The sequence below is a fragment of the Pseudomonas sp. TE6288 genome (assembly GCF_054062095.1).
Genome location: NZ_JBSSEW010000026.1, coordinates 1 through 57671 on the forward strand (window position 1 = coordinate 1; position 57671 = coordinate 57671).

At 63.9% G+C, this 57671-nt stretch carries 36 protein-coding genes, 1 rRNA gene and 1 pseudogene (1 of these 38 running past the window's edge); 22 read left to right on the forward strand and 16 right to left on the reverse strand.

The window, feature by feature from the left end; all coding sequences use genetic code 11:
* Positions 1-91, forward strand: a 5S ribosomal RNA gene (gene rrf, locus ACVWY1_RS22920); the annotation flags it as partial.
* Positions 92-443: 352 nt separating this feature from the next.
* Here the strand turns inward: rrf and ACVWY1_RS22925 are convergent.
* From ACVWY1_RS22925 to ACVWY1_RS22950, 6 genes are all read right to left on the reverse strand, one after another.
* Entirely contained in the window at positions 444-911 is a 468-nt protein-coding gene (locus tag ACVWY1_RS22925) for an SRPBCC family protein (protein WP_277502446.1), read from the reverse strand.
* Between the two features lie 32 nt (positions 912-943).
* Positions 944-4375 (reverse strand): amino acid adenylation domain-containing protein, encoded by a 3432-nt coding sequence (locus ACVWY1_RS22930; RefSeq protein WP_277502447.1) that lies wholly within the window; start codon positions 4373-4375, stop codon positions 944-946.
* 10 nt (positions 4376-4385) lie between these two features.
* Positions 4386-5315: a diiron oxygenase gene (locus ACVWY1_RS22935; protein ID WP_258599641.1), complete on the reverse strand. Its 930-nt coding sequence runs from the start codon at positions 5313-5315 to the stop codon at positions 4386-4388.
* On the reverse strand, positions 5312-6088 hold the full coding sequence (locus ACVWY1_RS22940) for a DUF3050 domain-containing protein (RefSeq protein WP_139667779.1): 777 nt from the start codon (positions 6086-6088) through the stop codon (positions 5312-5314). Before ACVWY1_RS22940 ends, ACVWY1_RS22935 begins: the two co-directional genes overlap by 4 nt.
* 599 nt (positions 6089-6687) lie before the next feature.
* Positions 6688-7248 (reverse strand): hypothetical protein, encoded by a 561-nt coding sequence (locus ACVWY1_RS22945; protein WP_139667777.1) that lies wholly within the window; start codon positions 7246-7248, stop codon positions 6688-6690.
* Between the two features lie 77 nt (positions 7249-7325).
* Positions 7326-8018: a GntR family transcriptional regulator gene (locus ACVWY1_RS22950; protein ID WP_102685160.1), complete on the reverse strand. Its 693-nt coding sequence runs from the start codon at positions 8016-8018 to the stop codon at positions 7326-7328.
* A 270-nt stretch (positions 8019-8288) separates the two neighbouring features.
* On the opposite strand from ACVWY1_RS22950, the gene lapG reads away from it, so the two are divergent.
* Together lapG and lapD are read left to right on the forward strand one after the other, a co-directional pair.
* Positions 8289-8990 (forward strand): cysteine protease LapG, encoded by a 702-nt coding sequence (lapG, locus tag ACVWY1_RS22955; protein WP_102685159.1) that lies wholly within the window; start codon positions 8289-8291, stop codon positions 8988-8990.
* A gap of 10 nt (positions 8991-9000) precedes the next feature.
* Positions 9001-10947: a cyclic di-GMP receptor LapD gene (lapD, locus tag ACVWY1_RS22960; RefSeq protein WP_139667773.1), complete on the forward strand. Its 1947-nt coding sequence runs from the start codon at positions 9001-9003 to the stop codon at positions 10945-10947.
* Between the two features lie 54 nt (positions 10948-11001).
* On the opposite strand, the gene ACVWY1_RS22965 is transcribed toward lapD, so the two are convergent.
* Both ACVWY1_RS22965 and ACVWY1_RS22970 read right to left on the reverse strand, forming a co-directional pair.
* Positions 11002-11343, reverse strand: coding sequence for a hypothetical protein (locus tag ACVWY1_RS22965; protein WP_046857559.1), 342 nt, complete (start codon positions 11341-11343; stop codon positions 11002-11004).
* A gap of 160 nt (positions 11344-11503) precedes the next feature.
* Positions 11504-27436, reverse strand: coding sequence for a retention module-containing protein (locus ACVWY1_RS22970; RefSeq protein WP_457378799.1), 15933 nt, complete (start codon positions 27434-27436; stop codon positions 11504-11506).
* Between the two features lie 346 nt (positions 27437-27782).
* Here ACVWY1_RS22970 and ACVWY1_RS22975 point away from each other — a divergent pair, with 346 nt between their 5' ends.
* From ACVWY1_RS22975 to ACVWY1_RS23005, 7 genes are all read left to right on the forward strand, one after another.
* The gene (locus ACVWY1_RS22975; protein WP_277502453.1) at positions 27783-29120 is read left to right on the forward strand and encodes a TolC family outer membrane protein; all 1338 of its coding nucleotides are present in this window, start codon (positions 27783-27785) and stop codon (positions 29118-29120) included.
* Positions 29121-29164: 44 nt separating this feature from the next.
* Positions 29165-31321 carry a type I secretion system permease/ATPase gene (locus tag ACVWY1_RS22980; protein WP_198755779.1) on the forward strand — a complete coding sequence of 719 codons (2157 nt, stop codon included), beginning with the start codon at positions 29165-29167 and terminating at the stop codon, positions 31319-31321.
* 7 nt (positions 31322-31328) lie between these two features.
* Entirely contained in the window at positions 31329-32687 is a 1359-nt protein-coding gene (locus ACVWY1_RS22985; RefSeq protein WP_173862469.1) for an HlyD family type I secretion periplasmic adaptor subunit, read from the forward strand.
* A gap of 261 nt (positions 32688-32948) precedes the next feature.
* A complete protein-coding gene (locus ACVWY1_RS22990) occupies positions 32949-33848 on the forward strand; it encodes a TauD/TfdA dioxygenase family protein (RefSeq protein ID WP_277502454.1) in 900 nt (299 codons plus the stop codon).
* A gap of 18 nt (positions 33849-33866) precedes the next feature.
* Positions 33867-34886, forward strand: a complete 1020-nt coding sequence (locus tag ACVWY1_RS22995; protein WP_277502455.1) for an ABC transporter substrate-binding protein — start codon at positions 33867-33869, stop codon at positions 34884-34886.
* A 6-nt stretch (positions 34887-34892) separates the two neighbouring features.
* Complete coding sequence (locus ACVWY1_RS23000; RefSeq protein ID WP_198755776.1) at positions 34893-35756, forward strand: ABC transporter ATP-binding protein; 864 nt, start codon at positions 34893-34895, stop codon at positions 35754-35756.
* Between the two features lie 14 nt (positions 35757-35770).
* Positions 35771-36634, forward strand: coding sequence for an ABC transporter permease (locus tag ACVWY1_RS23005; RefSeq protein ID WP_139667801.1), 864 nt, complete (start codon positions 35771-35773; stop codon positions 36632-36634).
* A 133-nt stretch (positions 36635-36767) separates the two neighbouring features.
* Here ACVWY1_RS23005 and ACVWY1_RS23010 read toward each other — a convergent pair whose 3' ends face one another.
* The gene (locus ACVWY1_RS23010) at positions 36768-37325 is read right to left on the reverse strand and encodes a WYL domain-containing protein (RefSeq protein ID WP_139667803.1); all 558 of its coding nucleotides are present in this window, start codon (positions 37323-37325) and stop codon (positions 36768-36770) included.
* 206 nt (positions 37326-37531) lie between these two features.
* On the opposite strand from ACVWY1_RS23010, the gene ACVWY1_RS23015 reads away from it, so the two are divergent.
* The 7 genes from ACVWY1_RS23015 to ACVWY1_RS23045 all read left to right on the forward strand — a co-directional run bounded on the left by ACVWY1_RS23015 (position 37532) and on the right by ACVWY1_RS23045 (position 44141).
* A complete protein-coding gene (locus ACVWY1_RS23015) occupies positions 37532-38344 on the forward strand; it encodes a tetratricopeptide repeat protein (RefSeq protein ID WP_102684982.1) in 813 nt (270 codons plus the stop codon).
* A gap of 127 nt (positions 38345-38471) precedes the next feature.
* A complete protein-coding gene (locus tag ACVWY1_RS23020; RefSeq protein WP_023630816.1) occupies positions 38472-38909 on the forward strand; it encodes a MarR family winged helix-turn-helix transcriptional regulator in 438 nt (145 codons plus the stop codon).
* Positions 38906-40993 carry an FUSC family protein gene (locus ACVWY1_RS23025; protein ID WP_102684981.1) on the forward strand — a complete coding sequence of 696 codons (2088 nt, stop codon included), beginning with the start codon at positions 38906-38908 and terminating at the stop codon, positions 40991-40993. The genes ACVWY1_RS23020 and ACVWY1_RS23025 overlap by 4 nt, the downstream gene beginning before the upstream one ends.
* The gene (locus ACVWY1_RS23030) at positions 40990-41202 is read left to right on the forward strand and encodes a DUF1656 domain-containing protein (protein WP_011531590.1); all 213 of its coding nucleotides are present in this window, start codon (positions 40990-40992) and stop codon (positions 41200-41202) included. Before ACVWY1_RS23025 ends, ACVWY1_RS23030 begins: the two co-directional genes overlap by 4 nt.
* Positions 41199-42074, forward strand: a complete 876-nt coding sequence (locus ACVWY1_RS23035) for an efflux RND transporter periplasmic adaptor subunit (protein WP_102684980.1) — start codon at positions 41199-41201, stop codon at positions 42072-42074. Before ACVWY1_RS23030 ends, ACVWY1_RS23035 begins: the two co-directional genes overlap by 4 nt.
* The gene (locus ACVWY1_RS23040; protein WP_277502457.1) at positions 42071-43489 is read left to right on the forward strand and encodes an efflux transporter outer membrane subunit; all 1419 of its coding nucleotides are present in this window, start codon (positions 42071-42073) and stop codon (positions 43487-43489) included. The genes ACVWY1_RS23035 and ACVWY1_RS23040 overlap by 4 nt, the downstream gene beginning before the upstream one ends.
* A gap of 196 nt (positions 43490-43685) precedes the next feature.
* Entirely contained in the window at positions 43686-44141 is a 456-nt protein-coding gene (locus ACVWY1_RS23045) for an REP-associated tyrosine transposase (protein WP_277502458.1), read from the forward strand.
* A gap of 204 nt (positions 44142-44345) precedes the next feature.
* Here the strand turns inward: ACVWY1_RS23045 and ACVWY1_RS23050 are convergent, their stop codons facing one another.
* The 4 genes from ACVWY1_RS23050 to ACVWY1_RS23065 are packed head-to-tail and all read right to left on the reverse strand — an operon-like array spanning position 44346 to position 47476.
* Positions 44346-45089, reverse strand: a complete 744-nt coding sequence (locus ACVWY1_RS23050) for a penicillin-binding protein activator LpoB (protein WP_457378800.1) — start codon at positions 45087-45089, stop codon at positions 44346-44348.
* Between the two features lie 3 nt (positions 45090-45092).
* Positions 45093-45680 carry a penicillin-binding protein activator LpoB gene (gene lpoB, locus ACVWY1_RS23055; RefSeq protein WP_023632455.1) on the reverse strand — a complete coding sequence of 196 codons (588 nt, stop codon included), beginning with the start codon at positions 45678-45680 and terminating at the stop codon, positions 45093-45095.
* Between the two features lie 21 nt (positions 45681-45701).
* Positions 45702-46070 carry a YcfL family protein gene (locus tag ACVWY1_RS23060; RefSeq protein ID WP_038707145.1) on the reverse strand — a complete coding sequence of 123 codons (369 nt, stop codon included), beginning with the start codon at positions 46068-46070 and terminating at the stop codon, positions 45702-45704.
* Positions 46071-46084: 14 nt separating this feature from the next.
* Positions 46085-47476, reverse strand: a complete 1392-nt coding sequence (locus ACVWY1_RS23065) for a COG3014 family protein (RefSeq protein ID WP_277502459.1) — start codon at positions 47474-47476, stop codon at positions 46085-46087.
* Between the two features lie 287 nt (positions 47477-47763).
* On the opposite strand from ACVWY1_RS23065, the gene ACVWY1_RS23070 reads away from it, so the two are divergent.
* Complete coding sequence (locus ACVWY1_RS23070) at positions 47764-49707, forward strand: cytochrome c/FTR1 family iron permease (protein ID WP_277502460.1); 1944 nt, start codon at positions 47764-47766, stop codon at positions 49705-49707.
* Between the two features lie 94 nt (positions 49708-49801).
* Positions 49802-50254, forward strand: a complete 453-nt coding sequence (locus ACVWY1_RS23075) for a YaiI/YqxD family protein (RefSeq protein WP_023630873.1) — start codon at positions 49802-49804, stop codon at positions 50252-50254.
* Positions 50255-50343: 89 nt separating this feature from the next.
* On the opposite strand, the gene elbB is transcribed toward ACVWY1_RS23075, so the two are convergent.
* Positions 50344-51012, reverse strand: a complete 669-nt coding sequence (gene elbB, locus ACVWY1_RS23080) for an isoprenoid biosynthesis glyoxalase ElbB (RefSeq protein ID WP_102684975.1) — start codon at positions 51010-51012, stop codon at positions 50344-50346.
* Between the two features lie 113 nt (positions 51013-51125).
* Here elbB and ACVWY1_RS23085 point away from each other — a divergent pair.
* Positions 51126-51752, forward strand: a pseudogene (locus ACVWY1_RS23085) (sterol desaturase family protein); the annotation flags it as partial.
* Positions 51753-52253: 501 nt separating this feature from the next.
* Here ACVWY1_RS23085 and ACVWY1_RS23090 read toward each other — a convergent pair.
* Entirely contained in the window at positions 52254-52898 is a 645-nt protein-coding gene (locus tag ACVWY1_RS23090) for a DedA family protein (protein WP_173862468.1), read from the reverse strand.
* Positions 52899-53106: 208 nt separating this feature from the next.
* On the opposite strand from ACVWY1_RS23090, the gene hemB reads away from it, so the two are divergent.
* Complete coding sequence (gene hemB / locus ACVWY1_RS23095; RefSeq protein ID WP_457378801.1) at positions 53107-54117, forward strand: porphobilinogen synthase; 1011 nt, start codon at positions 53107-53109, stop codon at positions 54115-54117.
* 79 nt (positions 54118-54196) lie between these two features.
* Entirely contained in the window at positions 54197-56377 is a 2181-nt protein-coding gene (ppk1, locus tag ACVWY1_RS23100; protein ID WP_457378806.1) for a polyphosphate kinase 1, read from the forward strand.
* Here the strand turns inward: ppk1 and ppx are convergent.
* Positions 56364-57671, reverse strand: partial view of an exopolyphosphatase gene (gene ppx, locus ACVWY1_RS23105; protein ID WP_102684972.1) — the 3' portion only. Its footprint extends 195 nt past the window's final position; only the last 1308 of its 1503 coding nucleotides appear in the window; its start codon lies off the right edge, out of view; the stop codon is at positions 56364-56366. The two genes, ppk1 and ppx, sit on opposite strands and share 14 nt — an antisense overlap.

Consider the following 57671-nt stretch of genomic DNA (forward strand, 5'->3'; position numbering starts at 1 on the left):
CACCTGATCCCATCCCGAACTCAGCAGTGAAACGATGCATCGCCGATGGTAGTGTGGGGTTTCCCCATGTGAGAGTAGGTCATCGTCAAGATTCAATTCCAAAGCCCCTGATCGCGATGCGATCAGGGGCTTTGTCTTTTCAGGGTATCGATGCGTGAAGTTCTCGTATGAGATCGTCCAGCTCCCTGCGCTGGTACGAAGGGAACAGTATTCAAAAGCACAGCACGGCCCCTGTAGGAGCGGCTTCAGCCGCGATCACCCGCGAAGCGGGTGCCAGACACCGAGTTGCTTGTATCGCGGCTAAAGCCGCTCCTACAGAGATCTCTTTTTGCTGTGCAACAGCACAGCCCGAAGAGCTCCCTTGATGTTCAAGACAAAAAAAGGCCGCTCCCGGTCGGGAGCGGCCTTTTTTGCCATCGGGGCACAAGCCCCTTCCAGTGATATCAGCTCAGCAGGTTACGCACATTCCCCATCGCCTCATCGGCAAAGCCCTGCAGAAATGCCTGGAAGCCCGGCAGTGCCTCCGGCCCGCCTTCCCATGGCTCGGCCTGGATGGTCCAGGTGGCCCGGCTGTGTTGGAGATCGATCGCCTGCACTTGCATGGCCGCCCACAGATTGCCGATGTTCAAACTGGTGTAGATCAGGCTCCAGGTCATGTTCATGGCCTGATCGTCACGGGTGTTCAACTGCTCGATCACCACGTTGCCATCCTTGAACAGCTTCTTGCGCACCGAGCGCACGCCGCTGCCGGTCATCTCGATATGCGCCAGGGCAGGAATGAACACCGGGAAGCCAGCGAAGTTGCCGACGATGTTCCACACGTTGGCCGCCGGCGCGGCGATCTCCACGCTGGAAACCACAAGACAGCCTTGCGGGTTGCGGATCAGGGTATCGGGTTTGAGTGCTTGCATTGGGATGTTGCTCCTGTTGTACATGAAAGGGATCAGATAAAGCCGATGTCGGCCAGGTAGCGGCAGCCGCGACTGAGCAGCGCCGGGTCCTTGCTTGGGTAACGCGCGCCCATGCGCTGCACGCCGGCGCGGGCGTTGTCGTGGGCGATGCCGGAGATGTCACCGATGTCTTCTTCGAAACCGTCCAGGTAGAAGCCCAGGACGTCGTACAGCGCGTTGTCGCTATCGACCCTGGCCAACTGGCGCTGCCACTGCTCGATGCTGACCAGTTCGAAGGCATGGCCCTGGGCATGGAACGAAGCCAGGTAGTCACGCCAGCGCAGGGGTTCGGGGTTATGCAGGTTGAACACGCACCGGCCGGCCTGGTGACGGCTGCTGTGGAAAGCGATGAAGCGGGACAGGAAGTCCACCGGCATGAGGTCGAAGTCGATTTCCAGCTCCGGCACCTGGCCCAACTGCAGCGAGCCCTTGAGCATCAGCATCAGCCGGTTGCGCTGAGGCTGGCAGGCCCCTGTGCGGCTATCGAAGGTGATGTTGCCGGGGCGGAACAGGTTGACCCACACGCCTTGTTCACGGGCACGGCTGAGGATGCGCTCGCCGACCCATTTGCTCAGGTTGTAGCCATTGCGGATGTAGATCGGCGGGGTGTCTGCGGGGTCGCTCTCCAGCACATGGCCCTCGCCATCCACGGCGCTGCAGGCGGACAGGGTGGAGACGAAGTTGAAGATTTTCTTGCGACGGCCCTCACACAACCGCAGGCATTCGAACAACGGCTCGATGTTGTCGGCTGCCAGTACCTCGTAGTCGAGCACATGGTTGACTTGCGCGGCGTTGTGCAGCAACGCGCCATAGTTGCTGTCCAGGTAGTCGTAGTCGGCCTGGGCCAGACCCAGCAGTGGCTTGCGCAGGTCCGCTTCGAATACCCGCACGCGGCTGCGGTCCAGAGTGACGTGGTTGTCCCGCAGGGCCTGGGAGAAACGCTCATCGGCGGATAACCCTGCGGCGCTGCGTACCAGGCAAGCGACTTCACTCGCGCCCCACTCCAGCAGGGCCTCGACCAGATGCACGCCAAGGAAGCTGTTGGCCCCGGTGACGATCACCTTGTGCACATCGCCCAGGCGCTCCAGCGGTTGCACCTGCAGGCCCAGTTCGCGGTTGGCGTCCTGCTCCAGGCGTACCAGGGAGGTTTGCAACGCCTCGTGATCGCCATCGAGCAGCGCGCCCAGGCGCTGCAAGGTCGGCTGTTCGATGAAGCGGTTGATGGCCACCCCCTGGCCGAAGTGCTCCCTGACCTCCAGCAGCAAGCGCGACAGCAGGATGGAGTGACCGCCGAGGTTGAAGAAGCTGTCGTCGGCGGAAATTTCGTTTTGTGGGAGCTCCAGCAGCGTGCTCCACAGGCGACGCAGGCGCTCCTCGGTCGCTGTCCGTGGTTCGATGCGCTGGCTGGTTGGCAAGGCCAGTGGACGCAACGACAACGCCCGGCGATCCACCTTGCCGTTGGCGGTATAGGGCATCTGCTGCAGTACCTGATAGAACGTCGGGCGCATGTAGTCGGGCAGGTGTCGCTCGGCATGCTCGCGCAGCAAGGCTTCGGCATCGGCCCGTTGCGGGTGGGCAAGGAAGGCCAGGACCCGCCGCTGGGCGTCGATCACCACCGCCACCTGGGCGAACAGCTGGCTATCGCGCAGGCAGTGCTCGATTTCTTCGGGTTCGACCCGGAAGCCACGGATCTTCACCTGGTTGTCTCGCCGGCCGCACAGCTCTATACCTTGTTCGGTCCATTTGCCGATGTCCCCCGTACGGTAGGCGCGCAGTGTGCGGCCCGCGGGCAAGCTCAGCTCGACGAAACGTTCGGCGCTCAGTTCGGAGTTGTTCAGGTAACCCAGGCCGACACCTGGCCCGGCGATGTACAGCTCACCGGGGGTCTGCTCACAAACCGGCTGCAGGTGCTGGTCGAGTATCAGCACCTGGGTGTTGGCAATCGGCAGCCCCAGGTTGCGGTTGTCGTCGCCTGCAGCGAACACCCGGGTTGTGGCCAGCACGGTGGTTTCGGTCGGCCCGTAGATGTTGTGCATGTGGCATTGCCCGGCCAATCGAGCGATGACTTCCGGTTCGCAGACGTCGCCACCGGTCACCAGGTGACGCAGGCCCAGGTGCAGATCACGGGGAAGGATACTCAGCAGCGCCGGTGGCAGGAACGCGTGGCTCACCTCCTCTCTGTGGATAAGTTGTACCAGCCGCTGCGGATCGCGACGCTGGTCCTCACTGGGCAAGACCAGTTCCGCGCCACAGGCGAACGTCGGCAGGATATCCAGCAGCGAGGCGTCGAAGCCGATGGTGGAGAACTGCAGTACCCGGCTGTGCCGGTCCAAGCCCACATGCTCGCGATACCAGGCCATGAAGTGCGCCAGGTTGCCCTGGGTGAGCAACACGCCTTTGGGTTGGCCGGTGGTGCCGGAGGTGTAGATCGCCACGCAGGCCTGGTCGGCGGCAGCCTGGCGCAACGCCAGGCTGGGCAGCGGCAAGTCCTGCGGCAAAGGAAGGTTGCGCACATCAACATCAGGGATATCCACAGGCGCCTGACCGTCGTGCAGCAGAACGCAGGCGCCAGCGTCGTCGAGGATCAGCTGGCGGCGCTCGGCCGGCGTGGCCGGATCCAGTGGCAGGTAGATGGCGGCGCAGCCCAGCACCGCCAACAGGCTGGCGTAGAGCTCGGGTGACTTGCCCATGCACACGGCGACCACAGGCGGCTGTTCCCCGGCGTTGGGCAACAGCGGCAACAAGGCCTGCTGGATGACGGCGGTGCGGGCATGCAGCTGCTCATAAGTGCAACGCAGGCCGTCGTGGTTCACGGCATGACACTCTGCGTACACACGCAGACTGTGTTCCAGGTCGCCGATCAGGTCTGTTTCGGCCTTCTCCAGCAAATCGGCGCGTAGCGTGCGGTTGAACGGATGTCGGTAAGCCAAAGTGTCCAGCCAGTCCAGGCTGTGCTCGCGCTCCTGATCTCCCGGGTTCACCGCAGGCGTTTCCTGCAAATGCAACGGGTTGCGGGCGAAGCGGGTGACCTGCAGTGCCAGTTGCTCGCACAGGGCTTGCAAGGTGTCCTCACGCAGCTGTTGGCCATTACCGGAGCGCGGCGTGTGTATCGGCACGCGATGGATCAGGCGCTGGGCGCTGGCACTGCCGCACCAGCACAGGGCCTCCAGTTGCGGCAGGGTGTCGGCGCAGCTCGCACCCAGGCGCAGCCTGAGCAGCGGCGTGCCGCCCAGGGGCTGCCAATCACTGCTGCTCAGTGCCAGGCTGCCATCCTCCACCACCAGGTCGGGATGGGCCGACAGCTGCCGGGGCAAGGCCTGGGCGCTATCGGCCCTGGCCGAGCCATGTCCGTGCTCGGCGAGCATGCGGGCGAACTCCTCCAGGGGCGGGCTGGTGCCCACCAGAAGTATGTCGAGGCGTCTCATGTCTAGGTCCTCAGGGCAGATAGTCGCGCAGGGCGTCCTGTACGCAGGGCGACTCGAGCATCGAGCTGCTGCGGAAGAAACGCAGGATGTTGCCCAGCAGCGGATGCTGGCGGTTGATCGGGTAGGCCAGGCCCAGCACTTCCTCACGCAGGGCCTGGCGCACCGTGTCGGTCACCGGCAGGGCGTCGATCAGGGCACAGTCGAAAGCCTGCTGGATGTCGTTGGTCAGGTACTGGCGCAGGAACAACGGCAGTACCTTGGCGATCATCTGGCGATCCGCCTCGGGCGCGGTATGCCAGTAGATGCGCGTCAGGCGCGCCCAGAAGCTCGAGTGACGACCTTCGTCCAGCAGGTGATCGGCCATCAGGCCCTTCACTGAGGGCTTGACCGAGTCGTCGCGGGCAAAGGCCGCGACATCGTCGGTCAGGGTGTTCTCGGCGATGCCCACGCAGATCAGCTCCAAGGCGTCACGCAGGGCCTCGGGCACCTGTTCCAGCGCGGCTGGAATGGCGCGGCTGAGTTCGATTTCCTGGGGCAGGGCGATCGGCTCGATCCCGGTCAGGGCGATGGTCTGCTGCAGGAAGTCCATCGCCACCAGGGCGTGATAGTCCTCGTCCACCACCACGGTCATCGCGTCGTAGCGGCAGGCGAACGGGAAGCGCACGGCAAAGCGGTCCTTGGCGATGCGCCGGGCGGTGCGGTCGACGATCTCGGTCTCGAAGATCACCACGTCATTGATGAACTTGTAGAGGCTCTGTACCAGCACGAAGTCGCGCAGCTGCGGGCACTCGCGCTGGAACGTCGCGCCGAGCACCAGGGGCTGGCGGCTCAGGGGGTAGATCAGGCGCTGGTCATCCTCCACCAGGCGCCGGGGCCGGGTGCGAATGGTCGCCCTGGCCTCCCAGGCCTCGGCAAAGGAGCGATACTCGAGGGCATTCATGGGGTGACCTCGGCAACAGCCGCTTTCAGCGATGTACGCAGGCGGTCCCACAGGGCCATGCGGCTGTCCACCGCGGCGATGGCGGCCACGTAGACGTCTTCCTGGCGCAGCGGATCATGATCGACCAGGCGTGCCAGCAATTGCTCGGCGGCGGGGCCGTGGTCCTCGGAGTCGACTTCGATGTGACGTTGCAGGTAGTAGCGGAAGGTCGGCGCCTGCTCGGTACCGATGCCCCACTCGTCGAGAATTTGTTGGAACATCGCTGGAATGACGCTTTCCCGCCCATGCAGGAAGGCGGCGGCAACCTGGTGGGCCGGTGCCTCGATGGCCACTTTGAGGGTGTCGCGAACGAATCGCTGCGCGGCTTCACTGGCGCCGCAGCGTTGCAGCGCGTCGAATGCCGCGACGCCTTGTTGCTGCAGGCTGACGAAGCGCTCGATGGCCTGGGTGCTGGCACCGACTTCGCGCATGGCATCCAGGTACAGCTCGAAGTGGCTGTAGTGACCATGATCGAGGCGATCGTCCGATTCCTCGCCCAAGACGATCTCGTTGATCAGGCGCGCCGCAGCCGGGTCCCTTGGTGGCAGCCAGGGCAGGCTGACGCAGGTCAGCTCCTGCTGCAGGCGCTTGGTCAGCGACATGAAGTCCCAGACGGCAAACACGTGGGTTTCCATGAACCCACGCAGCGTCTCCAGAGAATCGATTTCGGAAAATAGCGGGTGCAGGGAAAGTTCATGTTTCTTGTCGGAAAGTGTGCGCTTCAATGTGCTCATGATGAGATCCGTTTAGAGGTGATATGCAGGGACGTTATGCTCTGGAAGTTGCAGGGCAACTAAATGCCGGGCGAATGAAGGCCTCGAGTGAAAACTCGAATTCGAACAACAGGCAGAGGCCAGCAGGGCTTGTTTGGCGAGGTGTCCACGGTGACGCCTGGCCGCCCTTGGCTGGCGATATAAAAGTTAGAACAACTTCAAAGTTGGTCGCAATTGTTTTTTTGATTATTTTATGTTCGGACTTTTCTTGAAATATAAGTACCTGAATAAAACATTGAGTAAGTTTTATTTTGGCAATACGTGCTCCTTCCGATAATTAACGATCAGAAAAATAGACACAGAGTGAATGCCTCACTCGGAGCACGAATGAACGGAGATGGAGAGAGGGACTATTGAGGGGCGGCTGATCGCTTGCGGTCCTTGCCCCGGTGCCAGGTTCCTTCTGCAGGTGAATGAAGAGGCAAACGGCCAGGTCCACGTCTGATGATCAGCGGCCGCTGCGGGGGGTAGAGTGTGCCCAAAATGCTGGCACTGCCATGGCCAGGCACTGACCAGGCAGCGGAAAAGCCTTGATCAGCGCACGGATGGCAAGAGGAGAATTAGAAGCTCAGCAACCCGAGGTGGGCGTTGAAGATGCGCACCAGGCGCTGGTTCAGCAGCGAAGTATCGACCGCTTGCACCGGTAGCTCAATCAGCTCCAGCTCCCGGCGTACCAGGCTGTGCCAGCCGAGCATCGCCGCCAGCGAGCCCGGCGGATAGAGCACGGTCATGGGGATATGCAGGGGCAGGTAAGTGGTGCTGAATTGTGGGCTGTCACAGCTTGAAACAAACAAGTGACGAGTCAGGCCCGGACAAGCACCTTGCACTTGCTGGATCAGGGCCAAGGCGATGTGCGCGCCCAGGCCTTGGGCAAACACGGCATGTGGCTGCATAAGGTAGGGCTGGAGCTGCTCTACCAGGGCCTGGGTCAGGCGCCCGGAAATGGGCAGAGATTGTTCGAAGTCGGCAATGGAGGGGACATCGACCGCGACCAGCTCGATGGGGTCGCTCAGGGTCGTTGCCCAGGTGCGGTACTGGGCAAGTTGCTGCCGTGTGTTTGCCAGGCAGATCAGGCGAATCCTGGGCGGCTGGTCGGGCATGGTGTCCTGTCGAGTCTGCACGTGCACTGCCGTTCCTTGTGGCGGATCGTGTCGACGCAGCGGGTGGTCGCCAGGGGCGGCTGCGCGGTTGGGCAGGATCAGTTGGCCGATTGCCTGTCGAGGTACTTCCTGATGGTGCGCGCGGCATGGTTGAGGTGTTCTTCCAGGAGCTTCACGGCCTCGTCCACCAGTCTGTCGTTGGCGGCATCGACAAGGGCAATGTGGTCATCCTGGGTGAGTTTGCCCAAACCCATCGAGGACAGATGGAAACGCAGGAAGCGTTCCTCTTCGTTCAGCTCGATCTCGATCATGCGCAGCAGTTTCTGGTTCTGCGCCTTGCTGTAGAGGGCCATGTGGAACAGGCGATTGAGCCGGCCGATTTCGGCATGACGAGTCTCGGTCTCCAGTTGACGGATGTAAGCCCTGGCCTGGGCGATGTCGCCGGCATCGAGCAAGGGGATCGACTGGCGCAACGCCTCGGTCTCGAGCAGTACACGCAGGGCGTACGTGTCGACGGCGTCCTCACCGATCAATGGCGCTACCACGGCGCCTTTGTGCATCACCACCTGCAGCAGCGACTGGGCTTCGAGTTGGCGCAGCGCCTCGCGCACAGGCATGCGACTGACACCGAACAAAGTCGCCAGCTCTTGCTGGCGCACGGCGGTGCCCGGGGGCAGGCGGCCATCAAGGATGGCACTGCGCAGGCGCTCTTCGATAACACCCCGGGCCAGGTGCGGTGGTACTTGTTCGCTACCCAGTACGGTGCTCAGGAGTTTGGGTTTCTCAGCCACGCGGGGTTCGCCTCGGCAACATGAAAATTGGATCCAATAACCCTAGTGAGGGAAGGGGGCGCTTGTCAAACGGATTGATCAAGCGATGCGCCGTGGCGCAGAGTCAAAACGCGGCTATCGTGAAGCAAGTTGCCGGCATTGGGAAGATAGCCAAGGTCGCCAGCCCTTGTACGAAGCGGGTTTGCCGACAGTTGGCAGCATGATCGCACGGTGCCATTGTCTTTTGCGTCTCCAGCCCGCACCATCGCTGCTTTCGACTGATCTGAACGGGTGTCCGCAGTGGCGATACCTTGGCCTCTCAATGCGACCGCACGCCGGCTCGGCCTTGCCGTGCTGCTCGGCTGCCTGTGGCTGGGCGTGTCCCAGGCGGATTGGGACTTCTCGCAGATCAGTCGCCGCGCTCAGGCGCTCTACGGCCCGATGGGCGCGGGCCAGGGGCGTATCGATGCCTGGCAGAACCTGATGGCGACACAGAAGCAGGGCAGCGAACTGGAGCAGCTGCAGGTGGTCAACCTGTTCTTCAACAAGCAGCTGCGCTATGTCGAAGACATCGACCTGTGGCACGAGGTCGATTACTGGGCCACGCCGGTACAATCGCTGATAAAGGGTGCGGGCGACTGCGAGGATTATGCCATCGCCAAGTACTTCAGCCTGCGGCGCATGGGCATTCCGGCGGAAAAGCTACGCATCACCTACGTAAAGGCCTTGCGCCAGAACCGTGCGCACATGGTCCTGACCTATTATTCAAGCCCACAGGCCCAGCCGCTGGTGCTGGACAGCCTGATGGACGCGATCAAGCCGGCCAGCCAGCGTACCGACCTGCTGCCGGTGTATGCCTTCAACGGTGAAGGCCTGTGGCTGACCGGCGCGGGCGGCAACAAGAAGGTCGGCGACACCAAGCGCCTGTCGCGTTGGCAGGATCTGCTGAAGAAAATGCAGGCCGAAGGGTTCCCGGCCGAACCGGTTTACTGAAGGAGCACAGATGTCACTGTTCAAACAATTGCTGCTAGCCATTTGCCTGTTCCTGGTGATCGCCTTCAGTGGCAGCTTCATGGTCAGCCTGGAGAGCTCGCGCAGCCAGTACGTCAACCAGCTGCGTTCCCATGCCCAGGACGCCGCGACCGCGCTGGCGTTGTCGCTGACGCCGAACATCGACGACCCAGCGATGGTCGAGCTGATGGTCAGCTCGATTTTCGACAGTGGCTACTACTCGAGTATCAAGGTCATCGACCTGGACTCCAACGCCGTGTTGGTCGAGCGCCACGCCGAGCCTGACGCCGGCGGTGTGCCGGGCTGGTTCATCCAGCTCATCGGCCTGGAGCCGGCCGGTGGTGATGCCCTCGTCAGCCGCGGCTGGCAGCAGGCGGCGCGGGTCGAGGTGATCAGCCACCCGATGTTTGCCCTGGGCAAACTCTGGCAGAGCGCCCTGGGCAGCCTTGGCTGGCTGCTGCTGTGCGGCGCGGTGAGCGCGGTGCTCGGGGCACTGCTGCTGCGCCGTCAGTTGCGCCCGCTCGACTACATGGTGGCACAGTCCCACGCTATCGCCCGTCGTGAGTTCCTCAGTCTGCCCGAGCTGCCACGCACCCCCGAGCTGCGCCGAGTGGTGCAGGCGATGAACCAGATGGTCGAGAAGCTCAAGGCACTGTTCACCGAGCAGGCCGAGCGCAGCGAGAAGCTGCGGGCGGAGTCGTACCAGGACAGCCTCACCGGCCTTGCCAATCGACGTTACTTCGAAATGCAGCTCAATGCCCGGGTCAGCAACCTGGAGGAGGCCCGTACCGGCTACCTGCTGCTGCTGCGGGTCCAGGACCTGGCCGGGCTCAATGCCCGCCTGGGTGGCCAACGCACCGACCAGTTGCTGCAGGCGGTGGGTGAGCAACTGCGCCGTACCTGTGCGAACTACCCGGAGACCAACGACCTGATCACCCGCAGCCGTGGCGGCGAGTTCGCGGTGCTGGCGCCGGGCATGGTCCATGACGAGGCGATCCAGCTGGCCCAGGCCCTGGAGGCTACCTTGCAGAGCCTGCACGAGACCGGTGCCAGCGATGTCGACCCGGTGGCCTGCATCGGCCTTGCCCCCTACAGCCCCGGCGATGCGCCGCAAGCGCTGCTCAAGCTCGCCGACGAGGCCCTGGCCCGCGCCGAGAGCCAACCCGCGCCGGGCTGGGTATGTCTGGAGCAGGGAGCCGCGGGCCAGGCCGCCGACAGTCACCATGCCTGGCACACGCGCCTGGACCAGGCGCTGGGCAAGGGCCAGTTCGAACTGTTCTTCCAACCGGTCGTGGACGCCAAGGCGCCGGAGCGGGTGCTGCACTACAAGGTCATCTCGCGCCTGCACGATGAGGAGGGCGAAGCCCTGGCGGCCGGCCGCTTCCTGCCCTGGCTGGAGCGCTTCGGCTGGATGGCGCGGCTGGACCTGCTGGTGCTGGAGAAGGTGCTCAAGCATCTGCAAGGGCATGGCGAAGCGCTGGCGCTGAACCTATCGGCCGCCACCCTGGCCGACCCCAAGGCGTTGCAGCGCGTCTATGAGCTGTTGGGGCAGCACGGCGCGCTGGGGCAGCGACTGACCTTCGAGATCGGCGAGGAGCAGCTGCCCGAGCAGTCAGTGCTCGAGCAACTCACCCGGCGCCTGCGCACCCTGGGCTTCAGCCTGGCACTGCAACGCTTCGGCGGGCGCTTCAGCATGATCGGCAACCTGGCCCACCTGGGTCTGGCCTACCTGAAGATCGATGGTGGCTACATCCGCAACATCGACCAGGAACGGCACAAGCGCCTGTTCATCGAAGCCATCCAGCGGGCTGCGCACAGCATCGACCTGCCGCTGATCGCCGAGCGGGTGGAGACCGAAGGGGAGTTGAAGGTGCTGCGGGAGATGGGCGTGCAGGGTATCCAGGGGCAACTGGTGGGTGGGCCGGCGCCCTGGCGTTAAGCTGGCTCGGCGTTATCGCGGGGCAATTCGCACCGCGATGCGCCGCCAGCATGATCAGATCAGCCCGCCTTCCTCATCTTCCTCGATCAGGTTGTTCAGGCTACCCAGCGCCTTGCGCGCGGTGGAGCGGTTGAGCAATTTGGCCTGGGCGCCGGGCGGCAGGTCGGTGATGCTGAACACGCCTTTGGCAGTCAGCACCTCGATCAGGTCTTCCAGTACCCGGATCATGTCCAGATCGCTCTGCTTGAGCTGCTTGAGGCTGTTCTCAACGACATCGTCGGCGAACCATTCCTGGATCTCGGCACTGTCGGCGGGGACCATGTCCGTAAATCCATCAAACCCGGCGGCTTCCACTCGCAGCAAACGGCCGTCAGCGTCGCGTTGCACGTAGAACATGGCGGCGTCCCTCGTCACGATGATTCCTTGTTGGTAGTCAGCAGCATAGGCAAAGTTCACCGGGCGTGTAGGCCCGGTGCACGAGTATGCGCGTGAAGCGTTGGCGGGGAAAGCCCGCCCCCGACGCGGCGGCCGTTGCCGGCTGCCGCGGGGGTGGGGATCAGCTGTTGGAGTTGTCGATCTTGATGGTCGGGTCGCCACCGCTGATCAACGAGTTGATCGTGGTGTTGGACCAGTTGACCCCTTCGAGCTTGATGCTCACATCGGCGTTGGCCAGGCCGCCGGCGGCGTTGAGCTTGCCTTCGGTGCTGACTTGCAGGGTCGACTCGCCATTGACCGTGGTGATCTTCAGGAAGTTGTCGATGGTGCTGGCCTTCTCGCCCTGGAGCAGGTCGCTCAGGTCGAGGCGGTCGCCTTCGCTCGCCTTGAAGTCCTTGATCACGTCATTGCCCAGGTCGCCGGCCTTCCACACGAAGGTGTCGGCACCACTGCCACCGGTCATGATGTCATCGCCCTTGCCGCCGATGAGGATGTCATTGCCGGCACCGCCAAACAGGATGTCGTTGCCTTCACCGCCGAGCAGGGTGTCGTTGCCGGTGCCGCCGAGCAGGATGTCGTTGCCCTTGCCGCCGTCGATGTAGTCGTTGCCACCCTGGCCGAAGATGATGTCGTTGCCGTTGCCGCCCAGCAGGGTGTCGGCGCCGTCGTTGCTGCGTGAGACGTCGAACTCGGTGTAGTGCTCGGTGATGTACTTGTGCATCGCCCGTGCGTCCACGCTGCCCGCGTCTACGCCCAGCTTGTCGGCGACATAGCCGCGGATCGCCTCGACACCGGTACCGGCAACACCGTCGAAGACCATCAGGTCGCCGAAGATGATGTCGTTGCCGTCGCCGCCATTGACCGTGTCGTTGCCCGGCTGGGTGACTTCGGTATGGCCGAGGATGGCCTCGGCCAGCTTGCTCGGGTCGATGTTGGTCTGCGGCTTGCCGTCGGTGTCGTACGGTTTCAGGTCGTTGGTGTTGACGCCGTTGTTGAGGCCGATGGCCTCGACGGTGGACAAGCCTGACAGGAGCTTGAAGCTGTCCATCGAGTTGTTCAGGGCCGCGTTGTCTGTGAAGTTGCCGTAGCCACCACGTGAAGACAGCTCGTAGGTGCCGTTACCTTCCGCGTGCAGCTCGCCCGATACGCCGTATTTCCAACCGTTGCGGTAGTACTGCACTTGCAGGTTACCGGCGTTGTCGATGCTGACGTAGTTGGTGTTGCTGCTGTCGATGTAGCCGTTGTACGCCATGCCCGGCTTGTAGTTGATCGAAGCCAGGAAGGTGTCCAGGGTGATGCCCGAGGTGCCCAGGGTCGGGTTGGAGTTCTCGTTGGTCTGGTAGTAGGTCGGCTTGCCATCGGTGATGAAGAACGTCTGGTTGCTGCCGGTATTGCCACCATCCTTGAGGTTCTGGAACCAGTTGGCGGTGGTCTTGAAGGCGTCCTCGTAGTTGGTACCGCCGTCTGCCCGCAGGTTGTTCAGGGCATTGAGCAACTGTTGCAGGCCGGCATCGTTCAGGGTCACCGAAACGCTGCTCTTGACCTGGGTGGCGAAGTCCACCAGGAGGATGTTCACGGTACCCGACTGGTCGCCCTTGACGCTGGCGGTCAGGGTCTTGAACACCGATTCCAGGGATTTCTTCGCCGCATCCACGCCGGACGAACCCATGCTGCCCGAGGTGTCGACGATGAAGGCGAGGTTGTAGTCCTGGCCCGGCACCACGTGCAGGCCGGTGACGTCGGCAACCACTACATCGTTGCCGTCGGTGCCGGTGATGTTGTCGCTGTCCGAGGACAGGTTGCTGGTGGTGTAGGCCTGCGGGTAGACGGTAACTTTGATGGTGCCTTCGCTGGTCGCGGTGCTGCCGCCGACGCTCTCGGTGGAGGTCGAGCTGACCTTCACGTCAAACTGGCCCTGGTAGTAGGCCGGCGGCTTGATGGTCAGGCTGCCCAGGTTCCAGCCGGTAACGTCCACCGCGTCCTTGCCGACGGTGAAGGTATGGCCGGCATTATCGGCCAGCACCGAGCCTGCCGGGATGCCGCTGAGCTTGACGCTCAGGGACTCGGAGCCGTCGGTGTCGGTGAGGTTGGTGCTGATGCCCACCAGCTTGACCGGGGCGCCGTTCTCGCTGCCTTCGTTGAGCTTGTAACCGTCGTAGTAGCCCTGGTTGTTGCTGCCGTGCAGGTCGCCAACGGTGACGCCGGCATTGTTAAGGTCCTTGACGCTCGGGTACATCGGGATGTTCGAGCTGTTGAGGTCGGTGACCGCGCCGTTGCCCACCTTGATGTTGACGTCCAGGCTGCCGGGGCCGGCCTGGTTGGCGTTGTAGATCTCCAGGGTGTAGTAGCCGCTGGTGGTCGGGGTGAAGCTGCCGGAGATGGCGCCGCTGGCCGAGCCCCAGGTGCCGCTGGCGACGTTCTTGCCGCCCACTACGATCTGCAGGCTGTCATCGGCGGTGCCGCTGAACGCGTAGGTCTTGCCGGCTTCCAGGTAGATCAGGCCGGAAGTCTTCGAGCCGCTGCCCGCAGTCACGCTGGCAACGGTGTCGACACCGGTGACGGTCTCGCTCTTGCTGGCGTTGCCGGCATTGGCGAAGACGTTCTTCAGCGCGTCGCCGGTGATGCCGTTGCCATTGCTGCCAAGGCCGGAGAGGCTGTTCCAGGTTTCCTTGAGCAGGCCGATGGAGTTGACGTTGTTGTTGCCGATGTTCAGGTCAGGCTTATCGGCCACAGGCGCGATATCGACCTTCATGGTCACTTCGCCGCCGGCGTTGGTGCCGTCGTTGGGCTTGTACTTGATCTGCGCGTAGTCGGCCTGCTTGTTGCCCACGCCGCTGCCGCCATAGCCGTCGATGCCCGACTGGTTGGCCAGCGGCACGAACTTGAGCTTGCCGGCGGCGATGTCAGCCTGGCTGATATTCTGGTTGAGCGAGACATCGACCCACGAGGTGCCGTTGAAGAACTTCAGGCCGCCCAGGTCCGGCAGCTTGCTGATGGTCACCGAAAGACCAGTGTTGCCATCGGCGTCGCTGACGTTGAAGTCGCCCCACTTGAACACGTAGTCGGTGTCTTCGCTGCCGGTCACCGCGCCGCCGGTCGACACCGGCGCATGGTCGTTGTCGATGATGGTGGTGGTGACGCTGGACTTGCCGGCGTCGACCTGCAGGTTCTCGAAGCCGCCGCCCGTGGCACCGCTGATCTTGACTGTGAAGTTCTCCGAGCCCTCGACCAGCTTGTCGTCGATGGTCTTGATGTCGAAGGTGGTGCCGCTGCTGCCGGCCGGGATCTTCACGGTGACCACACCGGTGAAGTCCTGGCCGTCGGTGGCGGTGCCGCTGTAGGTCAGGGTGATGGTCACCTCGGACTTCGACGGGTTGCTCAGGGTCAGGTTGTAGTGGGCGGTGTCGCCTTCGGTCACCGAGGTGTCGCCGCTGATGCCGACGGTGGTCAGGTCGCCCTGGCTGCTCGGCTCGTCGGTAACGCTGGTGGTGACGGTGTTACTGCCCAGGGTCAGTTTCTCGAAGTTGTCGCCACCAGCGACCGACTCGATCTTGTTGACGATGTTCGGCTGGCCACCGAGGTACGGATCGTCCTTGGCGGTAATGGTGAAGGTACCGCTGGCACTGCCAGCCGGGATGGTGACCTTGGTGCCATCGGAAAGGGTGAAGGTCAGGCCGTTGTGGCCGACTACCGACAAGCCTTGGGCGTTGGTCAGGGTCACGGTGTAGGTGACCTGGCCGCCCTCGGCGACGGTGGTCTTGTCAGCGGACAGTGTGGCGACCACTTCACTGATGGTGTCGTTGATCTGCACGGTGGCGTTGCCGCCCAGTTCGAGGTTCTCGAAGGTCTTGCCGGTAACTGCGGCGTCAGTGATGCCGACGGTCAGCGAGCTGCCGTCCTTGAACACATCGTCGCCCTGGGCGGCGGCCTTGTACTCGACCTGGGTCTGGCCAGCCGGGATTACCACCTTGGCGCCGTTGGACAGGGTCACGGTCAGGTCCTGCGCCAGTTTCTGGCTGACCTTGACGGTGAACGACGGTTGCTGGTCTTCGGTGACGTTGCCATTGCCGACGATGGTGACCGAAACCTTGTCGCCCTGGTTGCCGGTGCCCGGCGTGCCCGAACCTGGCTCGTCGGTGACGGAGGTCTTCACTTCGTTCTGACCCAGGGTCAGCTTCTCGAAGTTGTCCGCGCCGGTGACGCCGGTGATCTTGTTGTTGATGGTTGGCTGACCACCGACGAACACGTCGTCCGGCGCATTGATGGTGGCGGTGCCAGTGGCGCTGCCGGCCGGAACGGTGACTTTGGTGCCATCGGTCAGGGTGAAAGTCAGGCCGTTGTGGCCGGTGACCGACAGGCCCTGGGCGTTGGTCAACGTTACGGTGTAGGTGACCTGGCCGCCTTCGCTGACAGTCGTCTTGTCTGCAGACAGGGTGGCGACCACTTCGCTGACGGTGTCGTTGATCTGAACGCTGGCGTTGCCGCCGAGCTCGAGGTTTTCGAAGGTCTTGCCGGTGACCGACGCATCGGAGATGCCGACGGTGAGGGTGTCGCCGTCCTTGAACACGTCATCGCCCTGGGCGGCGGCCTTGTACTCGACTTGGGTCTGGCCAGCCGGGATCACCACCTTGGCGCCGTTGCTCAGGGTCACGGTCAGGTCCTGCGCCAGCTTCTGGCTGACTTTGACGGTGAACGACGGTTGCTGGTCTTCGGTGACGTTGCCATTGCCGACGATGGTGACCGAGACCTTGTCGCCCTGGTTACCGGTGCCCGGCGTGCCCGAACCTGGCTCGTCGGTGACGGAGGTCTTCACTTCGTTCTGGCCGAGGGTCAGTTTTTCGAAGTTGTCGGCGCCGGTGACGCCGGTGATTTTGTTGTTGATGGTTGGCTGACCACCGACGAACACGTCGTCCGGCGCATTGATGGTTGCGGTGCCAGTGGCGCTGCCGGCCGGGATGGTGACCTTGGTGCCATCGGAAAGGGTGAAGGTCAGGCCGTTGTGGCCGGTGACCGACAGGCCCTGGGTATTGGTCAGGGTCACGGTATAGGTGATCTGGCCGCCTTCGGACACGGTGGTCTTGTCGGCGGACAAAGTGGCCACGACTTCACTGATGGTGTCGTTGATCTGCACGGTGGCGCTGCCGCCGAGCTCGAGGTTCTCGAAGGTCTTGCCGACCACGCTGGCATCGCTGATGCCAACGGTGAGCGGGCCGCCGTCCTTGAACACATCGTCGCCCTGGATCGGCGCCTTGTATTCGACCTGGGTCTGGCCGGCGGGAATCACCACCTTGGCACCATTGCTCAGGGTGACGGTCAGGTCCTGGTCGAGCTTCTGGCTGACCTTGACGGTGAACGATGGCTGCTGGGCTTCGTTGACATCGCCGTTGCCGACGATGGTGACCGAGACCTTATCGCCCTGGTTGCCGGTGCCTGGAGTGCCCGAGCCCGGCTCGTCGGTGACGGAAGTCTTCACTTCATTCTGACCCAGGGTCAGTTTCTCGAAGTTGTCGGCGCCGGTGACACCGGTGATCTTGTTGCTGATGGTGGCTTGGCCGCCGATGAACACGTCGTCCGGCACGTTGATGGTGGCGGTACCGGTGGTACTGCCGGCCGGGATGGTGACCTTGGTGCCATCGGAAAGGGTGAAGGTCAGGCCGTTGTGGCCGACTACCGACAAGCCTTGGGCGTTGGTCAGGGTCACGGTGTAGGTGACCTGGCCGCCCTCGGCGACGGTGGTCTTGTCAGCGGACAGCGTGGCGACCACTTCACTGATGGTGTCGTTGATCTGCACGGTGGCGTTGCCGCCCAGTTCGAGGTTCTCGAAGGTCTTGCCGGTAACTGCGGCGTCAGTGATGCCGACGGTCAGCGAGCTGCCGTCCTTGAACACGTCGTCGCCCTGGGCGGCGGCTTTGTACTCGACCTGGGTCTGGCCGGCGGGGATCACCACCTTGGCGCCGTTGGACAGGGTCACGGTCAGGTCCTGCGCCAGTTTCTGGCTGACCTTGACGGTGAACGACGGTTGCTGGTCTTCGGTAACGTTGCCATTGCCGACGATGGTGACCGAAACCTTGTCACCCTGGTTGCCGGTGCCTGGTGTGCCCGAGCCCGGCTCATCAGTGACGGAGGTCTTCACTTCGTTCTGACCCAGGGTCAGCTTCTCGAAGTTGTCCGCGCCGGTGACGCCGGTGATCTTGTTGCTGATGGTCGGCTGACCACCGACGAACACGTCGTCCGGCGCATTGATGGTGGCGGTGCCAGTGGCGCTGCCGGCCGGGATGCTGACCTTGGTGCCATCGGTGAGGGTGAAGGTCAGGCCATTGTGGCCGGTGACCGACAGGCCCTGGGCGTTGGTCAGGGTCACGGTGTAGGTGACCTGGCCGCCTTCGGACACGGTGGTCTTGTCGGCGGACAAGGTGGCCACGACTTCACTGATGGTGTCGGTGATCTGCACGGTGGCATTGCCACCCAGCTCCAGGTTTTCGAAGGTATGGCCCGGAACCGTGGCATCGGTGATGCCGACGGTCAGCGAGCTGCCGTCCTTGAACACGTCGTCGCCCTGGGCGGCAGCCTTGTACTCGGTCTGGGTCTGACCGGCCGGGATCACCACCTTGTCGCCGTTGGACAGGGTGACAGTCAGGTCGTATCCAAGCTTCTGGCTGACCTTGACGGTGAACGAGGGCTGCTGGTCCTCGGTGACATTGCCATTGCCGACGATGGTGACGGACACCTTGTCGCCCTGGTTGTCGGTGCCCGGGGTTCCAGTGCCCGGCTCGTCGGTCACGGAGGTCTGCACCTCACCTTGGCCGAGGGTCAGTTTCTCGAAGTTGTCGGCACCGCTGACGGTCACCAGTTTGTTGCTGATGGTCGCCTGGCCGCCGACGAACACATCGTCCGGTGCATTGATGGTGGCTGTGCCGGTAGCGTTGCCGGCCGGGATGGTGACCTTGGTACCGTCGGACAGGGTGAAGGTCAGGCCATTGTGACCAGTGACCGACAGACCCTGGGCGTTGGTCAGGGTCACGGTATAGGTGATCTGGCCACCTTCGGACACAGTGGTCTTGTCGGCGGTGAGGGTCGCGACGACTTCACTGATGGTATCGGTGATCTGCACAGTGGCGTTGCCACCGAGCTCCAGGTTTTCGAAGGTCTTGCCGGTGACCGCAGCATCGGTGATGCCGACGGTCAGCGAGCTGCCGTCCTTGAACACGTCGTCGCCCTGGGCGGCAGCCTTGTACTCGGTCTGGGTCTGACCGGCGGGGATTACGACCTTGTCGCCATTGCTCAGGGTCACGGTCAGGTCCTGCGCCAGTTTCTGGCTGACCTTGACGGTGAACGACGGTTGCTGGTCTTCGGTGACATTGCCGTTGCCGACGATGGTGACGGTGACCTTGTCGCCTTGGTTATCGGTACCTGGAGTGCCGGTGCCTGGCTCGTCGGTCACGGTCGTGGTGAGCGTGTTGTCGCCGAGGGTGAGTTTCTCGAAGTTTTCTGCGCCGCTGACGCCTTCGATCTTGTTGACGATCGCAGGCTGACCGCCAACGAACACGTCGTCCGGGGCCGTGATGGTGAAGGTGCCGCTGGCGCTGCCGGCCGGAATGGTGACTTTGGTGCCATCGGTCAGGGTGAAGGTCAGGCCGTTATGGCCGGTGACCGACAGGCCCTGGGCATTGGTCAGGGTCACGGTATAGGTGATCTGGCCACCTTCGGTGACGGTGGTCTTGTCAGCGGTGAGGGTCGCGACCACTTCACTGATGGTGTCGGTGATCTGCACCGATGCGTTGCCGCCCAGCTCCAGGTTCTCGAAGGCCTTGCCATCGACTGCAGCATCGGTGATGCCGACAGTCAGGGTGTCGCCATCCTTGAAGACGTCGTCACCCTGGGCTTTGGCTTTGTACTCGGTTTCGGTCTGACCGGCTGGAATGACGACTTTGTCGCCGTTCGACAGGGTTACGGTCAGGTCGTGGTCGAGCTTCTGGCTGACCTTGACGGTGAAGGCGGGCTGCTGGTCTTCGGTGACATCGCCTTTGCCGACGATGGTGACGGTGACCTTGTCGCCCTGGTTGTCGGTGCCTGGCGTGCCAGTACCCGGCTCATCGGTCACGGTTGTGGTAACCGAGTTGTCGCCGAGGGTCAGCTTCTCGAAGTTGTCGCCACCGGCAACCGATTCGATCTTGTTGACGATGCTCGGCTGGCCACCGACAAATACGTCGTCCGCAGCGGTGATGGTGAAGGTGCCGCTGGCGCTGCCTGCCGGAATGGTGACCTTGGTGCCATCGGTCAGGGTGAAGGTCAGGCCATTGTGGCCGGTGACCGACAGGCCCTGGGCATTGGTCAGGGTGACGGTGTAGGTGATCTGGCCGCCTTCACTGACGGTGGTTTTGTCGGCAGACAGGGTCGCTACGACTTCGCTGATGGTGTCGTTGATCTGAACGCTGGCGTTGCCGCCGAGCTCGAGGTTCTCGAAGGTCTTGCCGGTGACCGAGGCGTCGGAAATCCCTACGGTCAGGGTGTCGCCATCCTTGAAGACGTCATCGCCTTGGGCGGTCGCCTTGTACTCAACCTGGGTTTGACCCGCTGGGATCACGACTTTATCGCCGTTGCTCAGGGTTACGGTCAGGTCCTGACCGAGTTTCTGGCTGACCTTGACGGTGAAGCTTGGCTGCTGGTCTTCGGTGACCGCGCCGTTGCCGACGATGGTGACGGAGACTTTGTCACCTTCGTTGCCGGTGCCCGGAGTGCCGGTGCCTGGCTCGTCGGTGACGGAGGTTTTCACTTCGTCCTGACCCAGGGTCAGTTTTTCGAAGTTGTCGGCACCAGTCACGCCTTCCAGTTTGTTGGTGATGGTCGGCTGACCGCCGACGAATACGTCGTCCGGCGCATTGATGGTGATGGTGCCGGTGGCGCTGCCCGCTGGCACGGTGACCTTGGTGCCGTCGGTCAGGGTGAAGGTCAGGCCGTTGTGGCCGGTGACCGACAGGCCCTGGGCGTTGGTCAGGGTGACGGTGTAGGTGATTGGGCCGCCTTCGCTGACGGTAGTCTTGTCGGCGGTCAGGGTTGCGACCACTTCGCTGACGGTGTCGTTGATCTCAACGCTGGCGTTGCCGCCGAGCTCGAGGTTCTCGAAGGTCTTGCCGGTGACCGACGCATCGGAAATGCCGACGGTGAGGGTGTCGCCATCCTTGAAGACGTCATCGCCTTGGGCAGTAGCCTTGTACTCAACCTGGGTTTGACCCGCAGGGATCACCACTTTATCGCCGTTGCTCAGGGTTACGGTCAGGTCCTGACCGAGTTTCTGGCTGACCTTGACGGTGAACGACGGCTGCTGATCTTCGGTGACTGCGCCGTTGCCAACTATGGTCACGGAAACCTTGTCGCCTTCGTTGCCAGTGCCGGGCGTGCCAGTACCTGGCTCATCGGTCACGGTCGTGGTGAGGGTGTCCTTGCCGAGCGTGAGCTTCTCGAAGCTATCCGCGCCGCTGACGCTTTCGAGCTTGTTGACGATCGAAGGCTGACCGCCGACAAACACGTCGTCCGGCGCGGTGATGGTGAAGGTGCCGCTGGCACTACCCGCAGGAATAGTGACCTTGGTGCCATCGGTCAAAGTGAAGGTCAGGCCATTGTGGCCGTTGACTGGCAGACCCTGGGCATTGGTCAGGGTCACGGTGTAAGTGATCTGGCCACCTTCGGTGACGGTGGTCTTGTCCGCAGTCAGGGTCGCGACCACTTCGCTGATGGTGTCGGTGATCTGTACCGAGGCGTTGCCACCCAGCTCCAGGTTCTCGAAGGCCTTGCCATCGACAGCGGCATCGGCGATGCCGACAGTCAGGGTATCGCCGTCTTTGAAGACGTCGTCACCCTGGGCTTTGGCTTTGTACTCGGTTTCGGTCTGACCGGCTGGGATGACGACTTTGTCGCCGTTCGACAGGGTTACGGTCAGGTCGTGGTCGAGCTTCTGGCTGACCTTGACGGTGAAGGTCGGCTGCTGGTCTTCGGTGACATCGCCCTTGCCGACGATTGTGACGGTGACCTTGTCGCCCTGGTTGTCGGTGCCTGGAGTGCCGGTACCTGGCTCGTCAGTCACGGTGGTGGTGACCGAGTTGTCGCCGAGGGTCAGCTTCTCGAAGTTGCCGCCACCGGCAACCGATTCGATCTTGTTGACGATGCTCGGTTGGCCACCGACGAACACGTCATCCGGTGCGGTGATGGTGAAGGTACCGCTGGTGCTGCCGGCCGGAATGGTGACCTTGGTGCCATCGGTCAGGGTGAAGGTCAGGCCGTTGTGGCCGGTGACCGACAGGCCCTGGGCATTGGTCAGGGTCACGGTGTAGGTGATCTGGCCGCCTTCGGTGACGGTGGTCTTGTCGGCGGTCAGGGTCGCGACGACTTCGCTGACGGTATCGGTGATCTGCACGGTGGCATCGCCACCCAGCTGCAGGTTCTCGAAGGTCTTGCCATCAACGACTGCATCAGTAATGCCGACGGTTAGCGAACTGCCATCCTTGAAGACGTCATCGCCCTGGGCATCCGCCTTGTACTCGACCTGGGTCTGGCCAGCCGGAATCACCACCTTGGCACCATTGCTCAGGGTGACGGTGAGATCCTGGTCCAGCTTCTGGTTGACCTTGACGGTAAAGGACGGCTGCAGGTCTTCGGTGACATCGCCGTTGCTGACGATGGTGACAGATACCTTGTTGCCGGTATCCGGATCATCAGTGACGGTAGTGGTGAGTGTCTCCTTGCCGAGCGTCAGCTTCTCGAAGTTGTCCGCGCCGCTGACACCTTCGAGCTTGTTCACGATCGAGGGCTGGCCGCCGACGAATACGTCGCTCGGGGCGGTGATGGTGAAGGTCCCGCTGGCGCTGCCGGCCGGAACGGTGACTTTGGTGCCATCGGTCAGGGTGAAGGTCAGGCCGTTATGGCCGGTGACCGCCAGGCCCTGGGCATTGGTCAGCGTCACGGTGTAGGTGATCTGGCCACCTTCGGTGACGGTAGTCTTGTCGGCGGTGAGGGTCGCGACCACTTCACTGATGGTGTCGGTGATCTGCACCGATGCGTTGCCGCCCAGTTCCAGGTTCTCGAAGGCCTTGCCATCGACGGCAGCATCGGTGATGCCGACAGTCAGGGTATCGCCGTCTTTGAAGACGTCGTCGCCCTGGGCCTTGGCCTTGTATTCGGCTTCGGTCTGGCCTGCTGGGATCACCACCTTGTCGCCGTTGGACAGGGTTACGGTGAGGTCATGGTCGAGCTTCTGGCTGACCTTGACGGTGAAGGCCGGTTGCTGGTCTTCGGTGACATCGCCTTTGCCGACGATGGTGACGGTGACCTTGTCGCCCTGGTTGTCGGTGCCTGGAGTGCCGGTGCCCGGCTCGTCAGTGACGGAGGTCTTCACTTCGTCCTGACCCAAGGTCAGTTTTTCGAAGTTGTCGGCGCCGGTGACGCCTTCCAGCTTGTTGGTGATGGTTGGTTGACCACCAACGAACACGTCATCCGGAGCGGTGATGGTGAAGGTACCGCTAGCACTGCCCGCAGGAATAGTGACCTTGGTGCCATCGGTCAGGGTGAAGGTCAGGCCATTGTGACCGTTAACCGGCAGACCCTGGGCGTTGGTCAGCGTCACGGTGTAGGTGATCTGGCCACCTTCGTTGACGGTGGTCTTGTCCGCAGTCAGGGTTGCGACGACCTCACTGATGGTGTCGGTGATCTGGACGGAAGCGTTACCGCCCAGCTCCAGATTTTCGAAAGCTTTGCCGTCAACGGCAGCATCGGTGATGCCGACGGTAAGGGTGTCACCGTCCTTGAAGACGTCATCACCCTGGGCTTTGGCCTTGTACTCAGCTTCGGTCTGACCGGCTGGAATGACGACTTTGTCGCCGTTCGACAGGGTTACGGTCAGGTCGTGGTCCAGTTTCTGGCTGACCTTGACGGTGAAGGCTGGCTGCTGGTCTTCGGTGACATCGCCTTTGCCGACGATGGTGACGGTGACCTTGTCGCCTTGGTTATCGGTGCCTGGGGTGCCGGTACCTGGCTCGTCAGTCACGGTGGTGGTGACCGAGTTGTCGCCGAGGGTCAGCTTCTCGAAGTTGTCGCCACCGGCGACCGATTCGATCTTGTTGACGATGCTCGGCTGGCCGCCGACGAACACGTCATCCGGTGCGGTGATGGTGAAGGTACCGCTGGCGCTGCCGGCCGGAATGGTGACTTTGGTGCCGTCAGTCAGGGTGAAGGTCAGGCCGTTGTGGCCGTTGACCGGCAGACCCTGGGCATTGGTCAGGGTCACGGTGTAAGTGATCTGGCCACCTTCGGTGACGGTGGTCTTGTCTGCGGTCAGGGTCGCGACCACTTCACTGATGGTGTCGGTGATCTGCACCGAGGCGTTGCCACCCAGTTCCAGATTCTCGAAGGACTTGCCGTCGACAGCAGCATCGGTGATGCCGACAGTCAGGGTGTCGCCGTCTTTGAAGACGTCGTCGCCCTGGGCTTTGGCTTTGTACTCGGCTTCGGTCTGACCGGCTGGAATGACGACTTTGTCGCCGTTCGACAGGGTCACGGTCAGGTCATGGTCCAGTTTCTGGCTGACCTTGACGGTGAAGGCTGGCTGCTGGTCTTCGGTGACATCGCCCTTGCCGACGATGGTGACGGTGACCTTGTCGCCCTGGTTATCGGTGCCTGGGGTGCCGGTACCTGGCTCGTCAGTCACGGTGGTGGTGACCGAGTTATCGCCGAGGGTCAGTTTCTCGAAGTTGTCGCCACCGGCGACCGATTCGATCTTGTTGACGATAGAAGGCTGGCCGCCGACGAACACGTCATCCGGTGCGGTGATGGTGAAGGTGCCGCTGGCGCTGCCGGCCGGAATGGTGACTTTGGTGCCGTCAGTCAGGGTGAAGGTCAGGCCGTTGTGGCCGTTGACCGGCAGACCTTGGGCATTGGTCAGCGTCACGGTGTAGGTGATCTGGCCACCTTCGGTGACGGTGGTCTTGTCTGCGGTCAGGGTCGCGACCACTTCACTGATGGTGTCGGTGATCTGCACCGAGGCGTTGCCACCCAGTTCCAGATTCTCGAAGGACTTGCCGTCGACAGCAGCATCGGTGATGCCGACAGTCAGGGTGTCGCCGTCTTTGAAGACGTCGTCGCCCTGGGCTTTGGCTTTGTACTCGGCTTCGGTCTGACCGGCTGGAATGACGACTTTGTCGCCGTTCGACAGGGTCACGGTCAGGTCATGGTCCAGTTTCTGGCTGACCTTGACGGTGAAGGCTGGCTGCTGGTCTTCGGTGACATCGCCTTTGCCGACGATGGTGACGGTGACTTTGTCGCCCTGATTGTCGGTGCCTGGGGTACCAGTGCCCGGCTCGTCTGTGACGGAGGTCTTCACTTCGTCCTGACCCAGGGTCAGTTTTTCGAAGTTGTCGGCGCCGGTGACGCCTTCCAGCTTGTTGGTGATGGTTGGTTGGCCGCCGACGAACACGTCATCCGGTGCGGTAATGGTGAAGGTGCCGCTGGCGCTGCCGGCCGGTACGGTGACCTTGGAGCCATCGGTCAGGGTGAAGGTCAGGCCGTTGTGGCCATTAACCGGCAGACCCTGGGCATTGGTCAGGGTGACGGTGTAAGTGATCTGGCCACCTTCCGACACAGTGGTCTTGTCGGCGGTCAGGGTCGCGACGACTTCGCTGATGGTGTCGGTGATCTGCACCGAGGCGTTGCCGCCCAGTTCCAGGTTCTCGAAGGACTTGCCGTCAACGGCAGCATCGGTGATGCCGACAGTCAGGGTATCGCCGTCTTTGAAGACGTCGTCACCCTGGGCTTTGGCTTTGTACTCGGTTTCGGTCTGACCGGCTGGGATGACGACTTTGTCGCCGTTCGACAGGGTTACGGTCAGGTCGTGGTCGAGCTTCTGGCTGACCTTGACGGTGAAGGTCGGCTGCTGGTCTTCGTTGACATCGCCCTTGCCGACGATGGTGACGGTGACCTTGTCGCCTTGGTTGTCGGTGCCTGGAGTGCCGGTACCTGGCTCGTCGGTCACGGTGGTGGTGACCGAGTTGTCGCCGAGGGTCAGCTTCTCGAAGTTGTCGCCACCGGCAACGGATTCAATCTTGTTGACGATCGAAGGCTGGCCGCCGACGAATACGTCGTCAGGAGCCGTGATGGTGAAGGTGCCGCTGGTGCTGCCTGCCGGAATGGTGACCTTGGTGCCATCGGTCAGGGTGAAGGTCAGGCCATTATGGCCGTTGACCGGCAGACCCTGGGCATTGGTCAGGGTCACGGTGTAGGTGATCTGGCCACCTTCGGACACAGCGGTCTTGTCGGCAGTGAGGGTTGCGACCACTTCACTGACGGTGTCGGTGATCTGCACGGTGGCATCGCCACCCAACTGCAGGCTCTCGAAGGTCTTGCCCGCCACGCTGGCATCGGTCACGCCGAGGGTCACGGAGCCGGCGTCCTTGAATACGTCGTCGCCCTGGGCCGGCAGGCTGTAGGTGGCCTGGGTCTGGCCGGCGCTGATGACCACAGTGGCGCCATTGGACAGGGTCACGGTCAGGTCATGGTCGAGCTTCTGGCTGACCGATACAGTGAAGGTCGGCTGTTCGGCCTCGGTCACGTTGCCATTGCTGGCGATGCTGACGGTCACCGTGTCGATGCTGTCGCTGATCACGGTCTGGGTCGGCGTAGTGTCGGGTTCCAGCTTCTCGAAGTTGCCACCGGTGACACCAGTGATGCTGGTGCTGACCGTGCTGCCGTTGACGAATACGTCGTTAGCCGGGGTCTGGAAGTCGACGCTGCCAGTGCTTTCGCCGGCCTTGACGGTAATAGTCTGCCCATTGGACAGAGTGACGGTGACCGGAGTCTGGGCCGGGTTGGTCAGGGTCACGGTGTAGGTGATCACGCCACCTTCGGTCACGCTTGGGGTCGCGGTCAGGGTGGCGGTGGTAGTGTCGACGGAGTCGTTGATCTTCGTTTCCGCTGGTGTCGGGTTTGGCACCAGATTCTCGAAATTACCGCCCGTTGCCCCCGTGATCGTGGTGCTGACGGTGCTGCCATTGTTATAGACGTCGTTGGCCGGGGTCTGGAAATCGACGCTGCCTGACGACTTGCCGGCTTCGATGGTGACGGTCTGGCCATTGGACAGGGTGACGGTGACTGGGGTCTGGGCCGGGTTGGTCAGGGTCACGGTGTAGGTGATCACGCCACCTTCGGTCACGCTTGGGTTGGCGGTCAGCGTGGCAGTGGTGGTATCGATGGTGTCGGTGACCTCGGTCACCGCCGGCGTGGTGCTTGGCGTGACGATCAGGCCGTTGCCGCCGCTGGTCCCGGTGATGGTCGCGGAGATCTGGCCGCCATCGATGTAGGGCGTGTCGTTGGCCGGGACATTGACGTTGACGGTGCCGGTGGTCTGGCCCGCCGGGATCACGATGACAGCGCCATTGGACAGGGTCACGGTGAGGTTGGTCAGCGGTGGCTGGCCGACGGTGGCGGTATAGACAATTACGCCACCCGCCTCGGTGATCGTGGGAGTGGCGCTCAGGGTCAGGCCTGTGGTGAGCGGGGCGTTGGTGGTGTTGCTACTGGCGTTGTTGCCGTCCAGCCCGCCCTGCTCATCAATACCCAGCCCGTTGGCAAAGCCTATTGGGCCGGTGGGGAAGCCGATGGTCGGGTCGACCACCCCGGCGGTTTCCTGGAGCAGGACGAAGCTATGCCCGCCGCCTACCGAACCGCCGCCTGCCGCGGCCGGGCCGGCTGCGGTGGCCTCCAGTTCGGTGGTCGGGTCGACGCCGGCGGCGATGGCTTGTTGCAGCTCCTCGACCGAGGGCGCCGCCTGGGCGGTGGCCTGGCTCAGGTCGATGCTGCTGTCGGGGGCGTCGGCACTCCACTGGGTGTCGCGACCGAGGTCGAGCAGACGGCCGTCGGCCAGCTCCAGAGTGACCGCGCCGCCAGTGCCGGTGTCTACCTGTTCACCGGCAAGCAGGCGATCGCCTTCGATCAGTACGCGCCGGATGCCTTCTGGGGAAACTGCGATGACTTGGCCAACAATGCTTTTGACGATGGCAACAACAGTGCTCATTGGACTCTCCGGGCTACCTGTTCAGTTGGCTTCCATGCCTGCCGGCGCGCGAGGGCGGCGTTTGATGGAAATCTTTCAATAATGTTTTTGACGCCGTTTTGCGTCAATTTTACGTCTATAATTTCTGGCTATTAAGTTTATGCCAAACTATTGACCTTATGCAGGCCATCCTAAACAATCACTCACGTAATGTCACATTGATATTTGAACGGCTGAAGATACTTCCTACTTATCGTGTTGCCTGCGAGAACCATCCTACCGATCGAAGGCGAAATGCCATCTTCCAAGGTAGAAGGAGCTTCAGTTGTGATGTAGGACAACAGCTCATTTCGGGAACCCAGTAAAAATGCGTGCGTCACTGTTCACCGCTCTTCCTTTCGCTCTCGCCGCCTCCTTCGTTCAAGCACAAACCTTGCCCGAAGCCATGCAGAAGGCCCTTGAGGTACACCCTGAAATCCAGGCCGGCGTGAACGCACGCACCGCCGCAGACTATCAATTGCGTGCAGCCCAGGGCGGCTATTTGCCGCGGGTCGATGTGACGGCCGGTTATGGCCGCGAGGGCACCGACAGCCCAAGCACCCGCAACCGCTGGGAGACGCTCAACCGTGGCGAATCGGCGATCCGCCTGCGGCAGATGGTCTTTGACGGTTTTGCCACCTCCAGCGAGGTCGGGCGTCAACAAGCCACCGTCAACGCTCGCGCCTATTCCTTGCTGGGCACCTCCGAGCGTACCGCGCTGACCGTCGCCCAGGTCTACCTGGACGTCCTGTCGCGCCGTGAGATGGTGCGCCTGGCCGAAGAAAACCTGCGCAACCATGAGCGCATCCTCGACCAGATCAAGTTGCGCACCAGCCGTGGCGTAGGCCGCATGGCCGACCTCGACCAGGCCGAAGCGCGCCAGGCCCAGGCCCGCAACAACCTGATCACCGAGCAGACCAACCTGGCCGATGCCAACACCAACTACCTGAGCGTCGTCGGGCAAATGCCCGACGAGTTAAGCACGCCCGCGCCATTTGTCGACCTGCTGCCGGCCACCCTCGAAGAGGCGCGTCACCAACTGGTCGAAGAGAGCCCGATCCTGCGTTCGGCCGAGTCGGACATCGCGGCTGCCGAGAAGCAATACGAAGCGGCAAAGTCTACTTTCTATCCGCGTTTCGATGCCGAACTCGGACGAACGGCCGACAACAACCTCGACGGCGCGGTGGGCCACAACAACGAGTGGCAGGCCATGCTGCGCATGAACTTCAACCTGTACGCCGGCGGCAGCAACAAGGCGGACCTGGAATCGAAGTCGTATCTGGCCAACCAGGCCCTGGACATTCGCAACAACGCCTTGCGCCAGCTCAATGAGGAGTTAGGCTTGGCATGGAATGCTCTGGAAAACGCCAACGCCCAGGTGCCGATCGCCCAGCAGTACGTCGATCACAGCAACCGGGTGCGCAGCGCCTACCAACAGCAGTTCGGCCTGGGCGAGCGAACCCTGCTCGACTTGCTCGACAGCGAGAATGAAACCTTCACCGCCCAGCGTCGTCTGGTAGAGGTGAAGAACATACAAATGTTTACTCAGTACCGAATCAAGGCGACCATTGGCCAGCTGCTCAAGAGCCAGGGTGTCGTAGCCCCGATGGCCACCGTTGTGCAGAACGACCTGAAACCCAAGGTGAACCTGCCAGGCATGAACTGAAAGGCGCCTTGAACCCACCCCCGCAAGGATGAAGAGAGCGCCGCGTGGAATCCGAAGTCAGTCGAGTCCAACTCAGCCACGATCCACGCAGTCAGCATGACGACCCGCTGCTGGACAGTCTGCTGACCCTGTGTGTCCTGCATCAGAAGCCCGCCAGCCGGGCCATGCTGACCACCGGGCTGCCCTTGCCCTCGCAACGCCTGACCGCCGAGCTGCTGCCGCGTGCGGCCGCCCGGGCCGGGCTGCAGGGGCGCCTGTTGCAGCGCAAGCTGGAGCAGATACCCAGCATCGCCATGCCGGCGATGCTGCTGCTCAAGGAAGGCCGCTGCGCGGTGCTGCTGGGTTGGGAAAACGAGGACACCGCGCGGCTGCTGCTCAGCGAGAGCGACGGCGGCGAAGTGCATGTCACCCGTGAGGCGTTGCAGGGCGACTACAGCGGCAAGGTGTTCTTCGCCCAGCCCCAGCACAAGTTCGACGTCAACCACGGCAACCTGATCCCACGCGCGCGCTCCTGGTTCCGCGACACGCTGCTGCGCAGCAAATGGCTGTACATCGATGCCATCGCCGCCAGCCTGGTGATCAACCTGATCGCCCTGGCCGCGCCGCTGTTCGTGATGAACGTGTACGACCGCGTCGTGCCCAACCAGGCCACCTCGACGCTATGGGTGCTGGCGGTGGGTATCGCCGGGGCCTATGTCTTCGACCTGATTCTGAAGGGGCTGCGCAGCCTCTGTCTGGACCTGGCCGGCAAGAAGACCGACCTGATCATCTCGGCGACGCTGTTCGAGCGCATCGTCGGCATGGCCATGAAGTACCGCCCGGCGCGGGTCGGCAGCTTCGCCCAGAACATCCATGAGTTCCAGGGCCTGCGCGACTTCCTCGCCTCGCTGACGCTGACCAGCCTGATCGACCTGCCGTTCACCCTGCTGATCCTGATGGTCATCGCCATCATCGGCGGGCACCTGGTGTGGATCCCGGTCCTTGCCTTCCCCTTGGCCCTGGGTATCGGCTACGCGTTGCAGAAGCCGCTGATGGCGACCATGGAACGCACCATGGCCCTGGCCTCCGAGCGCCAGTCGAGCCTGATCGAGACCCTGGCCGGCTTGGACGGGATCAAGGTCAACAACGCCGAGAGCGAGCGCCAGTACATGTGGGAGCAGACCCTCGGCACCCTCAGCCGCCTCGAGCTGCGGGTCAAGGTGCTGTCAGGCCTGGCCATGAACATCACCCTGCTGATCCAGCAGTTGGCCGGCGTGGCGATGATCTGTGTGGGCGTGTACCTGATCATCGACGGCAACCTCAGCATGGGCGGCCTGGTGGCCTGCTACATGCTCAGCGGTCGCGCCCTTGGCCCGCTGGGCTCGCTGAACGGCCTGCTGGCCCGCTACCAGCAAGCCAAGGTGACCATGGTCGCCACCGACCAGATGATGGAACTGCCCCAGGAGCGCAACTTCGAGGAGCGCCCGCTGAGCCGCCAGGTGCTGCAGGGCGCCATCGAGTTCCGCGGCGTCGAGTTCACCTACCCGAACCAGCAGAACCAGGCGCTCAAGGGCATCAACCTGAACATCCGCCCAGGCGAGAAGATCGGCATCATCGGCCGCAGCGGCTCGGGCAAGAGCTCGCTGGCCAAGCTGATCGTCGGCCTGTACGAGCCGGACAACGGCTCGCTGTTGGTCGATGGTGTGGACATCCGCCAGATCGACGTCAGCGAACTGCGGCACAACATCGGCTATGTGCCCCAGGATATCCAGTTGTTGGCCGGCACCCTGCGCGACAACCTGGTCAGTGGCGCCCGCTACATCGAGGACGAGCTGATTTTGCAGGCCGCTGAGTTGGCCGGCGTGCACGAATTCGCCCGCCTGCACCCCGACGGCTACGAGTTGCAGGTCGGCGAACGCGGGCAGAACCTCTCCGGTGGCCAGCGCCAGAACGTCGCCCTGGGGCGGGCGCTGCTGCTCAACCCGCAGATCCTGCTGCTCGACGAACCCACCAGCGCCATGGACAACACCGGTGAGGAGCGCCTCAAACAGCGCCTGGCCGCGGTCATCGAGAACAAGACCGTGCTGCTGGTCACCCACCGGGCGTCGCTGCTGTCGCTGGTGGACCGGTTGATCGTCATCGATCGTGGACAGATTGTCGCGGATGGCCCGAAAGCCGCCGTCATGGATGCGCTGAAGAAGGGGCAGATCAGTGTTGCATAAGCTGGATATGGGGCGTTTCAAGGACAACCTGCGCCGCTACTTCAAGGGCTCCGAGTCGCTGGCCGGGCAGCCGCTGCCCGAGGTCAACAAGGCGCTGATCGAGGACGCGCCGCGAGTGGTGCGCCTGACCATCTGGGGGGTGATCGCGTTCTTCCTGTTTCTCATCGTCTGGGCCAGCGTCGCGCCCATCGACGAGGTGACGCGCGGGGAGGGCAAGGCCATCCCGTCGTCCAAGGTGCAGAAGATCCAGAACCTCGAAGGCGGCATCGTTGCCGAGATCTTCGCCAAGGAGGGGGAGATCGTCGAAGTCGGCCAGCCGCTGCTGCGTCTGGACGAGACCCGCTTTGCCTCCAATGTCGACGAGACCGAGGCTTCGCGTCTGGCCATGGCCTTGCGCGTGCAGCGCCTCACGGCCGAGGTCGAGGACAAGCCGCTGCAGATCGACGAAGAGCTGCGCAAGGCCGCGCCGAGCCAGGCCGCCAACGAGCAATCGCTGTACCAGAGCCGTCGCCAGCAGTTGCAGGATGAGATCGGCGGCCTGCAGCAGCAGTTGGTGCAGAAGCAGCAGGAGCTGCGCGAGTTCAACTCCAAGCGCGCCCAGTACGCCAACAGCCTGCAGCTGTTGCGCCAGGAAATCTCGATGTCCGAGCCACTGGTGGCTCAGGGTGCTATTTCCCAGGTCGAGGTGCTGCGCCTGCGCCGCGCCGAAGTCGAGAACCGGGGCCAGATGGACTCCACCACCCTGGCCATCCCGCGGGCCGAGGCGGCGATCAAGGAGGTCGAGAGCAAGATCGAGGAGACCCGCGGCAAGTTCCGCAGCGAGGCGCTGACCCAGCTCAACGAGGCCCGTACCGAGCTGAACAAGGCCACCGCCACCAGCAAGGCGCTGGACGACCGCGTGCACCGCACCATGGTCATCTCGCCGGTGCGCGGTATCGTCAAGCAGCTGCTGGTCAACACCATCGGCGGCGTGATCCAGCCGGGCAGCGACATCATCGAGATCGTGCCGCTGGACGACACCCTGGTGGTCGAGGCGAAGATCCTGCCCAAGGACATCGCCTTCCTGCACCCGGGCCAGGAAGCCACGGTCAAGTTCACCGCCTATGACTACACCATCTATGGCGGGATGAAGGCCAAGCTCGAGCAGATCGGTGCCGACACCATCACCGACGAAGACAAGAAGACCACCTATTACCTGATCAAGCTGCGTACCGAGAAGAGTCACCTGGGCACCGACGAGAAGCCGCTGCTGATCATCCCGGGGATGGTGGCCACGGTGGATATCATGACCGGCAAGAAGACCATCATGAGCTACCTGCTCAAGCCGATCATCAAGGCGCGCTCCGAAGCCTTGCGCGAGCGTTGATCGCGCGCGGGGGCGGAAATCCTGTGGGAGCGGGGCAAGCCCTCTCCCACGCCCTCGCTTTGTAGGCCGGAGCAGGGCTTAGCATATTCATATGTATATGCAATAAAGGTATTTAAATTGCGGTTCTTATGACTTTATAGTCACCCCACTGCGTACCCGCTGACCAATCGGCGCGCCGCACGACTCGAACCCACACGGGCAATCCCCGTGCGTTTCCGATCGTTGCGCGCCCTGGAGTCGCGCACTGCGTGGGAGTGAACAATGCCAGCCGCCTCGAACGCCTTGTCGACCATCGACAGCGCCCAACCGCAAACCTTCGACATCCGCTCGTTCCCCGGCGCCGTTGGCGCCGAGATCATCGGCCTCGACCTGAGCCGTCCGGTCAATGCCGAGGATTTCATCCGCATTCACCGCGCCCACCTGGACCACCATGTCCTGGTGTTTCGCGACCAGCGCATCACCCCTGAACAACAGATCGCCTTCAGCCGCCGGTTCGGCGAACTGCAGATCCATGTGCTCAAGCAGTTCCTGCTCACCGGCCATCCCGAGATCCTGATCGTGTCCAACATCGTCGAGAACGGTCGCAACGTCGGACTGGGCGACGCCGGCAAGTTCTGGCACTCGGACCTGTCGTACAAGGAACTGCCGAGCCTGGGCTCGATGCTGCACGCCCAGGAGCTGCCCAGCGAGGGCGGCGACACCTTGTTCGCCGACATGCACAAGGCCTGGGACGCGGTGCCCGAAGCCCTGCGCCGGGTCGTCGAGGGCCGCAGTGCCGCCCATTCCTATACCGCCCGCTACGCCGAGACCAAGTTCGAAGGCAACTGGCGCCCGACGCTGACCGCCGAGCAACTGGCCCAGGTCCAGGAGGTCATCCACCCGGTGGTGCGTACTCATCCGGAGAACGGCCGCAAGGCGCTGTTCGTCAGCGAAGGCTTCACCACCCGTATCGTCGGCCTGCCGGATGACGAAAGCCGCGACGTGCTGCAACAGCTGTACGCCCTGAGCGTGCTGGAGCAGAACCTCTACCGCCATCAATGGCAGCCCCATGACTTGGTGTTCTGGGACAACCGCTCGCTGATCCACCTGGCCACCGGTTGCCCCGCGCACCTGCGCCGCAAGCTGTACCGCACCACCATCCAGGGCGATGCCCCGTTCTGACGACTGAGGAAGTACACCATGCGCAAATCCATCAGCCGCTTGGCGGCAAGTATCGGCCTGGGCGCCAGCTTGGGTCTAGGCAGTCTGGCGGCGCCCACCGTGGCTCACGCCGAAGGGCAGATCCGCATCGCCGAGCAGTTCGGCATCGTCTACCTGCTGCTCAACGTGGTCCGTGACCAGCAACTGATCGAGAAGCACGGCAAGGAGCAGGGTCTCGACATCAAGGTCGACTGGGCCCAGCTCTCCGGTGGCGCGGCGATCAACGACGCGTTGCTGTCCGGCTCGGTGGACATCGCCGGCGCCGGCGTCGGGCCGCTGCTCACCGTGTGGGATCGCACCAAGGGCCGCCAGAACGTCAAGGCCGTTGCCTCACTGGGCAACTTCCCCTACTACCTGGTCAGCAGCAATCCCAATGTGAAGACCATCGCCGATATTTCCGAGAAAGATCGTATCGCCGTCCCAGCGGTGGGGGTTTCGGTGCAGTCGCGCTTCCTGCAGTATGCCGCCGCACGGCAGTGGGGCGACAAGGAATACAACCGCCTGGACAAGTACACCCTGGCCGTGCCGCACCCGGACGCCACTGCGGCCTTGCTGGCCGGCGGCACCGAGCTTAACGGGCACTTCTCCAACCCGCCGTTCCAGGACCAGGTACTGGCCAACAAGAACGTGCACGTGGTGCTCAACAGCTACGACCTGCTCGGGCCCAACTCACCGACCCTGCTGTTCGCCACCGAGAAATTCCGCAAGGACAATCCCAAGACCTACAAGGCCTTCGTTGATGCCCTTGCCGAAGCCGCCGACTTCGCCCAGAAAGACAAGGCCGCCGCGGCCGATACCTACATCCGCGTGACCAAGGCCAAGATCGACCGCGACGCGCTGATCAAGCTGATCGACAATCCGCAGTACGAATTCACCGTCACTCCGAAGAACACCTACAAGCTGGCCGAGTTCCTCTACCGGGTCGGCGCGATCAAGCACAAACCCGAATCGTGGAAGGACTATTTCTTCCAGGATGAACGCCCGCTGCAAGGGAGCTGACCGCCAATGACCGCCCCATTGCCAGGCCACGCGGCCAGCACCCTGAGCCGTGTCGCCACGCCACCGCTGCTGGCGGTGGACAACCTGAGCCTCGAATACCGCACTGCCCAACGCGTGGTGCGGGCTACCCATCAAGTCAGCTTCGAAGTCGACCGCGCCGACCGTTTCGTCCTGCTCGGCCCGTCCGGCTGCGGCAAGTCCACCTTGCTCAAAGCCGTGGCTGGCTTCATCGAACCCCGGGAAGGGCGGATCCTGCTGCAGGGCCAGCCGGTACGCGGCCCTGGGCCCGACCGCATCGTGGTGTTCCAGGAATTCGACCAGCTGCCGCCCTGGAAAACGGTGAAGCAGAACGTGATGTTCCCGTTGCTGGTGTCCGGCCAGCTCAAGCGCGCCGAGGCCGAAGAGCGGGCGCTGCATTACCTGGAGAAGGTCGGCCTGGCCGCCTTCGCCGACGCATACCCCCATACCTTGTCCGGCGGCATGAAAGCCCGCGTGGCGATCGCCCGGGCACTGGCCACGCAACCGAAGATCCTGTTGATGGACGAGCCGTTCGCCGCGCTCGATGCGCTCACCCGGCGCAAGATGCAGGAGGAGCTGCTGCTGCTGTGGGAAGAGGTGCGTTTCACCCTGTTGTTCGTCACTCATTCCATCGAAGAGGCGCTGGTGGTGGGCAACCGCATCCTCCTGTTGTCGCCGCATCCCGGGCGCGTGCGGGCCGAGGTGCACAGCCATCAGTACGACCTCGGCAGCCTCGGCGCCAGCGACTTCCAGGCCAGTGCCCGACGCATCCACCGGTTGCTGTTCGACGAGACCGACGCCCCGCAAAACGCGGGTGATCTGGGTTTCAACGATATCCGTATTGCCTACTGAACAGGAGCCATTACATGACCACGACACCTGTACGCCAGGAATACGAAGTGCTGTTGCAACCCCTGCCCGGAGTGCCGCTGGAACGCGCGCTGCCGCTGGTGCAACGGTTGTGGCAACAGGGTTGGCTGCGCAAGGCTGTGATCCTGATACTGCTCGCGGCGGCCTGGGAGGCGGTGGCTCGCTACACCGGCAACGACCTGCTGCTGCCGGGCTTCCTGCAGACCTCCAGCGCATTGTGGGACGGGCTGCTCAGCGGCGAGCTGCCAGCCAAGGTCGGCGTTTCGCTGGTGGTGCTGCTCAAGGGCTATGTGCTGGGCATCGTCCTGGCATTCGGCCTGACCAGCCTGGCCGTCTCGACGCAGCTGGGGCGCGACCTGCTGGGCACGCTGACCTCGATGTTCAACCCGCTGCCGGCCATAGCCCTGCTGCCGCTGGCCTTGCTCTGGTTCGGCCTGGGCGACAACAGCCTGATCTTCGTGCTGGTGCACTCGGTGCTATGGGCGCTGGCGCTGAACACCTACGCAGGCTTTCTCGGTGTGTCCGAGACCCTGCGCATGGCCGGGCGCAACTACGGGCTGCGCGGCCTGCGTCTGGTGGTGCACATTCTGGTGCCAGCGGCGCTGCCGTCGATCCTGTCGGGGCTGAAGATTGGCTGGGCTTTCGCCTGGCGCACGCTGATCGCCGCCGAGCTTGTGTTTGGCGCCAGCAGTGGCAAAGGCGGGCTTGGCTGGTACATCTTCCAGAACCGCAACGAGTTGTACACCGACAAGGTGTTCGCCGGGCTGGCGGTGGTGATCCTGATCGGCCTGTTGGTGGAGGGGCTGGTGTTCAACACCCTCGAACGGCTGACCGTTCGGCGCTGGGGGATGCAGCGCTAGTGTGTTGCCTGTACCGGCCTCTCGCCGGCAAGCCGGCTCCCACAGGTATGGCGCAAGACTTGAGGGCCGCACGGTCGGTGTGGGAGCCGGCTTGCCGGCGAGAGGCCAGATCAGCCAGCGGCGAAATCGGGGTCTAGTCCCGATACTTAGCCGCTGCGCTGGCCAATGTCCGCGCAATCTCCTCGCGCAATGCCTGCGGCGCTTCCACCACCAGCCCATCCCCCTGGCTCAGCAACCACCAGCGCAAGGGCCAGCCATCCGCCACGGTTGCCCGTAATCGGTGCCCCTGATCCAGCGCGGTCAACTGCATGTCCGCGGTCAGTGGCGTCTCGCGCAGACGGCGAGCCAGCAAGTCGCTGATCCACGCCTGCAGTTCGATGCCTTCCCCTTGGCCAGGCTGCAACGTATCGCCGCGCAAATACCCCTGCAGGTCGAAGTTCCCACGCAACTCGCCGCCGGCGTTGGCTGACCAGTGCCAGCCGAACGGGATGCTCTTGTCATTGCGCTCCAGCGGAAAGATCAGCGACAGCTCGTTGAGGTCGCGCTCGACCGTGCGCTTGCTGACATTGAAGCCCACGTCACGCAGGCGCCACACCAGTTCGGCACTGGTGATCCCGGGAGAGCGGCTGGGTAGCTGGCGCAGCAATGCCCATTGGCGGCTGAGGGTGGCGCGGGTGGTGGCGAACGGCAAAAGGAAACGTCCTTGTCTAGGCTTGCCGGCATAGGATGGCGGCACGGGCAGGGCATGGCAATTGGCCACAGCCTGCTCAGATCAAGGAAGATGCAATTGGTTGCCTGGGATCAATTCGTTCGCGACAGGTTTTGTCGTGGCATCGCGCAGAATCACGCCTCACCACAGTGGAGGTTGGAGCTGTGGGTCGTTCAATGAGGATGAACATGTCTGCCGCCAGCAATATCCATTCGCTGCTTGCCCGGCTTCTACCCGAGCGGATCGTTCCGGCGCCGGCCCGCCCCGGGCAGCGCCACCGGTTGTTCGCCGGGGTGGGCATGCCCGCCCAGCAGGCCCTGAGCGGCGAGCGCTTTGGCCTGATCGACCGCCTGGACGAGGCAGTCGACCTGCAGGCGGTCTACCACGACCTCTGCCGCCAGGCCCTGCTGGGCAATGTCGCGGCGCTCAATGACCTGGGCTGGATCTGGCTCAATGGCAAATACTGGCGCGGCGACACGGTGCTGGCGGGGCACCTGTTGCGCATGGCGGCGTTGCAGGGCAATGCTGCGGCCTGGTTCAACCTTGGGCAGCAGCAGTACTTCGGCAAGGGCGTCGATGTTTCCTACGTCAATGCGGCCGAATACTACCGCCATGCTTTCGAGCGGGGCATGGTGCATGCCGCCGCGGCGCTGGGCGATCTGTACGAGGAGGAGGTGTGCGAGGGCGACCAGGTGTGGCAGGTCGATCCGCTCGAGGCCTACCAATGGTTCCTGCGCGGCGCCGAGCGTGGCGAGAAGCGCTGCCGCTTCGAGGTGGGCTACCGCTTGCTGCATGGCGTGTATGTGGAGGCTGACACCAAGGCCGGCCTGTACTGGCTGGAACTGGCGGCGGCGACCGGGGTGATGCAGGCCGCCGAGGAGCTGGCGGTGCATTTCAGCAGCCGCGACGCGGCGCGCTACCTCGGCTGGCGCGACCAGGCGATCCAGCTGGGCAGCACGCTGGCGCTGACCATGAAGCTGGAAGACCAGATCCAGCCTTGAGCGCAGCGTGCCTGCAGGGATCATGAACAACCTTTCATCTTTTCCCTCCGTCACCTGCGGTTGACGACAGGGGGAGGGCTGGGCGTATATTGATAGTTAGCAAACTATGAATATCCTCGGTTCTCACATGTCCCTCGACGCACTGCACCTGAAGATCAGCAGCGGCATGGTTGTGGCTGCCCGGCACTGGCGCCGCCTGTGTCAGGGCGCCCTGACCGGCTATGGCATTTCCGAAGCCTGCGCCGTCCCCTTGCTGATGATCGTGCGCCTGGGCGATGGCGTGCATCAGGTGGCGGTGGCCCAGGCGGCCGGGTTGGAAAGCCCGTCGCTGGTGCGCCTGCTCGACCAACTGTGCAAGGCTGGCCTGGTATGCCGCAGCGAGGACCCTCTGGACCGTCGTGCCAAGGCGCTGAGCCTGACCGTCGAGGGCCGTGCCCTGGCCGAGTCCATCGAAGGCGAGCTGGTACGCCTGCGTCGTGAGGTGCTTGGAGGCATCGACCAGGCCGACCTGGAGGCCACCTTGCGGGTCATCCATGCCTTCGAACAGGCAGGCCTGCAGCCATGAATGGCTTCTTCAGCTCGGTCCCGCCGGCCCGCGACTGGTTCTACGGCGTGCGCACCTTCGCCGCGTCGATGATTGCCCTGTATATCGCCCTGCTGATGCAGCTGCCACGCCCTTACTGGGCCATGGCCACGGTCTATATCGTCTCCAGCCCATTCCTCGGCCCGACCACCTCCAAGGCGCTGTACCGCGCCCTGGGCACACTGCTGGGCGCAGGTGGGGCAATCCTGCTGGTGCCGCCGCTGGTGCAATCCCCGCTGCTGCTGAGCATCGCCATCGCCCTGTGGACCGGCACGTTGCTGTTCCTCTCGCTGAACTTGCGCACGGCCAACAACTACGTGCTGATGCTGGCCGGCTACACCCTGCCGATGATCGCCCTGGCGGTGGTCGACAACCCGCTGGCAGTGTTCGACGTGGCCTCGTCCCGGGCCCAGGAAATCTGCCTGGGGATCGTCTGTGCGGCGGTGGTTGGCGCGGTGTTCTGGCCGCGCCGGCTGGCGCCCGTGGTGGTCGGCGCCACCGGCAGCTGGTTCGGCGAGGCGATCCGCTACTGCGACACCTACCTGGCCCGCGAAGCCGGCGCCGACAAGGTCGGCGGCATGCGTGGCGCGATGGTCGCCACCTTCAACTCGCTGGAGCTGATGATCGGCCAGCTCGGCCATGAAGGCGCCGGCCCGCATACCTTGAAGAACGCCCGCGAATTGCGCGGGCGGATGATCCATCTGCTGCCGGTGATCGACGCGCTCGACGATGCCCTGATCGCCCTTGAAGGTCGCGCCCCGGCGCAGTTCGCGCTGCTGCAACCAGTGCTGGGCAGCGCCCGAGAATGGCTCGAAGGCACCGCCGACAGCGCCTCGGTGGCACGCTGGACCGCCCTGCACGAGCAGATCGACCGCCTGCAGCCGGGCGCCGCCGCCCTCGACCAGCGCTCTGAGCTGCTGCTGTCCAACGCCCTCTATCGCCTGACCGAATGGGCCGACCTCTGGCAGGACTGCTGCAGCCTGCAGCACGCCCTGCGCAAGGACGACGCCACGCCCTGGCGCGCGGTCTACCGTCACTGGCGCCTGGGCCGGTTGACACCGTTCTTCGACCGCGGCCTGATGCTCTACTCGGTGTTTTCCACGGTCACCGCCATCGTCGTCGCCTGCGGCCTGTGGATCGGCCTGGGCTGGAACGACGGCGCCAGCGCGGTGATCCTCGCCGCCGTGTCGTGCAGTTTCTTCGCCGCCATGGACGACCCGGCGCCGCAGATCTACCGGTTCTTCTTCTGGACCCTGATGTCGGTGATCTTCTCTAGCCTGTATCTGTTCCTGGTGCTGCCCAACCTGCACGACTTCGCCATGCTGGTGCTGGCCTTCGCCGTGCCGTTCATCTGCGTCGGCACCCTGACCGTGCAGCCGCGTTTCTACCTCGGTACCTTGCTGACCATCGTCAACACCTCGACCTTCATCAGCATCCAGGGCGCCTACGACGCCGACTTCTTCACCTTCCTCAATTCCAACCTGGCAGGCCCCGTGGGGCTGCTGTTCGCCTTCATCTGGACCCTGGTGGTACGCCCGTTCGGCGTGGAGCTGGCGGCCAAGCGCATGACCCGCTTTGCCTGGCGCGATATCGTCGAGATGACTGCGCCGGCCACCCTGGCCGAGCACCGCCAGGTCGGGGTGCAGATGCTCGACCGCCTGATGCAGCACCTGCCACGCCTGTCGCAGACCGGCCAGGACAGCGGCGTGGCCCTGCGCGACCTGCGCGTGGGCCTGAACCTGCTCGACCTGCTGGCCTACATGCCCCGCGCCGGCGCCCAGGCTCGCGAGCGCCTGCAGACGGTGATCGAGGAAGTCGGCGCGCACTACGCCGCCTGCCTGCGCGCCGGCGAGCGCCTGCATGCCCCGGCGGCACTGCTGCGCAACATGGAGCGCGCGCGCCAGGCGCTGAACCTCGATGAGCTTTACGAGCGCGGCGATGCCCGCACCCACCTGCTGCACGCCCTGGCCGGTTTGCGCCTGGCGCTGCTGCCAGGTGTCGAGGTGATGCTCGAGCCCGCCGAACAAACGCAACTGCCCCCGGGCCTCGACGGAGCACCCCTGTGATCGGTGAACTGGATATCAGCGGGGTGTTCCTGCCCACGCTGCTGGTGATGATGTTTGGCACCTACCTGTTGTACCTGGGGGTGCACGCGGTGCTGGTGCGCCTGCATTTCTACCGCCTGGTCTGGCACCGGGCGCTGTTCAACGTTGCCCTGTATGCCGTGCTGCTTGGCGCGGTGGACCACTTTTGCCGAAGCCTGATGCTGCCATGAAAAAACCTTTGCTGACCCTGGGCCGCGTGGTCCTGACCTTGCTGGTAGTGACCTTCGCCGCCGTGCTCGTGTGGCAGATGGTGGTGTACTACATGTTCGCCCCCTGGACCCGCGACGGTCATATCCGCGCTGACGTGATCCAGATCGCCCCGGATGTTTCCGGGCTGATCCAGCAGGTCGAGGTGCGCGACAACCAGACCATCAAGCGCGGTGACGTGCTGTTCACCATCGACCAGGACCGTTTCACCCTGGCCCTGCGCCAGGCCAAGGCAACCCTGGCCGAGCGCCAGGAAACCCTGGCCCAGGCCTCCCGCGAGGCCCAGCGCAACCGCAAGCTGGGCAACCTGGTGGCGGCCGAGCAGCTTGAAGAGAGCCAGTCCCGCGAGGCCCGCGCCCGCTCGGCGGTGAGTGAGGCCCAGGTGCAGGTGGATGTGGCCCAGCTCAATCTCGATCGCTCGGTGGTGCGTAGCCCGGTGGACGGCTACCTCAACGACCGCGCCCCGCGCGCCCACGAGTTCGTCAGCGCCGGGCGCCCGGTGTTGTCGGTGGTCGACAGCGCCTCGTACCACGTCGATGGCTACTTCGAGGAAACCAAGCTGGGCGGGATCCATATCGGCGACGCCGTGGATATCCGTGTGATGGGCGACCCCACCCGCCTGCGCGGCCGGGTGCAGAGCCTCTCCGCCGGTATCGAGGACCGCGACCGCAGCAGCGGCGCCAACCTGCTGCCCAACGTCAACCCGGCGTTCAGTTGGGTGCGCCTGGCCCAGCGGATCCCGGTACGCATCACCTTCGATGAAGTGCCGGCGGACTTTCGCATGATCGCTGGGCGTACCGCCACGGTGTCGATCATCGAGGACCAACGCCCATGAAACAATTGATCCTGGCGGGGCTGTGCCTGTCCCTCGGCGCTTGCATGATGGTCGGACCGGACTACCAGCTGCCCAAGGAGGCCGCCGTGCAGCGCGGCGACCTCAACGGCCCGCTGCGCCAGGACGCCGACAGCGTGGTCTCGGCGCCGGTGCCCGAGGACTGGTGGCAGCTGTATCAGGATCAACGGCTCAACCAGCTGGTGCGCGAGGCGCTCGGCGCCAACACCGAGCTGCGCGTGGCTGCCGCCAACATCGCCAAGGCCCGCGCCCAGGTGGAGGTGGCGGAATCGCAGGGTGGCTTCAATGGTGGCGTCAAGCTGGGTGCCCAGCGCCTGCAGGAGTCCGGCGAAGCGTTCCTGCTGCCGGAGAAAGTACCGGTGGCCAACATTGGCGAGGCGATCATCAGCGCCAGCTACCAGTTCGACCTGTGGGGCACCTTCAAGCGCGGCACCGAGGCCGCCAAGGCCAATGCCGATGCCGTGCAGGCCGCCGCCGACACCGCGCGCATCACCCTGGTGGCCGATGTGGTCAAGGCGTACACCCAGGTGTGCTCGGCCAACGAGGAGTACCACATCGCCCGCGAGTCGCTGGACCTGCAGCAGCAGGGCGTGCAACTGACCCAGCGTCTGCGCGACGCCGGGCGTGGCGACGAGAGCCAGGTCACCCGGTCGCAGACCCAGTTCAAGTCCTTGCGCGCCGAGCTGCCGCGCTTCAAGGCCGAGCGCGAGGCAGGCCTCTACACGCTGGCCGCGTTGCTGGCCAAGCCTGTCGAGCAATTGCCTGCCGGCACCGCCGATTGCGCCGAGCTGCCACAGCTGTCGCAACTGGTTCCGGTCGGTGACGGCGCGGCCTTGCTCAAGCGTCGCCCCGATGTGCGCCAGGCCGAACGCCAGCTGGCGGCAGCCACCGCCACCATCGGTGTGGCCACCGGCGCGCTGTACCCGGATATCAGCATCGGCGCCCAGGTGGGCACCATCGGCATCCTCGACAACCTCGGCGAGCCGGCCACCAACCGCTGGGGCTTCGGCCCGCAGATCAGCTGGAACATCCCCACCAACGGCACCCGCGCGCGCATCCGCATGGCCGAGGCCTCGACCCAGGCGGCGTTGGCGCATTTCGACGGGGTGGTACTCAACGCCATTCGCGAAACCCAGACCCGCCTGGCGCAGTACAGCGCGCTGCTGGATCGGCGCGACGCGCTGGCCGAGGCGGAGCGCTCCGCCAAGGAGTCGGCGGACCAGACCCATCTGCGCTATCAGGTAGGACGTGAGTCGTTCCTGGCCGACCTGCAGGCGACGCGGACCTACACCGATGTACGGGCGCAGCTGGCGGCGGCCAACAGCCAGGTGGCAATGGGGCAGATTGGCGTGTTCCTGGCCTTGGGCGGCGGCTGGAAGAATAGCGCCAGGCCCTGAAATCCCTGGGGCCGCTGTGCGGCCCTTTCGTCGCGGTTCGCCGCCACGACAAGCCGGCTCCCACAAAGGCTGCACAGATCCCTGTGGGAGCCGGCTTGCCGGCGATGGAGGCAACACAGAAACATCACGTGTCACTCCATTTACGCCTCGCCCGCTGAGGGAACTAGCCTGACCTGTCATCAACAGGAGCAGGCATATGGATAGTCCTCATTCCGATCAACTCAGGCGTGGCAGGTTCTCCGAACCAGGCAGGCTTTACCTGCTCACCAGCAAGACCTTGAACCGCGTGCCGTATCTGGTCGATCTGCGATCGGCTCGGTTGCTGATTGCGCAGTTGCGCACTGTGGAGCAAGAAGGCATCGCCCGTTCGCTGGCCTGGGTTGTGATGCCAGATCATTTTCACTGGCTTGTGGAGCTTGGGGACGTGGATCTGAAAACGCTGATGCGCAGGGTCAAGTCGCGCAGTACGCGGATGATCAAAGGATATCAGAGGCGCACCGGTCGCCTGTGGCAGCAAGGCTTTCATGATCGGGCATTACGGCGTGAGGAAGATGTGCGCGCTGTTGCGCGCTACATTGTCATGAATCCCAAACGGGCAGGCTTGGTTGAGAGGATCGGCGATTATCCGCATTGGGATGCCATCTGGCTTTGAATGGGTAGCTGCCATGGTTGCCTGTGCTGGCCTCATCGCCGGCAAGCCGGCTCCCACAAAAGCTGCTCCGATCCCTGTGGGAGCCGGCTTGTCGTGGCGACGAAGCGCGGCGAAAGGGCCGCATAGCGGCCCCGGCAATTCTGATTTGGTACAGAGATCCTGGGGCAGCTCTGCAGTACAGGGATTGCGTTTGGCTCAGGAGGCTTAGTTCAGCACCCGCGCCGGCTCATCCGGCGGCAGGTTGTCCCGCCCACGCGGCTGTTTCGCCTGCCCGGGCACCGAGCCGCCCAACTGTTCGGCCAGCTGCTGCGCAACATCCTCGCCCAGCGCCTTCGACACGTCCCGCACCACCCGCGGACGGTTCAGCGTCACGCGGCGGTCCTGGCTTTTCACCAGCTTGGTGTCCTGCCCCTCACCCATGGCGGTGAACGCCGAGGTGATCTCGTAGGTGCGGGTGTTGATCAGGCTGAAGTCGGCGACCACGGTCAGGCCCAATACCGCCGAGTAGCTGTCGGTGTGATCCAGCGAGTTGATGTCCTGCTGGAAGTCGATGTCCGACAGGGTGCCGAACAGCACGTAGTCGGCGCCCTTGAACGCACCGTTCCTGATGCGGCGGATCACGTCGTACACGTCTTCCTTCGAGTCGGCGGTGTAGGGGCGGCCCTGGACCAGTTGGAACATGCCGGTCTTGAGGATCTCACCCTTGATATCACCACCGAACTTGCGCAGTTCGGTCTGCTCGATGTAGCTGTTGAGGCTCTCGTACTCGCTGTAGCTCGACTGGCCGCTGGCGTGGTACATGCCAGCCTGGCCGCTGCTCTGGGCGTTGATGGTGTGGATGTATTCCTCCACCTGCGCCTGGTAGGCCAGGTCGGTCACCGCCACCTTGGGGGCCGCCTGCGCGCCGAAGGCGCAGGCCAGGCCAATGATTGCCATCCATGCACGCATCGATCAGCGCTCCGTGGTCTTGCGGATTTCTTTTTCGTCCATCCACTCGGCCAGGCCGCTTTCCACGTCGATCAGCTGCAGGCTGAACTTGTAGAACACGTCCTTGTAGTCGCTGCTGCGCTTGACGATCGAGCTGATGGAGCCTTCCAGGCGGTACTTGGCGGCGATCATGTTGCCGGTCTTGGCCACGGTCTTCTTCTTGTACAGGCCGCTCTGGTTCTGCAGCTTGAGCTGGTCGACCTGGCTCTGCATGTCGGTGTTGTCGCTGGCGAAGCGGGCGGCGCCGGACTTCATCAGCTGGGTCTTGATCGAGGTGGTGATCTCGCGGGTATCGATGTACTCGCTGGTCTTGTTCTTGACGTCGTACACCTGCACCACCGGGCGGCCGTGCAGCACGCCGGACTGGGCCAGCGAACGGGTCATGCTCTCGGCGATCATCTGCAGGTCGGTGGAGCCGAACTCGTTGGTGACCAGCTCGACAGCCTTGCTGTCGCCGTAGCTGATGTTCTTGCCGCCGAGAACCGGCGAAGGGGTGCTGCAGCCGCTGACCAGGGCAATGGCGAGGGCGGCGAGGGAAAGGCGTGCAAACATCGAATGTGCTCCTGAAAGGGGTTACCGGGTGTGGACTTCGAGGCGGAAGTCACGGGCTGCGGGGGTCGGTGCGATGGCGGGCAGGAACTTGGCCTGTTTGCCGTACAGCGGCAGGGCTTTCCAGCTCTCTTCATCGGCCACCGGGAAACCATCGCTGCCTAGCCAGGCGAAGCGGTAGAACAGGGTCTGGTTGCTGCGGCTGCTGTTGGTCAAAGCCACGTTGACGGTGAGGTAGCCGTTTTCGCGGGCGACGCGCATCTGGCCGATCTCGATGTCATCCAGCTGGCCCATGGTCACCACCTTGCTGGCGGCGCTTCCGGGGGCAGGGGGTGGAGTGGCGCAGCCGGCCAGGAGGGCGACGGCGGCCAGGGCGAGGCATGTTTTGCGCATGTTCGATCCTTGGGTTACTTGAGGCTGGCGACAGCGGTGGCTGCGGCCTGCGGGGCGACTTCGACGGACGGGCCGCCAGCGAACACGCGGTTGCCGACCACGCGCAGGCTGACCACCTGGTAGGGGCGATCGACTTTCACCGTGACTTGGGTGCCGCCGAGGCTCGACGGCAGGCTCAGGTGGTGTTCGCCCTGTTTGAGGCGCACACGGGCCACCTGGGTTTCGTCGGGCAGGGTGCGCCAGGTGCGGGTATCGGCACCCTCCAGCACGGTGGAGGCGATTCCCACCACCAGCCCGGCCATCGGGTTGGACTGGTTCAGGTTCTTCTGTGCCACGCCACGGCTGATGGCGCGCACGCTGGTGCGCAGGATGATGCCCGGCATGTCGTCGCGCAGGGCGCGGCGCGACATGGCGGTGGTGCTGTTGAGCGCGGTCAGGGCCAGGGCCTTGTCGTTGAGCTGGATCTCGCTCAGGTGCGCGGTGGAGGTGTCTTCCTTGATGATCGGGAACGACAGCGGGGTGATCACCAGGTTGTCCTGGATCGGCAGTGGCAGTGGGATACGGATCGAATCGCGGGCCGGGGCCAGGCCGGTCTGCACCACGATCAGCACGTCGCTTTCACCGGCTTTGGCGCTGCTCTTGTCCAGCGCCAGCAATGCCTGGTCCAGCAGCGCAGTGTTCGGGCGCAGCTCGGCGGCCTTGCGGTAGCCCGGCGCGGCCAGGCCTTTCTCGCCGAGAGCCTCGTAGACAAAGCCGGACAGGTAATGGCTGAAGGCGCTCTGGTAGCTGTTCTTCAGGCCGACCACCTCAGGGGCGTCGAGGCTGGCGACCGGGTAACCCTGCAGGTCCTTGTATTCGGTCTTGATGCCTTCCTTCTCGGCCTCTTCCTCGCGCTTGAGGTATTCCTTGTCGCGCAGCTCGGCGATGATCGCTTCGCGCTCGTGGGTCTTCTTGATCTCGGTGCGGGCGCCGTCGAAATCGTTCTGCGCCAGCAGATTCAGGGCCATCTGCGTGGTCAGCATGACTTTTTCGTAGTCGTAGCCTTCGTAGCGGCGGACCTTGTCGTTGACCAGGTAACTGCCGAACTGGCTCAGGTACTTGTCGGTGTCGAGCTTGACCGACTCCTCCCACTGGAACACCACGCTGTCGGCGGCGCGCCAGGCGTCCTGGCTGCCCTTGAGGTCGCCCTTGGAGCGCAGCAGCTCGCCTTTCTCGAAGTAGTAGAGCAGGTCTTTCTTGTCGCCCTTGTTGTTGTTTTCCAGCAGGGCGAGGGCGGCGTCGACATTGCCGGCGGCCAACTGCTTGTTGGTCTCCTGCAGTTCGCTGTCGTAGCTGCGGAACACCGAGCAGCCGGTGAGCTGCACGGCGGCGACCAGGGTCGCCAGGGTGAGGGCGCGGGATACCATCGGACTTCTTCTTTCCCTGAAACGGTTGGCCGCGTGGGCGGGGGCGGCAGATCCCTCTGTTTTATCGCCAGAACCTCTCGATGGAGGCGCCTTGATTGCTAATGGCTATTACGGCGGCGCGGGATTATACCCAAAGTAGTAGCTACGTGATGGCGAATTGCTTCGCATTTTCTGCAGGCGTGCCAGGTCGGAAAACCGCTTTCCAGGCTGTCGACCGGTCAATTTGTCGCAAGATTTTTCATGAAATATGCGGGTGAGCCTTGAGCGGGGGAGAGTGGAAGTGAACAATGTTCTCTTTCGTATTTCCGTCGAGATTGGCCATGATTTCCCGTTCCCGTCTGCTTGCCTGGCTGCCTGCCCTGTTGCTTGGCCCGGTACTGGCGCTGTGCAGCACCCCGACGCTGGCCGAAGCTCCGGCCGAGGCGACCAAGGCGTTGCATCTGCTGGACTACATCGGTGCCGACTACCCGCCAACCGTGCGCGACGGCAAGGTGGTGGACGACGGGGAATACCGCGAGCAACAGGAGTTCAGCGGCGTGCTGGCCGAGCTGGTCAAGGGGCTGCCCGAGCATGCCGAACGCGGCGCCCTGGAGCAGGGTGTCCAGAGCCTGCGCCAGGCCATCGACCAGCGACAGGATGGCGCCGGTGTTGCTCGCCAGGCCCGCCAGCTGGGTGCACGCCTGGCCGTGGCCTACGAGGTCAGCCAGGCACCGGTGATCACCCCGGACCCGGCCCGCGGTGCAGCGCTGTATGCCCAGAATTGCTCGATCTGCCACGGTGATACCGGCCTGGGCGATGGCCCGGCCGGCGTCGGCCTGGAGCCTGCGCCGGCCAACCTGCGCGATGTCGCGCGCCTCGACCAGCTCAGCCTGTTCGACCTGTACAACACCCTCGGGCTGGGCATCGAGGGCACCGAGATGCCCTCATTTGCCGACCAGCTCGACGAGCGTCAGCGCTGGGACGTGGCGGCCTACATCGCCAGCTTCACCGCCGATCCGCAGGCGGCCAAGAGCGACAAGACCTGGAATCTCGCCGACCTGGCCCGGCAGACCCCGGCCGAGGTTGCCGCCAGTGAAGGCGCAAACGCCGTGGCCGCGTTCCGCGCCCAGCGGGCGCAACCGCCGCAGGTCAAGCGTGGCCCGGCGCAACTGCTCGAGTACACCTCCAGCACCCTGGACAAGAGCCTGGCGGCTTACCGCGCTGGCGACCACGACCAGGCCTACGACTTGTCGGTGGCGGCTTACCTGGAAGGCTTCGAGCTGGTGGAAAGCTCGCTCGACAACATCGACACCCAGGCTCGCAAGGACACCGAGAAGTCGCTGATGGCCTACCGTCAGTCGCTGCAGGACGGCCTGCCGGTGGCCCAGGCCGACCAGCGCCTGGCCGAAGCCAAGGTCAAGCTCGAACAGGCCTCGAAGCTGCTGGGCAGCGATGGCCTGAGCTGGTCGTTGAGCTACATCTCTGGCCTGTTGATCCTGCTGCGCGAGGGCCTGGAGGCGATCCTGGTGCTGGCGGCGATCCTCGCCTTCCTGCGCAACACCGGCCAGCAGTCGGCGGTGCGCAGCGTCAACGTCGGCTGGGCCTTGGCGCTGGTCGCCGGTTTCGCCACCTGGGCCCTGGCGGCCTATGTGATCGATGTCGGTGGCGCGCAGCGTGAACTGCTCGAAGGTTGCACGGCGTTGTTCGCCGCGGTGATGGTGCTGTGGCTAGGCGTGTGGATGCACGACCGCCGCCACGCGGCCGCCTGGCAGGACTACATCAAGAGCAGCCTGGTCAGTGGCGGCGGGCGCTTCGGATTTGCCGTGCTGGCGTTCTTCTCGGTGTACCGCGAGCTGTTCGAGGTGATCCTGTTCTACGAGACCCTGTGGCTGCAGGCCGGCCCGGCTGGCCACCAGGCAGTTCTGGCAGGCGGTGCCACGGCGCTGGTGCTGCTGGTGGGCCTGGCCTGGGTAATTCTGCGCGGCTCGGCCAAGCTGCCGCTGTCGCTGTTCTTCAGCATCAACGCGGCTTTGCTCTGTGCGCTGTCGGTGGTGTTCGCCGGGCACGGCGTCAAGGCGCTGCAGGAGGCCGGCGTGCTGGGTACGCGGCCGGTGGCGTTCTTCGAGTTCGACTGGCTGGGGATCCACGCCGATCTCTACTCGCTGAGTGCGCAGGCGGTGGCGTTGCTGGCTATCGTGTTCCTCTATGGACGCAGCCGCTTGGCCGAGAAGCGCCGGGCGGCGGCCAGCTGAGTCCGTGCAGGGGGAGGGGGTGGGGTGCCTCCACCCCGCCCCGCAATGAGGCTGGGGCTGGCATAATGTCCGCCCGGAGTACAGGATTAATCCCATGCGTGTATGGATCGATGCCGACGCCTGCCCCAAGGCGGCCAAGGACCTGATCGTCAAGTTCGCCCTCAAGCGCAAGCTGGAGGTGGTGATGGTGGCCGGCCAGCCGCAGATCAAGCCGGCTTTCGCCTGCGTGCGGCTTATCGTGGTGCCCAGCGGCATGGACGCGGCCGACGACTACTTGGTGGACAATGCCGAGCCCGGCGAGCTGGTGATCTGCAGCGACGTGCCGCTGGCCGACCGCCTGATCAAGAAAGGCGTGGCCGCGCTGGACCCGCGTGGCCGCGAGTTCGACGAGCGCAACATGGGTGAGCGCCTGGCGGTGCGCAACCTGTTCACCGAACTGCGCGAGCAGGGGCAGGTGGGCGGCGGGCAGGCACCTTATGGCGAACGGGAGAAGCAGGCGTTCGCCAATGCCCTGGACCGGATTCTGGGACGGCTTTCCAAGCGTTAAGTACGTGGGGCTGCCGGTTCCCGCATCTGTAGGTGATCCTGTGGGAGCCGGCTTGCCGGCGATGGCCTGCGTAGCAGGCCTTCGAGGCCTTACTTGTCACCCTCGTGGGTCAGCTCCAGCACCCGGTCCACCAGCTTGTAGATGCCACCCGCAGCCTCGCTGATCGACTTGGCCAGCATGTACGCCGGGGTAGTCACCAGCTTGCGCTGGGTATCTTCGACGATATCGTGCACATCGCACTCTTCATGGGTGCCGCCCATCTTCACCACCGCCGCGCTGGTGCCGGCGTCAGTGCCGATGGTGCAGACCACGCCCGGCCCATAGATCTTCGCCGCCAAGGCCGGCGAGATGCAGATCAACCCGACCGGCTTGCAGGCATCGGCAAAGGCCTCGGCCAGCGCCAGCACGTCCGGTTGCACGGTGCAGTTGGCGCCTTCGATGGCAAAGTTCGACAGGTTCTTCGCCGCGCCGAAGCCTCCCGGCACGATCAGGGCGTCGAAGTCCTCGACCTTGGCTTCGCGAATGTCCTTCACCTCACCACGGGCAATGCGCGCCGACTCCACCAGCACATTGCGCGATTCCGGCATCTCTTCCCCGGTCAGGTGGTCGATCACATGCATCTGCGCGATGTTCGGCGCGAAGCACTGCACCTGGGCGCCGCGCTGGTCCAGGCGCAGCAGGGTGATCACGCTCTCATGGATTTCGGCGCCGTCGTACACGCCGCAACCGGACAGAATCACCGCAACTTTTTTTGTCATGCTCAATACTCCAGTGTCGAGGCGCTAAATGTCCTCTAGTTTGGCAGATGTAGCCATGGGATTTGCCCTTCGCCGGGCCTAATCTTCGTGAACAACCTTGGAGGTGGCCGTTCATGGACCTGATTCTGCTGGCCGTGCCGTTCTTCTTCGTGCTGATCGCGGTGGAGCTGATCGCCGACCGCGTGCGCGGGCGTCGCAACTACCAGCTTGCCGACTCGATCAACAGCCTGAGCACCGGTGCGCTGTCCACCAGCACCGGGCTGCTGACCAAAGGGGTGGGGCTGGTCACCTATGCCGTGGCATGGGAGCACCTGGCCTGGTTGCGGCTGCCGGCGGATGCCTGGTGGGTGTGGGTGGTCGCCTTCGTACTTTACGACCTCTGTTACTACTGGCTGCACCGCCTGGGCCACGAGCGCAACATCCTGTGGGCAGCGCACTCGGTGCATCACCAGAGCGAGGAGTACAACCTCACCACCGCCTTGCGCCAGACCAGTAGCGGGTTCTTGTTTTCCTGGATCTTCTACCTGCCGCTGGCGCTGCTGGGCGTGCCGCCCCTGGTGTTCATCACCGTGGCATCGCTGAACCTGCTGTACCAGTTCTGGGTGCACACCCGCCATGTGCCCAAGCTGGGCTGGCTCGAGTGGATTTTCATCACGCCGTCCAACCATCGTGTCCACCATGCGCAGAATCCTCTGTACTTGGATCGCAACTACGGCGGCGTGTTCATAATCTGGGACCGGCTGTTCGGCACCTTCCAGGAAGAGGACGAGCGCGAGCCGGTGATCTTTGGCGTGACCACGCCTTTGGCGAGCTGGAACCCGCTGTGGGCCAACGTGCAGTTCTATGCCCAGCTGTGGGACGACGCCCGGCGAACGGCCCGTTGGTGGGACAAGCTGCGCATCTGGTTCATGCCCACCGGCTGGCGGCCGGCGGACGTGGCCGCCGCTTATCCACAGGCCAAGCAGGACCTCGCCGCGTTTCGCAAGTTCGCGATCCCGCTGGGCGCTGCGCAGCAGCTGTACGTCACGGCGCAGTTCGCGGTCTACGTCGCGTTGGGCAGTTATCTGATGGAGGTGGCGGAGCAGGTGACGCCCGCGGCCCTGGCATTGGGCTGGATGGTGATGGCGTTCGGGCTGTTCGTGCTGGGCGTGGCGCTGGAAGACCGGGCCTGGGCAGGGCGCCTGGAACTGGCGCGCCTGCTGTCGAATGCGCCCGCGCTGTATCTGGCCGGCGCGCTTGGCTTAGTGCTGGTCACGCCGTTGTTCTGGCTGCTGCTGCTCGGCTACAGCTTGCTCAGCCTCGGCGGCCTGGCCCTCTGCCGCCGCGCGACGCTCGGCGCGGCTATTGCGAAAGCGCCGACGCAGCCAGAGCGCGAGGCCCAACACCAGCAGGCCGCCGAGCACCCATAACTCGTATTTCTTGATGCTGCCCAGCATGCCTTCGAGGATGGCGCCGAAGTGGTAGGCGGCCAGGCCCAGGGCCAGGGCCCAGACTGCGGCGCCGATGCCATTGAGCAGCAGGTAGCGGCGTGGCGGGTAGCCGGACAGGCCGATGGCCACCGGCATGACCGTGCGCAGGCCGTAGACGAAGCGGAAGCTCAGCACCCAGATGTCCGGATGGCGGCGGATATGCTCCAGCGCGCGGTCGCCCATGGCCTGCCAGCGAGGCTTGCGGGCGAGGATCTTGCGCCCATGGCGGCGGCCCATGAAGTACCACAGTTGGTCACCGGCGTAGCTGCCACAAAAGGCCACCAGGACTACCAGCTTGATATCCATGTATTCGCGGAACGCAAGAAACCCGGCGAGCACGAGGATCGTCTCGCCCTCGAAGAACGTGCCGAGAAAAAGGGCAAAATAGCCGAAATCGTTCAGGAATTGTTGAAGCATTTTCTGGCGTGCTGGCGAAATGAACGCGCAGCCTACCCCTTCGGGCGCGATCGGGAAAGTGTCCAAATGTGTCTCGACGTGAACATTTCCTACAAGGACAATGACTGCGGCCACAAGTCGCAGGGTTGCCCTCGGGTGTCACACAGGCGTCATAATGGCCGCTTATAACTGTCGCGCTCGCCCGCCTGCGCGGGCTCAGGAGTCTGCCGTGAGCTTTACCCCCGCCAATCGTCTGTTTCCTGCCACCCGTCTGCGTCGCAACCGTCGGGACGAATTTTCCCGTCGCCTGGTTCGCGAAAACACCCTGACTGTCGATGACCTGATTCTTCCGGTATTCGTACTGGACGGCGAAGGCCGCCGCGAAGAAGTGCCGTCCATGCCGGGCGTCGAGCGCCTGTCAATTGACCTGTTGCTGGAAGCCGCACAGGGGTGGGTAGAGCTGGGCCTTCCGGCGCTGGCGCTGTTCCCGGTGACCCCGACCGAAAAGAAATCCCTCGATGGCGCCGAAGCGTGGAACCCGGACGGCATCGCCCAGCGCGCCACCCGTGCCCTGCGTGCCCGCTTCCCGGAGCTGGGGGTGATCACCGACGTGGCCCTTGACCCGTTCACCACCCACGGTCAGGACGGCATCCTCGACGAGGAAGGCTACGTGCAGAACGACATCACCGTCGACGCGCTGGTGCGTCAGGCGCTGTCCCATGCCGAGGCTGGCGCCCAGGTAGTCGCCCCATCGGACATGATGGACGGCCGTCTTGGCGCGATCCGCGAAGCCCTCGAAGTTGCCGGCCACGTCAACGTGCGCATCATGGCCTACTCGGCCAAGTACGCCAGCGCCTACTACGGCCCGTTCCGCGATGCGGTCGGCTCGGCGCTGAACCTGGGCAAGGCCAACAAGGCCTCCTACCAGATGGATCCGGCCAACAGCGACGAGGCCTTGCACGAAGTGGCCACCGACCTCGCCGAAGGCGCCGACATGGTCATGGTCAAGCCGGGCATGCCGTACCTGGACATCGTTCACCGGGTGAAGACCGAGTTCAAGGTGCCGACCTTCGTCTATCAGGTCAGCGGCGAGTACGCCATGCACATGGCCGCGATCCAGAACGGCTGGCTCAGCGAAGCCGTGATCCTTGAATCCCTCACCGCATTCAAACGGGCAGGCGCCGATGGCATCCTGACCTATTTCGCCGTGCGTGCCGCTCAAATGATGAGAGGGCAGTAACGCTCTCCAGGAACGTCAGATGAATAACGAAGTGCTCAACCCTGTCGCGATCAAGGATGCCCAGGCCGTGCCCGAAGAGATGGTGCAGACGCCGCCCGACCTGCCGGCGGTAGCGCAGCCGGAACCTGTCGCTGAAGCCACCCCTGCTCCAGCGCCTGCGCCGGCTCCGGCGATCGCCGTGCCGAGCCTGGACGACAGCAGCCTGTACATTCATCGCGAGCTTTCGCAGCTGCAGTTCAATATCCGCGTGCTGGAGCAGGCGCTGGACGAGTCGTACCCGCTGCTCGAGCGCCTGAAGTTCCTGTTGATCTTCTCCAGCAACCTGGACGAGTTCTTCGAAATCCGCGTGGCCGGCCTGAAGAAGCAGATCAACTTCGCCCGCGAACAGGCCGGCGCCGACGGCCTGCAGCCGCACCAGGCGCTGGCGCGCATCAGCGAGCTGGTGCATCTCGAAGTGGATCGCCAGTACGCGATCCTCAACGACGTGCTGCTGCCGGAGCTGGAAAAACACGCCATTCGCTTTATCCGCCGCCGTTACTGGACGCCCAAGCTCAAGACCTGGGTACGGCGCTTCTTCCGCGACGAGATCGCGCCGATCATCACCCCGATCGGCCTCGACCCGACCCACCCGTTCCCGCTGCTGGTGAACAAGAGCCTGAACTTCATCGTCGAGCTCGAGGGTGTCGACGCCTTCGGCCGCGATTCGGGCCTGGCGATCATTCCGGCACCGCGCCTGCTGCCGCGGGTAATCCGCGTGCCGGAAGACGTGGGTGGGCCTGGCGACAACTATGTGTTCCTGTCGTCGATGATCCATGCCCATGCCGATGACCTGTTCCAGGGCATGAAGGTCAAGGGTTGCTACCAGTTCCGCCTGACCCGTAACGCCGACCTGGCGCTGGACTCCGAAGAAGTCGACGACCTGGCCCGGGCCCTGCGCGGCGAGCTGTTCTCGCGCCGCTACGGCGATGCGGTGCGCCTCGAGGTGGCCGATACTTGCCCGAAACACCTCTCCGACTACCTGCTCAAGCAGTTCAGCCTGAGCGAGAGCGAGCTGTACCAGGTCAACGGCCCGGTCAACCTGACCCGCCTGTTCAGCATCACCGGGCTCGACAGCCACCCGGAGCTGCAGTACACGCCGTTCACCCCGGCGATCCCCAAGCTGCTCGTCAATGCCGACAACATCTTCAGCGTGATCGGCAAGCAGGACGTGTTGCTGATGCACCCGTTCGAGTCGTTCACCCCGGTGATCGACCTGCTGCGCCAGGCCGCCAAGGACCCGCACGTACTTGCCGTGCGCCAGACGCTCTATCGCTCGGGCGCCAACTCGGAGATCGTCGACGCCCTGGTGGACGCCGCGCGTAACGGCAAGGAGGTCACTGCGGTGATCGAATTGCGCGCCCGCTTCGACGAAGAGTCCAACCTGCAGATGGCCAGCCGCCTGCAGGCCGCTGGCGCGGTGGTGATCTACGGGGTGGTCGGTTTCAAGACCCACGCCAAGATGATGCTGATCCTGCGCCGCGAGCAGGGCGAGATCGTCCGTTACGCGCACCTGGGGACCGGCAACTACCACGCCGGCAACGCCCGCCTGTACACCGACTACAGCCTGCTGACCTCCGACGACGCCCTCACCGAAGACGTCGGCAAACTGTTCAGCCAGTTGATCGGCATGGGCAAGACCCTGCGCATGAAGAAGCTGCTGCACGCGCCCTTCACCCTGAAGAAGGGCATGCTCGACATGATCGCCCGGGAGACCCAGTTCGCCCTGGAGGGCAAGCCGGCACACATCATCGCCAAGTTCAATTCGCTGACCGACGCCAAGATCATCAAGGCGCTGTACAAGGCCAGCCAGTCGGGCGTGCGCATCGACCTGGTGGTGCGCGGCATGTGCTGCCTGCGTCCGGGCATCCCGGGCGTTTCGCACAACATCCATGTGCGCTCGATCATCGGCCGCTTCCTCGAGCACACCCGGGTGTTCTATTTCCTCAATGGCGGCGAGGAGCAGATCTACCTGTCCAGTGCCGACTGGATGGAGCGCAACCTCGACAAGCGCGTCGAGACCTGCTTCCCGGTGGAAGGCAAGAAGCTGTTGCTACGGGTCAAGAAGGAACTGGAAGGCTACCTGACCGACAACACCCAGGCCTGGACCTTGCAGCCGGACGGGCGCTACGTGCGCAGCACCCCGACCGGCAACCAGAACCCGCGCAGTGCCCAGGCGACCCTGCTGGAGCGCCTGAGCAACCCGGTGCTCAACGTACGCTGAGGACGAAGCCGACCCGGGCCAGCCACTCCGCCTCGTTGGCGAAGTCGGCCTGGGTCAGCTGGTTCTGTTCCAGCCAGTTGCCAGGGAAAACCACTTCCAGGCTGTTGTCGCCAGCGTGCAGCACCACTTTCGGCATCTGCTGGGTGCCGCGGATGTGGTGGAAGAGGATGGCGAAGCGCAGCAGTACGCACAGGCGGATCAGCTTGATGCCTTCGTCGCCGAACTCGGCGAACTTGTCCTTGGGAATGTTGCGGCGATGGCCGCGCACCAGCAGTGCCATCATCTGCTGGTCTTCGCGGGAGAAGCCGGACAGGTCGGAGTGCTCGATCAGGTAGGCTCCGTGCTTGTGGTAGTGATAATGGGCGATATCCAAGCCAACTTCATGCACTTTCGCCGCCCAACCCAGAAGATCGCGCCAGTTGCCCTCTTCTAGGTCCCATGCCTTGGCCACTTGATCGAAGGCGTGCAGCGCCTTGCGCTCCACGCGTGCGGCCTGACCTTGATCGACGTGGTAGCGCTCCATCAGCGAGTTCAGGGTGCGCTCGCGCACGTCCTCGTGGTGGTGGCGGCCCAGCAGGTCGAACAGCACGCCCTCACGCAGGGCACCGTCGCAGTGCTCCATGCGCTGCAGCTCCAGCGCGTCGAAGATCGCCTCGAGGATGGCCAGCCCCGCCGGGAAGATGGTGCGGCGATCGGGCTTGACCCCTTCGAAGTCGATCTTGTCGGTCTCGCCCAGCTTGAACAGCTTGCGCTTGACCCAGGCCAGGCCCTCGGCGTTGACCTCGCCATTGCCCAGGCCGCCGGACTTGATGGCGGCGCCGATGGCACGGATGGTCCCGGATGAGCCGATCGCCTCGTCCCAGGTCAGGCGGTGCAGGGCGTTCTCGATGCTCATCAGCTCCAGGCGCGCGGCGGTGTAGGCCTGGGCGTAGCGCGCCGGGGTGATCTTGCCGTCGCGGAAATAACGCTGGGTGAAGCTGACGCAGCCCATTTGCAGGCTTTCGCGCAGCAGCGGCTCGAAACGCTGGCCGATGATGAACTCGGTGCTGCCGCCGCCGATGTCGGCGACCAGGCGCTTGCCCGGGGTGTCGGCCAGGGTGTGGGACACGCCCAGGTAGATCAGGCGCGCCTCTTCACGGCCGGAAATGACCTCGACCGGGTGGCCGAGGATGGCCTCGGCGCGCAGGATGAATTCGTTGCGGTTGCGTGCTTCGCGCAAGGCGTTGGTGCCGACGATGCGCACCGCGCCCTGCGGCATGCCGTTGATCAGTTGGGCGAAGCGCTTGAGGCATTC

What these genes read in the sequence shown, in the direction of transcription:
- ACVWY1_RS22925 (WP_277502446.1), bottom strand. Translation starts at nt 911, where the DNA reads ATGCAAGCACTCAAACCCGATACCCTGATCCGCAACCCGCAAGGCTGT.
- ACVWY1_RS22930 (WP_277502447.1), bottom strand. Translation starts at nt 4,375, where the DNA reads ATGAGACGCCTCGACATACTTCTGGTGGGCACCAGCCCGCCCCTGGAG.
- ACVWY1_RS22935 (WP_258599641.1), bottom strand. Translation starts at nt 5,315, where the DNA reads ATGAATGCCCTCGAGTATCGCTCCTTTGCCGAGGCCTGGGAGGCCAGG.
- ACVWY1_RS22940 (WP_139667779.1), bottom strand. Translation starts at nt 6,088, where the DNA reads ATGAGCACATTGAAGCGCACACTTTCCGACAAGAAACATGAACTTTCC.
- lapD (WP_139667773.1), top strand. Translation starts at nt 9,001, where the DNA reads ATGTCACTGTTCAAACAATTGCTGCTAGCCATTTGCCTGTTCCTGGTG.
- ACVWY1_RS22965 (WP_046857559.1), bottom strand. Translation starts at nt 11,343, where the DNA reads ATGTTCTACGTGCAACGCGACGCTGACGGCCGTTTGCTGCGAGTGGAA.
- ACVWY1_RS22970 (WP_457378799.1), bottom strand. Translation starts at nt 27,436, where the DNA reads ATGAGCACTGTTGTTGCCATCGTCAAAAGCATTGTTGGCCAAGTCATC.
- ACVWY1_RS22975 (WP_277502453.1), top strand. Translation starts at nt 27,783, where the DNA reads ATGCGTGCGTCACTGTTCACCGCTCTTCCTTTCGCTCTCGCCGCCTCC.
- ACVWY1_RS22985 (WP_173862469.1), top strand. Translation starts at nt 31,329, where the DNA reads ATGGGGCGTTTCAAGGACAACCTGCGCCGCTACTTCAAGGGCTCCGAG.
- ACVWY1_RS22990 (WP_277502454.1), top strand. Translation starts at nt 32,949, where the DNA reads ATGCCAGCCGCCTCGAACGCCTTGTCGACCATCGACAGCGCCCAACCG.
- ACVWY1_RS22995 (WP_277502455.1), top strand. Translation starts at nt 33,867, where the DNA reads ATGCGCAAATCCATCAGCCGCTTGGCGGCAAGTATCGGCCTGGGCGCC.
- ACVWY1_RS23000 (WP_198755776.1), top strand. Translation starts at nt 34,893, where the DNA reads ATGACCGCCCCATTGCCAGGCCACGCGGCCAGCACCCTGAGCCGTGTC.
- ACVWY1_RS23005 (WP_139667801.1), top strand. Translation starts at nt 35,771, where the DNA reads ATGACCACGACACCTGTACGCCAGGAATACGAAGTGCTGTTGCAACCC.
- ACVWY1_RS23015 (WP_102684982.1), top strand. Translation starts at nt 37,532, where the DNA reads ATGTCTGCCGCCAGCAATATCCATTCGCTGCTTGCCCGGCTTCTACCC.
- ACVWY1_RS23020 (WP_023630816.1), top strand. Translation starts at nt 38,472, where the DNA reads ATGTCCCTCGACGCACTGCACCTGAAGATCAGCAGCGGCATGGTTGTG.
- ACVWY1_RS23025 (WP_102684981.1), top strand. Translation starts at nt 38,906, where the DNA reads ATGAATGGCTTCTTCAGCTCGGTCCCGCCGGCCCGCGACTGGTTCTAC.
- ACVWY1_RS23035 (WP_102684980.1), top strand. Translation starts at nt 41,199, where the DNA reads ATGAAAAAACCTTTGCTGACCCTGGGCCGCGTGGTCCTGACCTTGCTG.
- ACVWY1_RS23040 (WP_277502457.1), top strand. Translation starts at nt 42,071, where the DNA reads ATGAAACAATTGATCCTGGCGGGGCTGTGCCTGTCCCTCGGCGCTTGC.
- ACVWY1_RS23045 (WP_277502458.1), top strand. Translation starts at nt 43,686, where the DNA reads ATGGATAGTCCTCATTCCGATCAACTCAGGCGTGGCAGGTTCTCCGAA.
- ACVWY1_RS23050 (WP_457378800.1), bottom strand. Translation starts at nt 45,089, where the DNA reads ATGCGTGCATGGATGGCAATCATTGGCCTGGCCTGCGCCTTCGGCGCG.
- lpoB (WP_023632455.1), bottom strand. Translation starts at nt 45,680, where the DNA reads ATGTTTGCACGCCTTTCCCTCGCCGCCCTCGCCATTGCCCTGGTCAGC.
- ACVWY1_RS23060 (WP_038707145.1), bottom strand. Translation starts at nt 46,070, where the DNA reads ATGCGCAAAACATGCCTCGCCCTGGCCGCCGTCGCCCTCCTGGCCGGC.
- ACVWY1_RS23065 (WP_277502459.1), bottom strand. Translation starts at nt 47,476, where the DNA reads ATGGTATCCCGCGCCCTCACCCTGGCGACCCTGGTCGCCGCCGTGCAG.
- ACVWY1_RS23070 (WP_277502460.1), top strand. Translation starts at nt 47,764, where the DNA reads ATGTTCTCTTTCGTATTTCCGTCGAGATTGGCCATGATTTCCCGTTCC.
- ACVWY1_RS23075 (WP_023630873.1), top strand. Translation starts at nt 49,802, where the DNA reads ATGCGTGTATGGATCGATGCCGACGCCTGCCCCAAGGCGGCCAAGGAC.
- elbB (WP_102684975.1), bottom strand. Translation starts at nt 51,012, where the DNA reads ATGACAAAAAAAGTTGCGGTGATTCTGTCCGGTTGCGGCGTGTACGAC.
- ACVWY1_RS23090 (WP_173862468.1), bottom strand. Translation starts at nt 52,898, where the DNA reads ATGCTTCAACAATTCCTGAACGATTTCGGCTATTTTGCCCTTTTTCTC.
- ppk1 (WP_457378806.1), top strand. Translation starts at nt 54,197, where the DNA reads ATGGTGCAGACGCCGCCCGACCTGCCGGCGGTAGCGCAGCCGGAACCT.